Origin of the sequence: Halomonas faecis (genome assembly GCF_010993975.1) — a bacterium.
GTDB classification, from domain to species: domain Bacteria; phylum Pseudomonadota; class Gammaproteobacteria; order Pseudomonadales; family Halomonadaceae; genus Halomonas; species Halomonas faecis.
Genome location: NZ_JAACZO010000052.1, coordinates 113,428 through 170,648, shown reverse-complemented (window position 1 = coordinate 170,648; position 57,221 = coordinate 113,428). Strand labels below are relative to the sequence as shown.

Annotated in this window: 47 protein-coding genes and 8 tRNA genes (2 of these 55 only partly in view); 24 read left to right on the top strand and 31 right to left on the bottom strand. The window is 64.5% G+C overall.

The features are described from left to right. The 6 genes from rplI to rnr all read right to left on the bottom strand — a co-directional run. Positions 1 to 202, bottom strand: the start of a protein-coding gene (rplI, locus tag GFD32_RS15365; protein WP_163577469.1) for a 50S ribosomal protein L9. It extends 245 nt beyond the left edge of the window; the window shows 202 of its 447 coding nt (coding positions 1-202); the start codon lies at positions 200 to 202; its stop codon lies beyond the left edge, outside the window. A 16-nt stretch (positions 203 to 218) separates the two neighbouring features. Beyond that, positions 219 to 1,073, bottom strand: a complete 855-nt coding sequence (locus GFD32_RS15360) for a hypothetical protein (RefSeq protein ID WP_163577468.1) — start codon at positions 1,071 to 1,073, stop codon at positions 219 to 221. Between the two features lie 12 nt (positions 1,074 to 1,085). After that, on the bottom strand, positions 1,086 to 1,313 hold the full coding sequence (gene rpsR, locus GFD32_RS15355) for a 30S ribosomal protein S18 (protein WP_163577467.1): 228 nt from the start codon (positions 1,311 to 1,313) through the stop codon (positions 1,086 to 1,088). A gap of 32 nt (positions 1,314 to 1,345) precedes the next feature. Beyond that, entirely contained in the window at positions 1,346 to 1,720 is a 375-nt protein-coding gene (gene rpsF, locus GFD32_RS15350) for a 30S ribosomal protein S6 (RefSeq protein ID WP_163577466.1), read from the bottom strand. A 259-nt stretch (positions 1,721 to 1,979) separates the two neighbouring features. After that, positions 1,980 to 2,735, bottom strand: coding sequence for a 23S rRNA (guanosine(2251)-2'-O)-methyltransferase RlmB (rlmB, locus tag GFD32_RS15345; RefSeq protein WP_276208815.1), 756 nt, complete (start codon positions 2,733 to 2,735; stop codon positions 1,980 to 1,982). An 82-nt stretch (positions 2,736 to 2,817) separates the two neighbouring features. Continuing rightward, positions 2,818 to 5,247 carry a ribonuclease R gene (gene rnr, locus GFD32_RS15340; protein ID WP_163577465.1) on the bottom strand — a complete coding sequence of 810 codons (2,430 nt, stop codon included), beginning with the start codon at positions 5,245 to 5,247 and terminating at the stop codon, positions 2,818 to 2,820. Between the two features lie 237 nt (positions 5,248 to 5,484). On the opposite strand from rnr, the gene GFD32_RS15335 reads away from it, so the two are divergent. The 3 genes from GFD32_RS15335 (at position 5,485) to GFD32_RS15325 (ending at position 5,850) form a co-directional block, all read left to right on the top strand. Beyond that, positions 5,485 to 5,571, top strand: a tRNA-Leu gene (locus GFD32_RS15335). A 65-nt stretch (positions 5,572 to 5,636) separates the two neighbouring features. Continuing rightward, positions 5,637 to 5,723 (top strand) — tRNA-Leu (locus GFD32_RS15330). 40 nt (positions 5,724 to 5,763) lie between these two features. Then, positions 5,764 to 5,850: transfer RNA gene (locus tag GFD32_RS15325), tRNA-Leu, on the top strand. A gap of 86 nt (positions 5,851 to 5,936) precedes the next feature. Here GFD32_RS15325 and GFD32_RS15320 read toward each other — a convergent pair. Together GFD32_RS15320 and GFD32_RS15315 are read right to left on the bottom strand one after the other, a co-directional pair. Beyond that, a complete protein-coding gene (locus GFD32_RS15320; protein ID WP_163577464.1) occupies positions 5,937 to 6,809 on the bottom strand; it encodes a DNA/RNA non-specific endonuclease in 873 nt (290 codons plus the stop codon). Between the two features lie 49 nt (positions 6,810 to 6,858). Then, positions 6,859 to 7,134, bottom strand: coding sequence for an Lrp/AsnC family transcriptional regulator (locus GFD32_RS15315; protein WP_163577463.1), 276 nt, complete (start codon positions 7,132 to 7,134; stop codon positions 6,859 to 6,861). A 193-nt stretch (positions 7,135 to 7,327) separates the two neighbouring features. On the opposite strand from GFD32_RS15315, the gene GFD32_RS15310 reads away from it, so the two are divergent. After that, on the top strand, positions 7,328 to 7,642 hold the full coding sequence (locus GFD32_RS15310; protein ID WP_163577462.1) for a high-potential iron-sulfur protein: 315 nt from the start codon (positions 7,328 to 7,330) through the stop codon (positions 7,640 to 7,642). A 37-nt stretch (positions 7,643 to 7,679) separates the two neighbouring features. Here GFD32_RS15310 and GFD32_RS15305 read toward each other — a convergent pair whose 3' ends face one another. The 5 genes from GFD32_RS15305 to GFD32_RS15285 form a co-directional block, all read right to left on the bottom strand. Continuing rightward, entirely contained in the window at positions 7,680 to 9,239 is a 1,560-nt protein-coding gene (locus GFD32_RS15305; protein WP_163577461.1) for a SpoVR family protein, read from the bottom strand. A gap of 17 nt (positions 9,240 to 9,256) precedes the next feature. After that, positions 9,257 to 10,540, bottom strand: coding sequence for a YeaH/YhbH family protein (locus GFD32_RS15300; RefSeq protein WP_163577460.1), 1,284 nt, complete (start codon positions 10,538 to 10,540; stop codon positions 9,257 to 9,259). Between the two features lie 115 nt (positions 10,541 to 10,655). Further along, positions 10,656 to 12,578 carry a PrkA family serine protein kinase gene (locus GFD32_RS15295; RefSeq protein ID WP_163577459.1) on the bottom strand — a complete coding sequence of 641 codons (1,923 nt, stop codon included), beginning with the start codon at positions 12,576 to 12,578 and terminating at the stop codon, positions 10,656 to 10,658. A 230-nt stretch (positions 12,579 to 12,808) separates the two neighbouring features. Next, entirely contained in the window at positions 12,809 to 13,795 is a 987-nt protein-coding gene (locus GFD32_RS15290) for a hypothetical protein (protein WP_163577458.1), read from the bottom strand. Between the two features lie 183 nt (positions 13,796 to 13,978). Beyond that, a complete protein-coding gene (locus tag GFD32_RS15285) occupies positions 13,979 to 15,025 on the bottom strand; it encodes a WD40 repeat domain-containing protein (RefSeq protein ID WP_163577457.1) in 1,047 nt (348 codons plus the stop codon). Between the two features lie 339 nt (positions 15,026 to 15,364). On the opposite strand from GFD32_RS15285, the gene GFD32_RS15280 reads away from it, so the two are divergent. Genes GFD32_RS15280 through GFD32_RS15270 form a run of 3 tightly spaced genes read left to right on the top strand, consistent with a single transcriptional unit; the run spans position 15,365 to position 18,317 of the window. After that, positions 15,365 to 15,898 (top strand): molybdopterin-dependent oxidoreductase, encoded by a 534-nt coding sequence (locus GFD32_RS15280; protein WP_163577456.1) that lies wholly within the window; start codon positions 15,365 to 15,367, stop codon positions 15,896 to 15,898. Next, a complete protein-coding gene (locus GFD32_RS15275) occupies positions 15,895 to 17,241 on the top strand; it encodes a sensor histidine kinase (protein ID WP_205599151.1) in 1,347 nt (448 codons plus the stop codon). The genes GFD32_RS15280 and GFD32_RS15275 overlap by 4 nt, the downstream gene beginning before the upstream one ends. After that, positions 17,238 to 18,317: a response regulator gene (locus GFD32_RS15270; RefSeq protein WP_163577455.1), complete on the top strand. Its 1,080-nt coding sequence runs from the start codon at positions 17,238 to 17,240 to the stop codon at positions 18,315 to 18,317. The genes GFD32_RS15275 and GFD32_RS15270 overlap by 4 nt, the downstream gene beginning before the upstream one ends. Before the next feature lies 1 nt (position 18,318). Here GFD32_RS15270 and GFD32_RS15265 read toward each other — a convergent pair whose 3' ends face one another. The 6 genes from GFD32_RS15265 to GFD32_RS15240 form a co-directional block, all read right to left on the bottom strand. Then, a complete protein-coding gene (locus GFD32_RS15265; RefSeq protein ID WP_163577454.1) occupies positions 18,319 to 20,328 on the bottom strand; it encodes an NADPH-dependent 2,4-dienoyl-CoA reductase in 2,010 nt (669 codons plus the stop codon). A 238-nt stretch (positions 20,329 to 20,566) separates the two neighbouring features. Continuing rightward, positions 20,567 to 20,643, bottom strand: a tRNA-Asp gene (locus GFD32_RS15260). A gap of 3 nt (positions 20,644 to 20,646) precedes the next feature. Beyond that, positions 20,647 to 20,723 (bottom strand) — tRNA-Val (locus GFD32_RS15255). A gap of 29 nt (positions 20,724 to 20,752) precedes the next feature. Further along, positions 20,753 to 20,829 (bottom strand) — tRNA-Asp (locus GFD32_RS15250). A gap of 27 nt (positions 20,830 to 20,856) precedes the next feature. After that, a tRNA-Asp gene (locus GFD32_RS15245) sits at positions 20,857 to 20,933 on the bottom strand. Between the two features lie 42 nt (positions 20,934 to 20,975). Continuing rightward, positions 20,976 to 21,051: transfer RNA gene (locus GFD32_RS15240), tRNA-Val, on the bottom strand. A gap of 400 nt (positions 21,052 to 21,451) precedes the next feature. Between GFD32_RS15240 and ccoN the strand changes: the two genes are divergently transcribed. From ccoN to fnr, 11 genes are all read left to right on the top strand, one after another. After that, positions 21,452 to 22,876 carry a cytochrome-c oxidase, cbb3-type subunit I gene (gene ccoN / locus GFD32_RS15235; protein WP_163577453.1) on the top strand — a complete coding sequence of 475 codons (1,425 nt, stop codon included), beginning with the start codon at positions 21,452 to 21,454 and terminating at the stop codon, positions 22,874 to 22,876. 22 nt (positions 22,877 to 22,898) lie between these two features. Beyond that, positions 22,899 to 23,507 carry a cytochrome-c oxidase, cbb3-type subunit II gene (gene ccoO / locus GFD32_RS15230; RefSeq protein WP_163577452.1) on the top strand — a complete coding sequence of 203 codons (609 nt, stop codon included), beginning with the start codon at positions 22,899 to 22,901 and terminating at the stop codon, positions 23,505 to 23,507. Between the two features lie 2 nt (positions 23,508 to 23,509). Continuing rightward, positions 23,510 to 23,761: a cbb3-type cytochrome oxidase subunit 3 gene (locus tag GFD32_RS15225; RefSeq protein WP_163577451.1), complete on the top strand. Its 252-nt coding sequence runs from the start codon at positions 23,510 to 23,512 to the stop codon at positions 23,759 to 23,761. Next, positions 23,758 to 24,687 carry a cytochrome-c oxidase, cbb3-type subunit III gene (ccoP, locus tag GFD32_RS15220; protein WP_163577450.1) on the top strand — a complete coding sequence of 310 codons (930 nt, stop codon included), beginning with the start codon at positions 23,758 to 23,760 and terminating at the stop codon, positions 24,685 to 24,687. Before GFD32_RS15225 ends, ccoP begins: the two co-directional genes overlap by 4 nt. 116 nt (positions 24,688 to 24,803) lie before the next feature. After that, on the top strand, positions 24,804 to 26,258 hold the full coding sequence (ccoG, locus tag GFD32_RS15215) for a cytochrome c oxidase accessory protein CcoG (RefSeq protein WP_163577449.1): 1,455 nt from the start codon (positions 24,804 to 24,806) through the stop codon (positions 26,256 to 26,258). A 2-nt stretch (positions 26,259 to 26,260) separates the two neighbouring features. Further along, positions 26,261 to 26,776, top strand: coding sequence for a FixH family protein (locus tag GFD32_RS15210; RefSeq protein WP_163577448.1), 516 nt, complete (start codon positions 26,261 to 26,263; stop codon positions 26,774 to 26,776). A gap of 33 nt (positions 26,777 to 26,809) precedes the next feature. Continuing rightward, positions 26,810 to 29,281, top strand: a complete 2,472-nt coding sequence (locus GFD32_RS15205; RefSeq protein WP_163577447.1) for a heavy metal translocating P-type ATPase — start codon at positions 26,810 to 26,812, stop codon at positions 29,279 to 29,281. Continuing rightward, positions 29,278 to 29,508 (top strand): cbb3-type cytochrome oxidase assembly protein CcoS, encoded by a 231-nt coding sequence (ccoS, locus tag GFD32_RS15200; RefSeq protein ID WP_163577446.1) that lies wholly within the window; start codon positions 29,278 to 29,280, stop codon positions 29,506 to 29,508. Before GFD32_RS15205 ends, ccoS begins: the two co-directional genes overlap by 4 nt. Then, entirely contained in the window at positions 29,508 to 30,215 is a 708-nt protein-coding gene (locus GFD32_RS15195; RefSeq protein WP_163577445.1) for a sulfite exporter TauE/SafE family protein, read from the top strand. The genes ccoS and GFD32_RS15195 overlap by 1 nt, the downstream gene beginning before the upstream one ends. Before the next feature lie 69 nt (positions 30,216 to 30,284). After that, positions 30,285 to 31,733 (top strand): oxygen-independent coproporphyrinogen III oxidase, encoded by a 1,449-nt coding sequence (hemN, locus tag GFD32_RS15190; protein ID WP_407081082.1) that lies wholly within the window; start codon positions 30,285 to 30,287, stop codon positions 31,731 to 31,733. Between the two features lie 109 nt (positions 31,734 to 31,842). Beyond that, positions 31,843 to 32,580, top strand: coding sequence for a fumarate/nitrate reduction transcriptional regulator Fnr (fnr, locus tag GFD32_RS15185; protein WP_163577444.1), 738 nt, complete (start codon positions 31,843 to 31,845; stop codon positions 32,578 to 32,580). Positions 32,581 to 32,664: 84 nt separating this feature from the next. Here fnr and ttcA read toward each other — a convergent pair whose 3' ends face one another. The 3 genes from ttcA to GFD32_RS15170 all read right to left on the bottom strand — a co-directional run bounded on the left by ttcA (position 32,665) and on the right by GFD32_RS15170 (position 36,221). Then, positions 32,665 to 33,603 carry a tRNA 2-thiocytidine(32) synthetase TtcA gene (gene ttcA, locus GFD32_RS15180; RefSeq protein WP_163577443.1) on the bottom strand — a complete coding sequence of 313 codons (939 nt, stop codon included), beginning with the start codon at positions 33,601 to 33,603 and terminating at the stop codon, positions 32,665 to 32,667. Between the two features lie 84 nt (positions 33,604 to 33,687). Next, complete coding sequence (locus GFD32_RS15175; RefSeq protein WP_163577442.1) at positions 33,688 to 34,317, bottom strand: 3'-5' exonuclease; 630 nt, start codon at positions 34,315 to 34,317, stop codon at positions 33,688 to 33,690. A gap of 83 nt (positions 34,318 to 34,400) precedes the next feature. Continuing rightward, the gene (locus tag GFD32_RS15170) at positions 34,401 to 36,221 is read right to left on the bottom strand and encodes a DUF294 nucleotidyltransferase-like domain-containing protein (RefSeq protein ID WP_163577441.1); all 1,821 of its coding nucleotides are present in this window, start codon (positions 36,219 to 36,221) and stop codon (positions 34,401 to 34,403) included. A gap of 671 nt (positions 36,222 to 36,892) precedes the next feature. On the opposite strand from GFD32_RS15170, the gene GFD32_RS15165 reads away from it, so the two are divergent. From GFD32_RS15165 to GFD32_RS15150, 4 genes are all read left to right on the top strand, one after another. After that, on the top strand, positions 36,893 to 37,153 hold the full coding sequence (locus tag GFD32_RS15165) for a DUF4212 domain-containing protein (RefSeq protein ID WP_163577440.1): 261 nt from the start codon (positions 36,893 to 36,895) through the stop codon (positions 37,151 to 37,153). A 6-nt stretch (positions 37,154 to 37,159) separates the two neighbouring features. Further along, positions 37,160 to 38,941, top strand: a complete 1,782-nt coding sequence (locus GFD32_RS15160) for a sodium:solute symporter family protein (protein ID WP_163577439.1) — start codon at positions 37,160 to 37,162, stop codon at positions 38,939 to 38,941. A gap of 95 nt (positions 38,942 to 39,036) precedes the next feature. Beyond that, on the top strand, positions 39,037 to 39,552 hold the full coding sequence (locus tag GFD32_RS15155; protein WP_163577438.1) for a hypothetical protein: 516 nt from the start codon (positions 39,037 to 39,039) through the stop codon (positions 39,550 to 39,552). 118 nt (positions 39,553 to 39,670) lie between these two features. Next, complete coding sequence (locus tag GFD32_RS15150; protein WP_163577437.1) at positions 39,671 to 43,615, top strand: hybrid sensor histidine kinase/response regulator; 3,945 nt, start codon at positions 39,671 to 39,673, stop codon at positions 43,613 to 43,615. Positions 43,616 to 43,850: 235 nt separating this feature from the next. Here the strand turns inward: GFD32_RS15150 and GFD32_RS15145 are convergent, their stop codons facing one another. The 3 genes from GFD32_RS15145 to GFD32_RS15135 form a co-directional block, all read right to left on the bottom strand. Then, entirely contained in the window at positions 43,851 to 44,513 is a 663-nt protein-coding gene (locus GFD32_RS15145; protein WP_163577436.1) for a LuxR C-terminal-related transcriptional regulator, read from the bottom strand. Positions 44,514 to 44,735: 222 nt separating this feature from the next. Next, the gene (gene acs / locus GFD32_RS15140; protein ID WP_163577435.1) at positions 44,736 to 46,685 is read right to left on the bottom strand and encodes an acetate--CoA ligase; all 1,950 of its coding nucleotides are present in this window, start codon (positions 46,683 to 46,685) and stop codon (positions 44,736 to 44,738) included. A 165-nt stretch (positions 46,686 to 46,850) separates the two neighbouring features. Continuing rightward, positions 46,851 to 47,405: a SprT family zinc-dependent metalloprotease gene (locus tag GFD32_RS15135; RefSeq protein WP_163577434.1), complete on the bottom strand. Its 555-nt coding sequence runs from the start codon at positions 47,403 to 47,405 to the stop codon at positions 46,851 to 46,853. A gap of 79 nt (positions 47,406 to 47,484) precedes the next feature. On the opposite strand from GFD32_RS15135, the gene GFD32_RS15130 reads away from it, so the two are divergent. After that, positions 47,485 to 48,129 carry a YecA/YgfB family protein gene (locus GFD32_RS15130; protein WP_163577433.1) on the top strand — a complete coding sequence of 215 codons (645 nt, stop codon included), beginning with the start codon at positions 47,485 to 47,487 and terminating at the stop codon, positions 48,127 to 48,129. Positions 48,130 to 48,232: 103 nt separating this feature from the next. Here the strand turns inward: GFD32_RS15130 and GFD32_RS15125 are convergent, their stop codons facing one another. Beyond that, the gene (locus GFD32_RS15125) at positions 48,233 to 49,354 is read right to left on the bottom strand and encodes a phospholipase D-like domain-containing protein (protein WP_163577432.1); all 1,122 of its coding nucleotides are present in this window, start codon (positions 49,352 to 49,354) and stop codon (positions 48,233 to 48,235) included. Positions 49,355 to 49,487: 133 nt separating this feature from the next. Between GFD32_RS15125 and plsB the strand changes: the two genes are divergently transcribed. Continuing rightward, positions 49,488 to 51,911, top strand: coding sequence for a glycerol-3-phosphate 1-O-acyltransferase PlsB (gene plsB, locus GFD32_RS15120; RefSeq protein WP_163577431.1), 2,424 nt, complete (start codon positions 49,488 to 49,490; stop codon positions 51,909 to 51,911). 12 nt (positions 51,912 to 51,923) lie between these two features. On the opposite strand, the gene GFD32_RS15115 is transcribed toward plsB, so the two are convergent. From GFD32_RS15115 to aceE, 5 genes are all read right to left on the bottom strand, one after another. Further along, positions 51,924 to 52,685, bottom strand: a complete 762-nt coding sequence (locus GFD32_RS15115; RefSeq protein ID WP_163577430.1) for a class I SAM-dependent methyltransferase — start codon at positions 52,683 to 52,685, stop codon at positions 51,924 to 51,926. Then, the gene (gene tsaB, locus GFD32_RS15110; protein WP_163577429.1) at positions 52,682 to 53,386 is read right to left on the bottom strand and encodes a tRNA (adenosine(37)-N6)-threonylcarbamoyltransferase complex dimerization subunit type 1 TsaB; all 705 of its coding nucleotides are present in this window, start codon (positions 53,384 to 53,386) and stop codon (positions 52,682 to 52,684) included. Before tsaB ends, GFD32_RS15115 begins: the two co-directional genes overlap by 4 nt. A 266-nt stretch (positions 53,387 to 53,652) precedes the next feature. Further along, positions 53,653 to 54,309, bottom strand: coding sequence for an adenylate kinase (gene adk, locus GFD32_RS15105; RefSeq protein WP_163577428.1), 657 nt, complete (start codon positions 54,307 to 54,309; stop codon positions 53,653 to 53,655). A 237-nt stretch (positions 54,310 to 54,546) separates the two neighbouring features. Continuing rightward, the gene (gene aceF, locus GFD32_RS15100; protein WP_163577427.1) at positions 54,547 to 56,526 is read right to left on the bottom strand and encodes a pyruvate dehydrogenase complex dihydrolipoyllysine-residue acetyltransferase; all 1,980 of its coding nucleotides are present in this window, start codon (positions 56,524 to 56,526) and stop codon (positions 54,547 to 54,549) included. 60 nt (positions 56,527 to 56,586) lie between these two features. Then, positions 56,587 to 57,221: the final stretch of a pyruvate dehydrogenase (acetyl-transferring), homodimeric type gene (aceE, locus tag GFD32_RS15095; protein ID WP_163577426.1), read on the bottom strand. Its footprint extends 2,044 nt past the window's final position; only the last 635 of its 2,679 coding nucleotides appear in the window; its start codon lies off the right edge, out of view; it ends in the stop codon at positions 56,587 to 56,589.

Sequence of the window (57,221 nt, the reverse complement as noted above, 5' to 3'; positions counted from 1 at the left end):
GCGTTTCGGCCTCGGCCTTGCGCTCGGCGGCCTGGGCCTCGAGTTCGGCGCGCTGTGCCTCGAAGGCAGCGACGTTGTCCTTGGTCGCCGGTACGGCCAGCCCGTAGGGAACCAGGTAGTTGCGGCCGTAGCCGGGCTTGACGTTGACCTGGTCGCCCAGGCTGCCCAGCTTGCCAATCTTGTCGAGCAGAATGACTTCCATCTCGTTAACCTCTATGTCAATCGCTGTGGGTGGCCAGACGGCCGCGGAAGTCCGCGAACACGTCGAGGAAAGCCACCAACAGCACGATCAGTATCATGGGCCAGGTGGTGATCAGCAACAGATAGAAAGCGATCAACCACAGCCCGTTCATGCCCTTGGCTCCGATGAAGCCGTGTACCAACGCCACGCCGCATACCAGCAGCGGCACCCAGGCCAGCGTAATGAGTGCCGGCATCCCCAGCAGGCCGCCTGCCACGGCGATCCCCACCAGCACCGCCAACTCGCGGCCCGACAGACGAAGTGCATGGAACTCTTCGCGAAACCCGCCGGGGTTGTAGAGCCCCGCCTGCCAGCTGCGTGCCAGCGCCAGACAGGCTATCGATGCCAGCAGCACCACCACTCCGGTAACGCCACCGACCAGCAGGGTGGTGAGCGCCTCGGTATCATAGCCCTGACGCGCCAGCTCGTTGAGCATGGCATCGATCTCGGCCGACCCTTCACGCAGCTGTTCCAGCAGCGGGCCGGTGCCCCCCGATGGCACGAAGAGCCCCAGCTGCACCATGACCGCTGCCGCCAGGGTGCCGACGATCAACGCCTCACTCCAGCGCATGCGCTCACGCAGCACCAGTGCCATCAGCGTGACCAGCAGCACACTGGCCAGGGGAATCGCATCGCCTTGCGTCCACCACCATCCGGCAGGTACGGCTGCCGCCACGATCACCGGCAGTGCCGGAGAGAGACCGCGACGCAGGGTGACCAGCGCGGCAACGGCGCCGCTCAGCCAGAACAGCCAGGGGACGATGGCCGCCACGGCAGCCCCACCGGCTGCGTGGGGCGTGCCGCGCATCAGCCAGCGAGCGATCGGCAACATCGGACGACCGGCTTACTGGTGGCTGTCGCTGTAGGGCAGCAGAGCCAGGTAGCGAGCGCGCTTGATGGCGGTCGCCAGCTGACGCTGGTAACGCGCCTTGGTGCCGGTGATACGGCTGGGAACGATCTTGCCGGTCTCGGTGATGTAGGCCTTGAGCGTGTCCAGATCCTTGTAGTCGATCTGTTTCACGCCTTCAGCGGTGAAACGGCAGAACTTGCGGCGACGGAAAAAGCGTGCCATGGAAAAAACTCCTTGGGGCGAGCGAATGGGACTTAAGCGGTGGCTTCGGCGCTGCGCGGCTTCTCTTCGCGGCGCGCCCGCTTCTCTTCGGCCGGCTTCATCATCGGCGATGCCTCGGTGATGGCTTCCTTGCAACGCACCACCAGGCTACGAATGATGGCATCGTTGAAACGGAAGATGTTCTCGATCTCGTCGAGGGTCTCACCGCTGCACTCCACGTTCATCAGCACGTAGTGAGCCTTGTGGATCTTGTTGATCGGGTAGGCCAGATGACGACGGCCCCAGTCTTCGAGGCGATGCACGGTACCACCGCTGTCGGTGACGATGCTCGAGTAGCGCTCGACCATGGACGGCACTTGCTCGCTCTGGTCCGGATGGACCATGAACACGATTTCGTAATGACGCATGGGATCTCCTTGCGGGTTAGCAGCTTCCACATGAGGAACCTTGTCGCTCAGAGGAAGCAAGGAGGTGAAATGGAAACGCCCGCTCACACAGGAACGGGCGCAAACATTTTAAAGACTGCGCGCGAAGAGTGCAAGCTGCGGGCTGCGGGCTGCGGGCTGCGGGCTGCGGGCTGCGGGCTGCGGGCGATAGTCTAACTCGCCCCTCGAAACCCGAAACCCGTGGCTCGAGGCTCGAGGCTCGAGGCTCGAGGCTCGTGTCTCAGTGGGTCCGTTGCCGCACCGCCTCGAAAAGGCCGATGCCGGTGGCAACGGAGACGTTGAGGCTCGAGACGCTGCCGGCCATGGGTAGCTTGACCAGGTGATCGCACGCTTCGCGGGTGAGCCGGCGAAGCCCCTTGCCTTCGGCCCCCATCACCAGTGCCACGGGGCCGGACAAGTCGGCGTCGAACAGCATCGTCTCGGCCTCGCCGGCAGTGCCGATCAGCCACACGCCCAGCGACTTCAGCCGGGCCAGCGACCGGGCCAGGTTGGTGACCTGATAAACCGGTATGCTCTCGGCCGCGCCGCAGGCCACCTTGCGTACCGTGGCATTGAGGGGGGCCGACTTGTCCTTGGGCACGATCACGCCGTGCACGCCAGCGGCATCGGCAGTGCGCAGGCAGGCACCGAAGTTGTGCACGTCGGTGACGCCATCGAGCACCAGTAGCAACGGCGACACCGGCAACGGCCAGGCTTCCAGCCGAAACCACAGTTCCGCCTCATCCTGTCCGGCAAGCGGCGTGCAGAATGCCACCACGCCCTGATGGGCCGCACTGCCAACCAGCGCATCCAGGGTTTCGCGGGGCTGAGCCACTGGCTGCAGCCCCGCCGCGCGAGCGCGCTCAACGAGCGCTGCCAGGCGCCGTTCGGCTGCTCCCTCCTGCACCCACAACTCACGGGGCGGCTCGCCGCGTGCCAGCAGCGCCTCCACCGCATGCACGCCGAACACCGCCTCGAGTCCGGGGGGGCCTGCCACGGCGGCACGGCGATCGCGCCGGGGCTTGCTCCCCGGCCTGGCCTTGGTACGTCGTTTCTCGGTCACCGGGGTCTACCCTGATTCAGCGCTTGCGCGAGCGCGACTTGTTGCCGCGCCCGCCGCGGCTACGTCGCTTGCCCTTGTTCTCGGCTTCCGTCGCGGTCGCCGACTCGCCCTGCTTTTTCTTCTTCTGCGCACCCGCCTCGGCACGCCCACGGCTCGGGGCGGCATCCGCGGCGCGCCGACGACGTGGCTGACGCTTGGGGCGCGGCTTGTCGTCGGCCAGGGCGAAGTCGATCTTGCGCTCGTCCAGGTCGACGCGGGCCACCTGCACGGTGACGCCGTCCCCCAGACGATAGCTCATGCCGCTGCGCTCGCCTTTCAGGCGGTGCTTTTCCGGCTCGTAGTGATAATAGTCGGAGGGCAGCGAGGTGACGTGCACCAAGCCCTCTACGTAGACCTCGTCGAGACGCACGAAGATGCCGAACTGGGTCACCGAAGCGATGCTGCCGTCGTAGATCTCGCCGAGCTTGTCGGACATGAACTCGCACTTGAGCCAGTCTTCCACGTCACGGGTGGCATCATCGGCGCGCCGCTCGGTCATCGAGCAGTGTTCGCCCAGCTCGAGCATCTGCTCGAAGGTGTAGGGAGCCCATTTGCTCGGCGGCTCCACCGGCGCCCCCTCGGCGCGCAGCACGGTGTTGGTCTGGCGCGGGCCACGAATCACCGAACGGATGGCGCGATGCACGATCAGGTCGGGGTAGCGGCGGATCGGTGAGGTGAAGTGCGCGTAGGCCGGGTAAGCCAAGCCGAAGTGACCGTCGTTCTGGGGCGAATAGACTGCCCGACTCATGGAGCGCAGCATCACCGTCTGGATGACGTCGGCATCGGGACGGCCCTTGATCGACTCGGCGAGCTCCCGGTAGTCCTGCGGGCTGGGGTCGTCCCCTCCGCCCAGCGACAGCCCCAGCTCATTGAGAAACAGCCGCAGCTTGTCGAGACGCTCCGGCGAGGGTTTCTCGTGGATGCGATACAGCGCCGGCAAGTCATGCTTGTCGAGAAAGCGCGCCGTCGCCACGTTGGCCGCCAACATGCACTCCTCGATGATCTTGTGGGCATCGTTGCGAGTGCGCGGCACGATCTTCTCGATCTTGCGCTCGTCGTTGAAGACGATGGCAGTCTCGGTGGTCTCGAAGTCGATGGCGCCACGCGCTTCGCGCGCCTCGCGCAGCAGGCGATAGAGGGCATGCAGATTGCCGAGCGGCTTGACCAGTTCGCGATACTGCTCGCGCAGGGCGTCGCCCTCTTCCCCCTCGTCGTCGAGGATCGCCGCCACCTTGTTGTAGGTGAGGCGGGCATGGGAGCGGAACACCGCTTCGTAGAAGCGATAGCGACTGATCGCGCCGCTCTGGGAGATGTTCATCTCGCAGACCAGCGCCAGGCGGTCGACGTCCGGATTGAGCGAGCAGAGCCCGTTGGAGAGCAGTTCGGGCAGCATCGGCACCACCTGCCCTGGGAAGTACACCGAGTTGCCACGGCGGATCGCCTCCTCGTCCAGGGCGCTGCCGGGCCGCACGTAGTGGGATACGTCGGCAATGGCCACCAGCAGCTTCCAGCTGCCGGACTTGGTCTTCCAGGCGCACACGGCGTCGTCGAAGTCCTTGGCGCTCTCGTCGTCGATGGTCACCAGCGGCACGTCGCGCAGATCGACCCGATGCGCCTTGTCGTCTTCGGCCACCTCGGCGGACATTCCGGCGATCTGATCATGAACCTCGGGCGGGAACTCGGCGGGAATCTCGTAGCTGCGGATGGCGATATCGATCTCCATCCCCGGATCCATGCGCTCTCCCAGCACCTCCACCACTTCTCCCACTGGCTGGACACGGGTCTCGGGCTGCTTGACGATGCGCGCCGAGATCACCTGGCCGTCCTGGGCACCGCCGCAGGCACTGTGAGGGATGATCACCTCCTGGGTGATGCGCGGGTTCTCTGGAATCAGCACCCCGAACTCGGGGGTGTTCTCGCGATAGACGCCAACGATGGTCTGGGTGTTGCGCGCCAGTACCTCGGCGATGGTGGCCTCGTCGCGACCGCGACGGTCGCGACCGCTGATGCGCACCAGCACATGGTCGCCGTGGAAGACCCGGCGCATCTGGCGCGGCGGCAGAACCAGATCGGGTTTCTTGCCATCGTCGCGCAGCAAGAAGCCGAAGCCATCGCGATGGCCGAGCACCTTGCCCTTGACCAGGTCGAGCTTGTCGATCAATGCATAGGCGCCGGCGCGGTTGCGCAGCACCTGGCCATCGCGCTCCATGGCCGCCAGACGACGCCTGACCGCCTCCTGAAGATCCTCGTCGTCGAGACCCAGCAAGCGGCTCATCTTTTCATGAGCGATGGGTTTGCCGTACTCCTGCAGCCGCGCCAGGAGGTACTCGCGACTGGGTGCCGGTTTATCGTACTTGTGGGCCTCGCGGCTGGCATGGGGGTCGTCACTGAGCGTCCATTGGGTCATGCGAGGGGCATCCTTGGCGGCATCGTTGGAAGCGGGCCCGAAAAGGCGCCGAAAAAGCACCGCAGGCGTAGGGTCGAGTTGGTCGGGTCGATTATCATGGCCGCAGTATAGCGCCCGCCCCGCGACGACCCCAACCCCAACGACATGTCCCGCTCGATCCCCGTGCTACCGGAAACCCGGATCTCCGTCGCAAGAGGCTTGCATTGCGCCGGGATTACGGTACCATACGCCACGCCTGCCCAGATGGCGGAATTGGTAGACGCGCTAGCTTCAGGTGCTAGTGTCCTTACGGACGTGGAGGTTCAAGTCCTCTTCTGGGCACCAAGGTTCCCCTGGAACCGCCGGGAATGCGTTCCCATGCTCTTTGTCAGTTCTATTCGCTCGTGTTCGCCCAGGTGGCGGAATTGGTAGACGCGCTAGCTTCAGGTGCTAGTGTCCTTACGGACGTGGAGGTTCAAGTCCTCTCCTGGGCACCATCCCTTGACGGGAGCCCGAACACGACGAACGGCATGATACGCCCAGGTGGCGGAATTGGTAGACGCGCTAGCTTCAGGTGCTAGTGTCCTTACGGACGTGGAGGTTCAAGTCCTCTCCTGGGCACCACGCTTCTCGTATCATGCAGTAACGAACCGCAAGTAGAGCTAGCCCTTTAGCCGAGACCGCGACATTGGATCGCGGTTTTTTCGTGTCTATTGAAAACGCGCCGGCAGCTGGCTCACCGCATCCAGGGCCCACCCTTCGGTCGCCACCTCTCCCTCCAGCGACTCGGCAACCGACTCGGGCAGCTGCGGAAAGAAGTCGAGCCCGGTACGCGCTTCCAGCTCGTCGACAGTCACCAGGAAGTCATCCAGCGGCTCGTCGCCACGAACCGTCTGAGGCATGAGGAAAGCCAGCACTCTGGGCGTTTCGGCGGGCACCACGACGATCTTGTAGAACGCCTCCGGCACTTCCACCAGCCCCACGCGGCGCCGTGCGCCATCGAGGAAGCGCTCGCTGAATACCGGCCCGGTGATCACCTGAACGACTCCGAAGCGCGGCACGAAGCGATCGATCACCACTTCCTCGAGGCGCTGCCAGAGCCGGCGATTGAGGTCGGGACGCTGCGGCGTCAGATTGCTCATCAGAAAGGTGTCGCGCTGGGCCTCACCCCCGTGCACCGTAGCGATGGCATAATTGGGCGCCAGGTGGCCGCGGTCGTAGCCGCTGCCGAAATAGCTGTCCGGGGCAATCGGCCACAGGGTGCGCCAATCGCGGCGAAAGGCTGGCCGTGCGCCGATATCGGCATCGTCCACTTCGTGCAGCCAGTAGCTGACCCACAGCGGATTGACGCGCACGTCCGACCAGCCGACCAGGAACCCGTCGTTACGCAGTACGCGGTGCAAGGTCAGCGGCGAAAGGCGTTCCCAAGTGGGCACTCCCATCCAGCTCAGGCTGTCGCGATAGGCCTGCTCCTGGCCGTACCAGAGAGCGCTGCCCACCATCACGAAGAGCAGAGTGACGGCGAAACGGCGCAGCGAACGGCGCCAGCGGGAGCGAGGTCGGGTCTTTCGGCGGCGTGTCATCCGTGAACGCTAGGGCTCCTGAGGTAGGTTATGGCGGTGCGGCAGGCTCTTACCAGCCGAGAGAGAACATCGTCTCCAGGTCGTGACGGGAGTGCACCTGCATGGCATTGAGCGTCTCGGTATCGCTGATCCCTTCCACGGCATTGAGGCGCTCGGTGACGAGCTCGGCGAGGCTCTCGAAATCGCGGGTGCGGGCAATGGCCACCAGATCGTAGCGCCCGCAAGTGGAATAGACCTCGCTGATGCCGTCGACATCGGCGAGCCGCTCGGCCACGGCCTTGACCTGGCCCTTGTCGGTATTGATCAGGATCACGGCGTTCTGCATCTGGCATCCTCCCGCTCGGTGACTCCTGCGGCGAGGCTCGCCGCAAGCTGCTGCCGAGTATATCAGGCCCGGCCGGGCGGCAGAATCGCCGGGGCATGCCAAAGGAGGTATCACGGGACGACAGGTGGGCGCGGTATCATCAACGACGCTACGGTGAGTCCACCATGACACGTGACGACAACGAGGAGGCGACATGACCGACGAGCGCCGTCGTGTTTTCCTGCGCCAGGGCCTGCTCGGCCTGGCCGCACTGCCACTGGGCGCGGGGCTGCTGGCTCGGCGCCCGCTGGCTGATGAATTGCCGTATCTCGAGCCCGGAGCGGAGGAAGCGCGCGCTCTCGGCTATGTGGAAAACGCCAGCGATGCCAGTCAGCACCCTGCCTATAGCGCTGGCGAGAGCTGCCGCCACTGCCTGTTCTTCGAAGCCGATACCCAAGGGTGCCAGATCTTCCCGCAATACCGAGTGACACCCGGTGGCTGGTGTCAGTCCTGGGCGCCGGCCGAGTGAATCGGCGGCGGCGACGCAACCGACGGACAGCCGGCACTCATTGCCGATCGCCCTCCTCGTCGGGCAGCGGCCAGTGGTAGCGGCGCGCCACGCTGCCGTCATCGAGCAACGACTCCAGCTTGACCGGGAAGCCCCACAACTGATGCAGATGGCGCATCACCGGATAGACGCTGCGTGCCAGTGGACGGCGATTGTCCTGGACATGACGCAGGGTCAGCGAGCGATCCCCGCGGATATCCGCGGCATAGACCTGAATATTGGGCTCACGCACGGCCAGGGCATGCTGGACGGCGAGCGCCTCACGTACGCGACGATAACCGCGCTCGTCATGGATTGCCGTCACCTCCAGCATCTCGTCCTGGTCGTCGTCCACCACGGTGAACAGCTTGAGGTCGCGAATCACCTTGGGTGACAGAAACTGCTGAATGAAGGATTCGTCCTTGAAGTTCTTCATGGCGAAATGCACGGTTTCGAGCCAGTCGCTGCCAGCGGTATCGGGGAACCACTCGCGATCCTCGTCGGTGGGCTGCTGGCACATGCGCTTGATGTCGCTGAAGATGGCGAAGCCCAGCGCATAAGGGTTGATGCCGCCGTAGTAGGGGCTGTCGAAGGCCGGCTGGCTGACGACGGCAGTATGCGACTGCAGGAACTCCAGCATCAGCCCCTCGTCGACCAGCCCCTCGTCATAGAGGCGGTTCATCAGCGTATAGTGCCAGAACGAGGCCCATCCTTCGTTCATCACCTGGGTCTGGCGCTGCGGGTAGAAATACTGGGCGAGCTTGCGCACGATACGCACGATTTCGCGCTGCCAGGGCGCCAGCAGCGGGGCGTTCTTCTCGATGAAGTAGAGTAGATTCTCCTGAGGTTCGGGCGGGTAGCGCTCGCCGCTGTGTAGACCCAGTGGATCCTCCTCGTCGGCGAGGCTACCGGGAAGCGTGTCGCCGCCCTGGCGGCCGGGAATGGTCCGCCATAGGGTGTTCACCTGGGCCTGCAGGTGCTCTTCGCGCTCTTTCTGACGCCGCGCTTCCTCCTCGGCGGAGATCGGCGAGGGGCGCTTGTAGCGATCGACCCCGTAGTTCTGCAGCGCATGGCAGGCGTCCAGCAACTGCTCGACGGCGGTCACCCCATGACGCTCCTCGCACTCGGCGACGTATTTGCGGGCGAACACCAGGTAGTCGACGATGGAGCTGGCGTCCGTCCAGGTGCGAAACAGATAGTTGCCCTTGAAGAAGGAATTGTGCCCGTAGCAGGCATGTGCCATCACCAGCACCTGCATCATCAGGGTATTCTCCTCCATGAGGTAGGCGATGCAGGGGTCGGAATTGATCACCAGCTCATAGGCCAGGCCCATCTGCCCCCGCCGATAAGCCTGCTCCACGGCAAGGAACTGCTTGCCGTAGGACCAGTGATGATAGCCCACCGGCATGCCCACGCTGGCGTAGGCGTCCATCATCTGCTCGGTGGTGATGATTTCGATCTGGTTGGGATAGGTATCCAGGCGATACTCGTCGGCCAGACGAGCCAGCTCCTGCTCGTAGGCTTCCAGTACCTCGAAGCTCCAGTCGGATCCGGTGGCGATGGGGGTACGGCGCGTCATGTTGCCTCCTCGGCCGGCTACTGTGCGGCGCGGCGCTTGAACAGGTCGCGAAACACCGGGTAGATGTCACCGGCCTCGACGATCTGGCGCATGGCAAAGCGTTCGGGAAATTCGACGGCCACCGTCTCGTACTCCTCCCACAGCGCCTGATGGGCATGCGGCGTGATCTCCACGTAGGTGAAGTACTGCAATCGCGGCATCAACTGCTCGAGCAGCAGCTTGCGGCAGGTCACCGAGTCATCGTCCCAATTGTCGCCGTCGGAGGCCTGTGCCACGTAGAGATTCCACTGCGAGGGCGGGTAGCGATCGGTAACGATCTCGTCCACCAGCGAGAGCGCGCTGGAGACGATGGTGCCGCCGGTTTCACGGGAATAGAAGAACTCCTCTTCATCCACCTCCTTGGCGGCCGTGTGGTGGCGCACGAAAACCAGCTCGACCTTCTCGTAGCTGCGCTCGAGAAAGAGATAGAGCAGCAGGAAGAAGCGCTTGGCGATGTCCTTGTGGGCCTGGGTCATGGAGCCCGAGACATCCATCACGCAGAACATCACCGCCTTGCTGGAGGGCTGGGGCTGGTTGATCAGATGGTTGTAGCGCAGATCGTAGGTATCGATGAACGGCACCGCCTCGAGGCGCTGTTCGAGGCGCTCGATCTCCGCCTTGAGTTCATTGATCCGCGCCGGATTGCGCAGAACCGGATCCTTGCTCTCCTCCTCCTCCAGCGCCTCGCGCGCCTCGCGCAGGGCACGGCGAATCGGCGCGCGCATGGCGATGCGCCGCGCATGGGCCTCGCGCATCGAGCGTACGATATTGATCCGGGCCGGCACGCCGTCGCGAGAGACGCCGGCACGCACCGGCCGTACCTCGTCGAGGTCGACCAGATTCTTGCGCTCCAGATGCGGCAGCTCCAATCCGTCGAAGACGAAGTCGAGGAACTCCTCGCGGGTCAGGCTGAAGGCAAACTCGTCCATGCCCTCGCCCTGGTTGGAAGCGCTCCCCTCCCCGGCGCCTCCTCCACCGCCGCCCCCACCAGGGCGGCGCAGGCGATCCCCTTCGACGAACTCCTTGTTGCCGGGGCTGACGATGGTGCGCTTGCCTCCGGGACCGTGCTGAAACACCGGCTCCGAGATGTCCCGGGTGGGAATCGACACCTTCTCGCCACGCTCCATGTCGGTGATCGAGCGGCGGTTGACCGCTTCCTCCACCGAGCGCTTGATGTGCGTGCGGTAACGATCGAGAAAGCGCTGGCGGTTGACGGCACTCTTGTGCTTGGCGTTGGCACGCCGATCGATGAAATAGGTCATGCGGACCTCCTCTCGGCGCTGGTCGACACGGGAAGGGAGGCCGATGCACCCTTCCCGACCCGTGGCCCGTGGCCCGTGGCCCGTGGCCCGTGGCCCGTGGCCCGTGGCCGTCAGGCTACTGCGACTTGCGCACGCGCAGGTACCACTCGGAGAGCAGGCGAACCTGCTTCTCGGTATAGCCACGCTCCTTCATGCGTGCCACGAAATCCTCGTGCTTCTTCTGGTCGGCCGAGGACGCCTTGGCGTTGAAGGAGATCACCGGCAGCAGCTCCTCGGTGTTGGCGAACATCTTGTGCTCGATCACCCCGCGCAGCTTTTCGTAGGACTGCCAGCTGGGATTCATGCCGTTGTTCTGGGCACGTGCCCGCAACACGAAGTTGACCACCTCGTGGCGGAAGTCTTTGGGATTGGAAATGCCGGCCGGTTTTTCGATCTTCTCGAGTTCCTCGTTCAAGGCCTGGCGGTCGAGGAATTCGCCGGTCTCGGGGTCGCGATACTCCTGATCCTGGATCCAGAAATCCGCGTAGGTGACGTAGCGGTCGAAGATGTTCTGGCCGTACTCGGAGTAGGACTCGAGATAGGCCGTCTGGATCTCCTTGCCGATGAAATCGACGTAGCGCGGCGCCAGGAATTCCTTGATGAAGCGCAGGTAGCGCTCGAAGGTCTCGCGCGGCAGCTGCTCCTGCTCGAGGCGCTGCTCGAGCACATAGAGCAGGTGCACCGGGTTGGCCGCCACCTCGTGGTTGTCGAAGTTGAACACCTTGGAAAGGATCTTGAAGGCAAAGCGGGTGGAAAGCCCGTCCATGCCTTCATCCACGCCGGCGGCATCGCGATATTCCTGGATCGACTTGGCCTTGGGATCGGTATCCTTGAGATTCTCGCCGTCATACACGCGCATCTTGGAGTAGATGCTCGAGTTCTCCGGTTCCTTGAGCCGCGAAAGCACCGAGAACTGCGCCAGCATGCGCAGCGTATCCGGCGCGCAGGGCGCCTCGGAGAGCGAAGAGTGCTCGAGCAGCTTCCGATAAATGTTGATCTCCTCGGTCACCCGCAAGCAGTAGGGCACCTTGACGATGTAGACGCGATCGAGGAACGCCTCGTTGTTGCGGTTGTTGCGGAAGGTCTGCCACTCGCTCTCGTTGGAGTGGGCGAGGATGATGCCGTCGAAGGGGATCGCTCCCATGCCTTCGGTGGGGTTGTAGTTGCCCTCTTGGGTGGCGGTCAGCAGCGGATGCAGCACCTTGATGGGTGCCTTGAACATCTCGATGAACTCCATCAACCCCTGGTTCGCCTTGCACAGGCCGCCAGAGAAGCTGTAGGCATCCGGATCGTCCTGGGAGTAGAGTTCGAGTTGGCGAATGTCGACCTTGCCCACCAGCGACGAGATGTCCTGGTTATTCTCGTCACCCGGCTCGGTCTTGGAAATGGCGATCTGGTTGAGCCGCGACGGATAGAGGCGCACCACGCGAAACTGCGAGATATCACCGCCGTACTCCTTGAGACGCTTGGCCGCCCAGGGCGACATCACGCTCTTCAGCTGACGACGGGGGATGCCGTATTCCTTCTCGAGCAGCTCGCCGTCCTCTTCCGGCGAGAACAGCCCCAGCGGCGACTCGTAGACCGGCGAGCCCTTGATGGCATAGAAGGGCACGCGCTCCATCAGTAGCTTGAGCCGCTCGGCCAGCGACGACTTGCCGCCGCCCACCGGCCCCAGCAGGTAGAGAATCTGCTTGCGCTCTTCCAACCCCTGGGCGGCATGACGGAAGTAGGCCACGATCTGCTCGATCGCCTCTTCCATGCCGTAGAACTCGGAGAACGCCGGATAGCGGCGAATCACCTTGTTGGAGAAGATCCTCGAGAGCCGCGAATCCTTGGCCGTGTCGATTACCTCGGGCTCGCCGATGGCCTCGAGCATGCGCTCGGCAGCACTGGCGTAGACCATGGGATCCTCGCGACACAGCTCCAGGTACTCCTGCAGGGACATCTCTTCCTGCTGGACACGCTCGAAGCGATTCTGCACATGATCGAAGATGCTCATCGAAGCCTCCTGTTTTCCGCCCCCAGGCCCTCAAGATGAGCGCCCCGGGTTGTCCATCAGCCTAGACAGCTTTGCGGATCTTGCGGTCCGCGCCGTGTCAACGCAGTGGACACTACCCATGAGAACGCAGGGAAGGCGCAGGGTTCGATGAGCGAAAGCCAGAGACAATAAACGCTGCAAGGACGCTCGACGGGCAGCCGCAGCAGCCGCTCAGCAGGCGAGGCTCCCCCTTACCGGGCACTCTGTGCAGAGACGCTGTCGGCCAGGCCCTGGCTGCCGTCTTCCGTGGCTCGCTCCTTGAGCTTGCGGAACTTCTTCGATATCCCCTCCAGCTTGGCTTCCCATTCCGGGTCCGGGGACTGGCCATCGATGACCTTGAAATAAGCCTGCATCAGACAGGTGATGGCAAAGGGTTCCAGCACCGCCACCTTGACGCTCCAAGCGAACAGCAGCGCTACGATCACGCCGGTGGCCGACCACCCCCCGGGAATCAGATAGGCCACCAGCGCTGCTGGCGCCAGCATGACCAGGAAGATGACGAAGGAGAGTCCATAGACGATCAGCGCCAGCCAAGCGGCATTCTTGAGCATCGGCTTGGCATTCTGACCATAGAGCACCAGAGCTTCCTGCGACGACGCCCAGGCATTGTCGGATCCGGTGCGGATGCAGTAGGCGAGAATCACCTCATCGATGAAGCCCACTGCAATCTTGAGGAAGGCTTCGAGTATCGCGATGAACTGACGAGCACCGGGAATCGGCAGCAGACGAAATAGCCCACGGGTCATGCCAGTGATGGCCCGCAGCACTCCCTTTATCAGTTGATCCACCCCGAACAGCACGCTGGCCTGGCCGAATCGCGTCTTGACCACCTTCGAGGCATGATCTATCTGGCCGCGACCCGACGGCAGGGCCTGATCGTCGAGCAGCTCCACCAGCACAGCGATATGGCCGGCCTTGACCATGTAGAGCAGGTACTCACGCAGCACGTACATCACGGCCCCCACGATGCCGAAGCCGACCACCCCACCCCAAAAGGTGGCTCCGGCGCGAAACCCGACATCACCCAGACCGCCAATGCCCCAGCCGACACCGGCTCCCACGCCGGTCATCAGCACATAGGCGAGCGCCACTCCGAAGTAAACTGCCAAGCGAAATAGGATGAACGGCAGCGTCTTGATCATCAGGCCTAGCGAACGGCCGATCTGAAAGTCCCACATGAGTCCTCCTGCGCAATTGCCAAAACCTCAGCCAACGACACTCAAGTCACCAAGCTCATTAGACTAGCCATTCCATCGCCTTGTGACCCCGTTCGTATCAACGGGGAGCCTCCGGCCAGCCACCGCCGGCCATGGCAAACGGCCCCCAGTGGAAGCCAGCACGCTCTGGCCAGCAGCGCTCACCTACAGGCAGAGCTCAGTGGTCCACGCATCCGGTTCGGTCGGCCCACGGCGACACTGCTGCTGGCGCCCCACGCGGACGAGTTCCCATTCGCCGTCCTCCAAGGGCTCGAACGTCAGCCGATACCGCCAGGCCCGCACGGCATCGTCTGCGAGGTTGCTCAAGGTGAGGATGACGCGCACCTCTCCGGACGCCAGCATTCGCTGCGCCACACGTTCCTCGCTAATGGGACTGGGTGCCTCCAGCCCATAGAGGTCACGCGAGAGCGCCAGCGGATCGCGGGTGGGGGCGACCTCGGGAAGCGCCTGGCCGCGAAAGGCTGCTGACTCCCCGTCGTCGGCCACCTCGCCAGCGGCATCGCCGGCATGGGCTTGCCAGAGGCGGATGACCGGCGAGGGATAGGTCGGCGGCCGCCCAGCCCAGGCCAACTGGGTACCATCCTCGCTCAAGGCCAGCGCATCGGCGTCGCCTTGTCGGGGCATCGGCAGGGCAGCGGCGGCAGCCTCGGCGTCACCCGACCGTTCCAGTTCAGCCGGAAAGTGCCCCAAGCGCTCGACAACCCGACCCGTGTCCAGCGCATAGCGCTGCACATTCCGGCCACAGGCCGCCCAGACACTGTCGCCATCGGCCGAGAAGCTGACTTCCCGGCACCCCTTTCCACCCGCCAGCGCCTGGAGTCGCTCTCCCGAAACCAGGCTCCAGAGTTTGAGCGATGCCTCGGGCGCCACCCCCGGGGTCCAACTGGTGCTCGCCAAGATCGTGCCATCGGGACCGAAGGCGAGCCCGGCGACGGGGAGCGGCCGCTCCACCTCCGGGGAACGGTGACCATCCAGTCGATGAAGCAGCTTGCCGGTGGCCAGCTCCCACACCGCAAGGTGCCCGCTTGCGGTGCTGGCCACGGTCTCCCCCTCGGGTGACAGTGCCAACCGCTCCACGCGGTCTCCCGTGAGCTCGATTTCGTGCTTCAGCTCCGCAGCGGACCAGTCCGGCGACCCGTTGACGACGGCCGGGGCGAGCCACCCACTCACCGCCAGTCCGAGAGCGATCACGCCATGTCCTGCCTTGTCACGGACGCATCGCCCCGCAGGGTCTCGATGTAACATCGTTACCTCCTCTCGTTGTCTCACACCGCCAATCGCCCACCGGAGCGCCGACATGTCGCACCATGCCCGTCGGCGCGCCAGGCTGACTGGCTCGTCGGGGTACCCGGTGCCGCCACCGGGCTGGGATCATCGGCCTCCATCAATCATCCGACCCACCCTAGTTCACTCGCACCAGGCTGCCCCCGTCCGTTCGAACGGGGACAAGCAACCTGGGTAGTCGGAAGATAATACGGGTGATATTGGCTATGGTGACCATGTTTCCCAGAGCCCCTCGAGGAGCCCACCATGCTGGAGCACTACTGCACCTCACTCACCGCTCGGTTCCTGCATCTTCTGGTCGGCGGGCTGCTAATACTGACCGCACTGCCCGCGGCGACTGACCCCCTGCCCCCACCCGAAGGACCTCCTCTGTTGCGCATCGAAGGAACCATTGCCCATACCAATGTCGGCGACGAGGCACACTTCGACCGCCAAATGCTGGCTGCGCTGCCACCACGCAAGCTGGCCACGTCCACCGTGGTGACCGACGGCATCAATCACTTCGAGGGATTTTTGATGCGCGACCTGCTGGCGAGGGTCGGCGCCGAAGGCGACACGGTCGTGGCCACGGCACTCAACGACTACGTGGTCGAGATCCCTCGCGAGGATTTTCGAGAATTCGACGTCGTGGTCGCCACCCACATGGACGGCGAGGCGCTGACCCCGCGCGACAAGGGACCCCTATGGATCGTCTATCCCCGCGACGATCATGACGAACTGCAGGACATCCGCTACGACTATCGCTGGGTGTGGCAACTGGAGCACCTGGAGATTCAATGACATTCGCGCTTCGGCGACGTCCAGCCCATCTGCTGCCGGTTGTCGCAGTGGTCGCCTTTGCGGCCTTTCTCGGCTTTTCGCTGTTCCGGCTGTTTCAAGTCGAGCAGGATATGCGCGTCAATGTCAGCGAGAACATGTTGTGGGTGATCACCCAGGCCCAAGTCGCCAGCCATCGCCTGGACGAGGAAGTCCATCGCCGAGTTCTGGGAGACGAACAGGTGCGCCCTGCGCTACGCCATGACATCCTGGCCAGCCGACTGGTGCTCCTCGACGAGGGCCCCCAGCGTCGCTATCTGGCCGACATCGGCTTCGCCGACCCGGTGGACGACGCCTTCGAGGCTCTGGTCGCCATCGAACCGTTGCTGGAAGACCTTCAGCCCGGCCATTACTCGGCCGCCGATGCGATTCACCAGCGGCTGAAGCCGGTAATGATGTCGCTCAATCGTATCGCCAACGCCGTGATGATCGAAGGATGGGAACACACCGGCGAACGCCTGGATCGACATCGCCGCAGCCTTGTGCAGGTGATCGCCTCGGTGGTCGGGATCCTGCTCAGTGGGCTGCTGCTGGCCTTTCTGCTGATCAAGGCGATACGCCAGCGCCTGGCAGCCCAGCAGCTCGAACGCTCGCTCGTCCAGGAACGCCAGATCAGCGACTTCTACCGCAGCTTTGCGGCCATGGTGTCACATCAGTTTCGCACTCCACTGGCGGTGATCGATTCCAGCCTGCAGCGTCTCATTCGGCGTGGCGAGCGAATGCCGCCTAACGAACGCCAGACGCGTTACGAACGGGTACGTGACGCTGTGGCGCAGATGACGCGCCTGGTCGACAACTCGCTGACGACGGCGCGCCTGGATGGCGGGCAGGTGACCGTCGCCCCCGCCCGGCACGACCTGCGCGAGATCGCTGAACAGGTGTGCCGGCTGCAGCAAGAGGCCGCCGGTAGAGATCGCATCGACCTCGAGGGGCCCTCACGGCTCGCCGTGTGCTGTGACCGTTCGCTGGCCGAACAGATCATGGCCAACCTGATCGCCAACGCGTTGAAGTACTCGCCCGAGGACACTCGAGTCAGCGTGCATCTGACCCGACATGCCGATCGGGCCGGATGTCACATCCAGGATCGCGGTATCGGCATTGCAGACCAAGATTTGCCGCATCTTTTCGAGCGCTATTTCCGTGCCCGCAACGCCACCTCGACCCAGGGCATCGGCTTGGGGCTGCACATCGCCCGCCACCTGGCACGTCTCCAGAACGGAGACATCACCGTGACCTCACGGATGAACGTCGGCACGACGATGACGTTGACGCTACCGCTCGCCGACAAGGAGGCCACAACACCATGAACGACTCCCTCGCCGACACCGCCAGCCTGCTCATTCTGCTCGCCGAGGACCACGCCGAGCTGCGTGGCGACATCCGCGATGAGCTGCGTGAAGCCGGCTACGCCGTCATCGAAGCCAGTGACGGCGAAGAAACGCTGGCCCAGATCCAGGCCGCCGTACCGGACCTGATCCTCTGCGACATCAGCATGCCCGGGTGCAGCGGCTATGAGGTACTGCGTGTGATCCGCGACACGCGCCCCGACCTCGCCGATACCCCCTTCGTTTTCCTCTCTGCCTTGTCGGATACCCGTGAAGTCATCGAGGGCAAGCGCCTAGGCGCCGACGACTACTTGATCAAGCCAATCGATTTCGACCTGATGCTGGCCACCCTGGATGCACGCCTGCGCCAGGTAGGGCGCATGCGGCACAAGGTCGCCAGGGAGATCGATGAGCTTCGCCAAGCGATGAGCGGACTGCACCAACAGGCAAGCCAGCAAGCGTTCCAGGCGGCAACGCGCGCACTCGATCTGGTAGCGCCCGGCATGGTGCTTCTTGATGAGAATGGATCCGTGCTGTTCGCCAACCGTGCCGCCCAGCAGCTTGCAGATACGACACCCGGGTTGAGCCTGGAGACACGGTTTGCCACCTCGTCTCCGGGGGATCGCCAGTCATTGCGTCACACGTTGCGCATGTCCCTGGCGGCTAGCCGGGACGGCGAGGAGCGTGTGGACTGCCTGCGCCTGAGCCGTCCCGGCAAGCGGCGTGACCTGCTGGTTCTGGTCTGTTCGCTGAGCCGCGACACCGCCCAGCCTGGCAAGGAGCCGGTCACCGTGGTGATGCTCTCCGATCCGGAGAAGCGAGCCCATGTCTCCCGGCAGGTGCTCGCCCGCCTGTTCGGACTGACGCCCACCGAAGCGCGTATTGCTCTGGCCCTGACCGAAGGGCAGCGCAGCGACGAAATCGCCGAACGCATGGCCGTATCGCCCACTACCGTGGCCTTCCATCTGCGCAACCTCTTTCAGAAAACCGACACCCACCGCCAGGCCGACCTCATTGCACTGGTGCTATCCGGCTCGATGGCCGTATCGCTGGAATGATTTACAGCGCCGCCGCCACGCGCGTGCCCTGTTCGATGGCACGCTTGGCGTCCAGTTCGGCCGCCTCGTCGGCACCGCCGATCAGGTGAGTTTCGATGCCGGTGTCGGTCAGCGGGTCCAGCAGCTCGCGCACGGGCTCCTGGCCGGCGCAGACCACCACGCTGTCCACCGCCAGACAGCGCTCCTCTCCTGCCTGCCGAATATGCAATCCCGCCGAGTCGATGCGCAGGTATTCGCAGCCCGTCAACGCCTCCACGCCACGGTGCCTGAGCGAGGCACGGTGTACCCAGCCGGTGGTCTTGCCGAGCCCCTTGCCCGGCTTGGTGGTCTTGCGCTGCAGGAGCGTGACCTGACGTGGCACGCCCGGCCGCTGCGGGGCGACGATACCGCCGGGCTCGGCAACGCTGAGGTCGACTCCCCATTCGGCACACCAGGCCTCGCGGTCCAGCGCCGGGCTTCCGGCATGCGTCAGCAGCTCGGCCACGTCGAAGCCGATGCCACCTGCTCCGATGATCGCCACACGCGGCCCCACTCGCTCGGGATGCTGGATCGCCGTTGGGTAGGCGAGCACGCAGGGGTGGTCGATGCCCGGCAGTTCGAGAGCACGCGGACGTACGCCGGAGGCCAGCACCACCGCTTCGAAATCCTTCAGGGCTTGGACATCGACCTCGGTACCCAGGCGCAACGTGACGCCGTGCTTGTCGAGCATCACGCGGAAGTAGCGCAGCGTCTCGGCGAACTCTTCCTTGCCGGGAATGCGGCGCGCCAGGTTGAACTGCCCTCCCAGCTCGGCATTACGTTCGAAGAGTGTGACCCGATGCCCGCGCCCCGCGGCGGTCACTGCCGCGGCCAAACCTGCGGGCCCCCCGCCGACCACGGCAATCTCACGGGGCGCGTTGGCGGGCTCGATGATGAGCTCCGTCTCATGACAGGCCTGGGGATTGACCAGACACGAAGTGAGCTTGCCCTGAAAGGTATGATCCAGGCAGGCCTGGTTGCAGGCGATGCAAGTATTGATCTCGTCGCCGCGCCCTTCGGCCGCCTTGCTCACCCAGGCCGGATCGGCGAGGAAGGGGCGCGCCATGGAGACCATGTCGGCATGCCCCTCGGCGAGCACCCGCTCCGCCACCTCGGGCATGTTGATGCGGTTGGTGGTGATCAACGGCACCGACAGCTCGGCCTTCATGCGCCGAGTCACCTCGGTGAAGGTGGCCCGCGGCACGCTGGTGACGATGGTCGGCACGCGCGCCTCGTGCCAACCGATACCGGTGTTGATCACGTCCGCCCCGGCGGTTTCGATGGCACGCCCCAACGCCACGACCTCTTCGAAGGTGCTGCCCGCTTCCACCAGATCGATCATCGACAGGCGGAAGATCAGCAGGAAGTCGTCGCCCACCGCCTGGCGAATGCGCGACACGATCTCCACGGCAAAGCGCATGCGGTTCTCGAACGTCCCACCCCAGCGGTCTGAACGCTGGTTGGTGCGCCGGCACAGGAACTGGTTGATCAGGTAGCCCTCGGAGCCCATCACCTCGACGCCGTCATAACCGGCCTGGAACGCCAGGGTGGCGCAGTGCACGTAGTCATCGACCTGGCGCTCCACCTCCTCGTCACTCAGTGCGCGCGGCACGAAGGGATTGATCGGCGCCTGGATCGGCGAAGGAGCGACCAGCTCCGGCGAATAGGCATAGCGCCCGGCATGCAGAATCTGCAGGCAGATACGCCCTCCCTCGGCATGCACCGCCTCGACCACCTGGCGATGATCGGCCAACTGGGAAGCATGCTGGAGAGTCGCGGCCCCCTGGAAGACCGCCCCTTCGGGATTGGGAGCAATGCCTCCGGTGACGATCAGGCCGACACCCTGGCGGGCACGCTCGGCATAGAACGTCGCCAGACGGGAGAAACCGTCCGGCGTCTCCTCCAGGTTGGTATGCATCGAGCCCATCAGAACCCGATTGGGTAACGTCAGATGGCCCAGCTCGAGCGGGCGAAACAGATGCGGAAAATGCACGGCGGAATCCTCTTGGTGTTCGCGTCGCGGGGTGGTCGCACCACCATTTTCAAACAACTGTATGATAGATGACAACGAAGCGCAAAAAACTGCCAAAGCATCGCACGGATTGGCGCGACGACCTGCACAAGACGTCAGGGGAAAGGCGAGACGAGGAGGGCTACCCAATGGCGGCGCGGGAACGAATCGTTCGCATACGAAAACCCCGAGCCGCTGGGCTCGGGGTCGAAATTCGCGATGGCGGACCGGACGGGACTCGAACCCGCGACCTCCGGCGTGACAGGCCGGCATTCTAACCGACTGAACTACCGGTCCGCATGGTGGGTGATACCGGACTCGAACCAGTGACCCCCAGCATGTGAGGCTGGTGCTCTAACCAACTGAGCTAATCACCCACGATTACCGCTTGTCGTTGCTGCCGTGGTGGCGGACCGGACGGGACTCGAACCCGCGACCTCCGGCGTGACAGGCCGGCATTCTAACCGACTGAACTACCGGTCCACAACTACGCTGGCAACGGAAGGCAAGTGGCGGACCGGACGGGACTCGAACCCGCGACCTCCGGCGTGACAGGCCGGCATTCTAACCGACTGAACTACCGGTCCGCAGCATGCTTCCACGTGATCGACAACGCCAACTGGCGATGATGGTGGGTGGTACAGGGTTCGAACCTGTGACCCCCAGCTTGTAAGGCTGGTGCTCTCCCAACTGAGCTAACCACCCCTGGCCACGTGGCGCTGCATTCTACAGGCCCCCGGGCGCTTGTCAACGCCTTTCCGCCCTTGGCGCTACCAGCGCCACCGTGTCGATGACAGGGTGAAGCGTCCAACCAAAGACCGCCGACATGTGGCGCAATGTCGCACCCCGGCCCGACCGATCAGCCATCGTTGAGCGCCGCGAAGACGGTCGCGCCCCGCGAACCGGGACTCCAGCAATGACTAGTGACGAAAAACTCGACGCACGTCAAAGTCTCGGCAGGGTTTTTCCCTTGGATCGTGTTTCAGTGAACAAGTCGGCTGCGCTAGAATTCGCCCTGTTTTGACCTGCATTACCCTACCGGGGGCGTCGACTGCGGCACTCTGCCACGGCCGGCTCCCGTTACCGCGTTCGATGGGAATCTGACATGAGCACAGCATTAGAGCACCCGACCTACAACTACAAGGTAGTTCGGCAGTTCGCGATCATGACAGTGGTGTGGGGCATCGTGGGAATGCTCCTCGGTGTCATCCTTGCCGCACAGCTGGTATGGCCGCAACTCAACCTCGACCTACCTTGGACCAGCTTCGGCCGCTTGCGTCCGTTGCACACCAATGCCGTCATCTTCGCCTTCGGTGGCTCGGCACTATTCGCCACGTCGTATTACGTCGTACAGCGCACCTGCCAGACGCGCCTGTTCGCCGACAAGCTGGCCGCCTTCACCTTCTGGGGCTGGCAGGCGGTGATCCTCTCCGCGGTCGTCACCCTGCCGCTCGGCCTGACGACCACCAAGGAGTACGCCGAACTGGAGTGGCCGATCAACATCCTGATCGCCGTGGTCTGGGTCAGCTACGCCATCGTCTTCCTGATGACCATCAAGCAGCGCAAGACCTCCCACATCTACGTGGCCAACTGGTTCTTCGCGGCTTTCATCCTCACGGTGGCCGTGCTGCACATCGTCAACAACCTGTCCCTTCCGGTCACCGCGTTCTACTCGACGTCGATCTACGCCGGCACCATCGATGCCATGGTGCAGTGGTGGTACGGGCACAACGCCGTGGGCTTCTTCCTCACCGCGGGCTTTCTGGGGATGATGTACTACTTCGTGCCCAAGCAGGCAGAACGCCCCGTCTACTCTTACCGCCTGTCCATCGTCCACTTCTGGGCGCTGATCATGGTCTACATGTGGGCCGGCCCGCACCACCTGCACTACACGGCCCTGCCCGACTGGGCGCAGTCGCTGGGCATGATCATGTCGATCATCCTGCTCGCTCCCTCCTGGGGCGGCATGATCAACGGCATGATGACCCTGTCCGGCGCCTGGCATAAGCTGCGCACCGACCCCACCCTGCGCTTCCTGGTGGTCGCCCTGTCGTTCTACGGTATGTCCACCTTCGAGGGGCCGATGATGGCGGTGAAGACCGTCAATGCGCTCTCCCACTACACCGACTGGACCATCGGCCACGTGCATGCCGGCGCCTTGGGCTGGGTGGCGATGATCACCATCGGCTCCATGTACCACCTGATCCCGCGCCTGTTCGGCCGCACCGAAATGCACTCGGTGAACTTGATCGCCGTGCACTTCTGGCTCGCCACCATCGGCACCGTGCTCTACATCGCTTCGATGTGGGTCAACGGCATCCTGCAGGGCCTGATGTGGCGCGCCATCAACCCCGACGGCACGCTGATGTACACCTTCATCGAGGCGGTCGAGGCCAGTGGGCCCGGCTACATCGTGCGCCTGATCGGCGGCGTCTTCTGGGTCGTGGGCATGCTGATCATGGCCTACAACGTCTTCATGACGGTCAAGGGCAGCGAAGCCGCCCGTCAGCCGATTCCGCAGACCGCCTGAGCAACCGGGGATACCAAGACCAATGAGACACGAGATCGTCGAAAAGAACGTAGGCCTGCTGGCCGTGCTGATCCTGGTGGTGATCAGCTTCGGCGGCCTGGCCGAGATCGTGCCGCTGTTCTTCCAGAAACAGACCACGGAACCGGTCGACGGCCTGCGCCCGCTCACCGCTCTGGAACTGGAAGGTCGCGACATCTATCGCCGCGAGGGCTGCGTCGGCTGTCATTCACAGATGATCCGCCCGTTCCGCGCCGAGACCGAACGCTACGGTCACTACAGCGTGGCCGGTGAATTCATCTACGACTTCAACTTCCTGTGGGGCTCCAAACGCACCGGTCCCGACCTCGCCCGCGTGGGTGGACGCTACAGTGACGACTGGCACCGCGCCCACATGTACAACCCGCGCGACGTGGTGCCGGAGTCGATCATGCCCGCCTACCCCTGGCTGTTCGAGAACACGCTGGACGGGGAAGACACACCCAAGAAGATGCGCACCCTGCGCACCCTGGGCGTGCCCTACACCGACGAGCAGATCGAGAACGCCACCAGCGAGGTGCGCGGCGAGCAAGAGGTCACTGCGCTGATCGCCTATCTGCAACAACTGGGTACCGTGCTCGAGGGCACGCGTTGATCATGGATACCGGAACCTTCCGCGGCATCATCACTGGCCTGCTGATACTCGCCTTCCTGGGCATCACCGCCTGGGCCTATTCGAGACGACGCAAGCCGGACTTCGACGAGGCGGCCAACCTGCCATTCGCCGATGAGGATGACACCCGCGACCGTGACAGCCACGCCACGACTCGCCACAGCGAGACGCGGCACGAGGAGGCCGGTTCCCGACCCGCCGATTCCCGCCAAGACAGGGGAGACAGGAACGCATGAATAATCTTTGGGACGACTCCCTTTCCGGGTTCTGGAGCGCCTGGATCATCGTCATCACGCTAGGCTCGCTGGTGTTCGCCTTCTGGCTGCTGTACGCCAACCGCAAGACCGACAAGACGCCGGACGCCGAAGGCAACGTCGAAACCACGGGCCATGCCGCCGATGGCATCGAGGAGTACGACAATCCGCTGCCGCGCTGGTGGTTGCAGCTCTATATTGGCACCATCGTCTTTTCACTGGGCTATCTGTTGCTCTACCCGGGGCTGGGTAATTTCGCCGGCCTTCTGGGCTGGACCCAGGAAGGCCAGTGGGAGGAAGAAGTGGCACGTGCCGAGGAACGCTTCACGCCGATCTTCGCCCAGTACCAGGAAGTGCCGATCCCCGAGCTGGCCCGTGACGACGAAGCCATGCAGGTGGCCGAACGCATCTACCAGAACAACTGCGCGGTGTGTCATGGCGCCAATGCCCAGGGCGGCTATGGCTTCCCCGATCTCACCGACGACGATTGGCTCTACGGTGGCAAGCCGGAGCAGATCGTGACCAGTCTGGTTCAGGGGCGCAACGGCCTGATGCCCTCCTGGCAGCAGCTGGGCGCGGAGAACATCGAGAACGTGACCCAGTTCGTTCTTTCGCTCTCCGACCTGGAGCACGATGCCGAACGAGCCGAGCAGGGCGCCTCGACTTACGCCTCCGTGTGCACCGCCTGCCACGGGCCCGAAGGCACTGGCAACCAGGGGCTGGGCGCCCCCAACCTGACCAACGACACCTGGCTCTACCAGGCGCCGGGGCAGAGCGTCGCCGACTCGGTCCGTCAGACTCTGCGTAACGGTCGTAACGGCCATATGCCGGCCCAGGAAGCCTACATTGGCGAGGAGCGCGTCCATCTGGTCGCCGCCTACGTCTATAGCCTGAGCCGTCAGGACTAAGCCCGGCACGGCAGGGTGCGGCCTCCCGTCGCACCCTGCCGATACCCGTGCCCGCCCCGGTACAATGAGGCGACCATCATCGCTTGCCTGACCCAGGCTCCCGCCGCGAGTTCGCCATGAGTGACAAGATCCCGACCCAAGACGTGACCCCGGACACCGCGGGCCACTCTGCACCGCGTGGCAAGACGCCACACGCCTCCGACGGGCAGGACATGTACGCCCGACGCCGCCACATTTACGTGCGCGAGATCAAGGGCGTCTTCCAACGCCTGAGACGCAGCGCCAACTGGCTACTGATGCTGGCCTTCTTCGGGCTGCCCTGGGTGCAATGGGGCGACCGACCGCTGATCTGGTTCGACCTGCCCTCACGGGAATTCCATCTCTTTGCTGCCACCTTCTATCCGCAGGAGTTCATGCTGCTGTCGTGGCTGCTGATCATCTGTGCCTTCGGGCTCTTTTTCATCACCGTCTTCGCCGGACGCATATGGTGCGGCTATACCTGCCCGCAAAGCGTTTGGACCTTCCTGTTCATCTGGGTGGAGCATCGCCTGGAAGGCCCGCGCAATCGTCGCATCAAGCTCGACCGCGCCGCCATGGATGCGGAAAAAGCGTGGCGCAAGACAGGCAAGCACGCCATCTGGCTAGCCATTGCCGCCGCTACCGGCATCACCTTCGTCGGCTACTTCACCCCGATTCGTGACCTGGTCGTGGAACTGCCGGCCCTATCCGCCCACGGCTGGTCCTACTTCTGGGTCGGCTTCTTCACGCTCTTCACGTATCTCAACGCCGGCTGGCTCCGCGAGCAGGTTTGCATCTACATGTGCCCCTATGCACGCTTCCAGTCCGTGATGTTCGATGCCGACACTCTGATCGTCTCCTACGACGCCTCGCGTGGCGAACCCCGCGGCCCGCGCAAGCGCAGCCTCGGCCATGAAGGCGCACGGGCCGCCGGGCACGGCGACTGCATCGACTGCGATCTGTGCGTGCAAGTCTGCCCCACCGGCATCGACATCCGCGATGGCCTGCAGTACGAATGCATCACCTGCGCCGCCTGCATCGACGCCTGCGACAGCGTCATGGACAAGATGGGCTACCCGCACGGGCTGATCCGCTACACCACCGAGAACGCTTTGGAGGGCAAGAAGTCGCATATCCTGCGGCCGCGCCTGCTCGGTTACCTGGCGGCGCTGCTGGTGATGATCGGGCTGTTCGCTTGGGCCGTTACCGACCGCAGCCTGGTCAACGTGGATGTCGAACGCGAACGTGGCCAGCTCTACCAGATGACGCGCGAAGGGCAGATCCGCAACATCTATACTCTCAGGGTGCGCAACCTCGACCGTGAAGCGCACGATTACCGCCTCGCCGTCAGCGGACTGCCTGGGCTGTCCCTGGACACCGATACGCTTCGCGTGCCCGGAGGCGAGTCGCGCCTGGAGGTGATCGAAGTCACCGCCGATCCCGATGTGATCGAGCAACCCAGCCATGCCATCCAGCTGCACCTGCAATCCCTGCAGAATGACGATATTTCCCTGACGCATGAAATCCGCTTCCTGGGAGACGCCCGGAGATGACGATGGAACAGCAACCCATCACCCCCTGGTACAAGCAGTTCTGGCCCTGGTTCCTGATCGGCCTGCTGTTCAGTGCCATCGGTGTCAGCACCACTTTCGCCGTGCTCTCGGTACGCTCATTCGATGGCATGGTGCAGGACGACTATTACGAACACGGTACGGCCATCAACATGGTCCTGGCCAAGCAGCGCCGTGCCGCTGAGCTCTCGCTCGCCGCCGATCTGCGAATCGACCCCTTGACCAGCGATATCGTCGTCGACCTGGAGGGAGAGGCTCGCCCCGAGCGCCTCTATCTCGAGCTGATCTTCCCGACTCGCGGCGACCGGGACCAGGAGATCACCCTCGAACACGCCCGAAACGGTCGCTATCTCGGCCAGGCACCGGACAACCTGCGCTATCGTTGGTACCTGCAGCTGCAACCCAGCCAGGAAGATCCCGAGTGGCGCCTGCTCGGCGAAGCCGATTTCCCCAGCGAAGGCGGTTTCGCCCTGATGCCCAGCCTGCCTGGGGATAACTGATGACCGCCTCTCTCACCCCGAATGCCGGTGACCATGTCCGCATCCGCCGCTGATTCTGCCGCCACCGACTGCTACCATTGCGGCAGCCCGGTACCAGACGGCGCCAGCTGGTCGATCACCCTCGACGACGCGCGTCATCCGCTGTGTTGCCCAGGCTGTGAAGCGGTCGCCCATGCCATCATCGATGGGGGCCTGGAAAGCTACTATCGCTTTCGCACCGAGCTGCCCGAACGTCCCGACGAGCGGCAGACGGTGAAGACCGAGACTTGGGCGGTATTCGACGACCCGGGTCTGCAACGCGAATTCGTGCACCCCGAAGGCGACAGCGGTTACGTCCATGCCACCCTGGCCGTGGACGGCATCACCTGCGCCGCTTGCGCCTGGCTGATCGAGCATCGCCTGAATGCGCTGGAGGGGGTCAGCACCAGCGCCGTCAACCTCAGCCATCATCGCGTGCGCGTCAGTTGGGATCCTGACCAGCTCAAGCTCTCGCACCTGCTCGCCGAGCTCGCCGCCATCGGCTACACCGCCCAGCCCTACGAGCCGGATATCGCCCAGCAGCGACTGCAGCACGAGGAACGCATGACGGTGCGCCGTCTGATCGTGGCCGCAGTGGGCATGGCCCAGGTCATGATGTTCTCCATTCCCATCTACGTGTCCGAACCGGGCGCCATCAGCGCCGACTTCCTGGCGCTCTTCCACTGGCTCTCCTTCGCCCTGGCCACCCCGGTCGTGTTCTTCTCGGCCATGCCGTTCTTCCGCAACGCATTGCGTGACGTTCGCACCCGGGTGCTGGGCATGGACGTGCCGGTCTCCATCGCCGTTGGCGGCGCCTACCTCGCCAGCGGCTATGCGGTGCTCACCGGTACCGGTGAGGTGTATTTCGACTCGGTAGCGATGTTCACCTTCTTTCTGCTCTTCGGTCGCTACGTGGAAGCACGGGCTCGTCGGCGCAGCGGGCATACCGGCAATGCCCTCGCTGGCGCCCTGCCGCTTTCGGCCATACGCCTCGAGGCCAACGGCGACGAGCGCATACTGCCGGCCAACCAGTTGGTCAGCGATGACCGCGTGCTGGTCAAGCCCGGTCACAGCGTGCCGGCGGATGGCATCATCGAGGAAGGCGAATCGTGCCTCGACGAATCGATGCTGACCGGCGAATATCAGCCGGTCACCCGGGGCCGCGGCGACAGCGTCACCGGTGGCAGCCAGAACATCGACGGCCCGCTGACGGTGCGCGTCACCCACGCCGGCAAGGACGCTCGCGTGGCACGCATCGTCGACCTCACCGATCGTGCCTTCGCCAGCCGCCCGCGTCTCGCCCAACTGGCCTCGCGGATGGCGCACCTGTTCGTGCTGCGCCTGCTGTTCGTCACCCTCGGCGTGGCCACCGTATGGTGGTTCATCGACCCTAGCCGGGTACTCTGGGTGACGCTTTCCGTGCTGGTGGTAACCTGTCCCTGCGCACTGGCGCTCGCCACACCGACAGCGCTCACCGCCGGTCATGGCCAGTTGCGCCGCCGCGGCATCCTGGTCACTCGCGCCGACGCCATCGAGACGCTCTCCCAGGTCGACCGCGTCATCTTCGACAAGACCGGCACCCTGACCTGTGGCGAAATGCAGCTGATCGAGACGCGACCTCTGGGCCAGCTGTCGGGCGAACGGGCGCGGGCCATCGCGGCAGCCCTCGAAGCGCACTCCGAGCACCCCATTGCCCGCGCCTTCCGGCCCTGGCGCGGTAGCGTATCCGGGGTACGCGAACGCACCAGCCTCACCGGGCAAGGCGTGAGCGGTGTGCTCGACGACACTCACTGGCGGCTTGGCCAGCCCGCCTTCGCCGCCCCCGATCATGACCTGACACCTCCCGGCGGGGGCACCTGGCTGCTGCTCGCGGAGGGCGGTGAACCGCGAGCCTGGTTCGCCCTGCGCGACCGCCTGCGCGAGGATGCCGCCGAAACGCTGGCCACCCTGGTCGAACGCGGCATTGCCGTCGAACTGCTTTCCGGCGACACGCATGCCGCCGTTGCAACCCTTGCCGATCAGCTCGACATCGCCGATTGGCGCGCCGGGGCCAGTCCCGAGGACAAGCTGGCCCACATCCGCCAACGCCAGTCAGAGGGCTATACCGTCGCCATGGTCGGCGACGGCATCAACGACGTACCGGTCTTGGCCGGCGCCGACGTCTCGCTGGCCATGAACGGGGCCACCGATCTGGCCCGCACCAGCGCCGATGCCGTCTTGCTCAGTCCGCGCCTGGGCCGTATGGTCGAGGCCGTCGAGATCGCCCGCGCCACACGTCGCATCATGCGCCAGAACATGATCTGGTCGGTCTGCTACAACGCCTCGGCCCTACCACTGGCGGCGCTGGGCATCGTGCCCCCCTGGGTCGCCGCACTGGGCATGTCGACCAGTTCGCTGGTGGTGGTGGGCAATGCCCTGCGTCTCGGCCGCTTTCGCCGCACCATCGCACACGATCCATCTGCTGCCGTTCGACCGGTGACCGCATGAGCATTCTCTATCTGCTGATCCCCCTCTCACTGATCCTTCTGGGCCTCGCCGTGTGGGCTTTCTTCTGGGCGGTCAAGAACGACCAATTCGACGACCTCGAGGGCCCCGCCCACCGTATCCTCTTCGACGAGGACGAAAACGACTTCACCCCGGAAGAACGTGAGCGCCGCCGCGAACGCCGCAACACGACGGACGTCGACTCACCCTCCGAACGCGACGACCGCTGATGGACCCGACCGGCCTCGACCTGCCGCCACTGGCCGCCGCTTTCGTGTTCGGCCTGCTGGGGGGTGCCCACTGCATCGGCATGTGCAGTGGCATCATGAGCGCACTGACCTTTGCCGTACCGCCCAGCATGCGCTCTCCGATGCGGCTCTCCGGCCTGATGCTCGGCTACAACGCCGGTCGCATCGCCAGTTACATGGTCGCCGGTGCGCTGGTCGCCAGCCTCGGCACCCTACTCACCTTGAGCGCCGAATTGCGCCTGGCGCTGCAGGCCTTCGCCGCCGTCATGCTGATCCTGATGGCCCTCTACATCGCCGACTGGTGGAAGGGGCTGCTCAAGGTCGAGGCGTTGGGCAAGCGGCTGTGGCGGCACCTCGAACCTTTCGGGCGGCGGCTCATGCCGGTGGTCCAGGTGCCACAAGCGGTGGCTCTGGGGGCCATCTGGGGTTGGCTCCCCTGCGGCCTGGTCTACTCCATGCTGGCCTGGAGCCTGGCGGTTGCCGACCCCTGGCGCGGTGCCGCGCTGATGGGCGCCTTCGGCCTGGGAACCCTGCCCGCTCTGCTGGTCACCGGAATGGCCGCGCGCCAGATGGGGGCGCTGATCCGCCACCCAGCCACGCGCAGCGTGGCCGCCTTGACGATCATCGCCTTCGCCCTATGGCAACTCTGGGCGCTATTGCCGACAGGGAGCGCCCCACTGGCGCATTGAGGCGGGAATTCTTCGCCATTGCACTTCGTTTGACACAGCTCAATCCGCCTAAGTCGAGGGGCCGCTAGCATGAAGGCACTTCTCGCCATGTCGGAGTGCCCCATGCTCGTCTCCGCGACGTCAGCCCATCGAGAGATGCCCGACCCTCCCGCCTGGGACGATGCCACGCTGCAGCGCTATACCAGCGGCGGCGACTCCTATTGCTGCTATCCGACACCGGGCGCCTTTGGCAGCGACTTCGGCGAGTCGGACCTAGAATCCGCCCTGGCGCGCAGCAACCGCCACGGCCGCCCTCTCGCGCTGTACGTGCACCTGCCGTTCTGCCGCAAGATTTGCTTTTACTGCAATCGCTCCAAGGTCGCCAGCAAGCTCACCCGTCAGGCGGATCCCTACATTTCCCGGCTCGACCGGGAAATGGTACTGGCACGCCGCTATCTGGACACCGGGCGGGAAGTCAAGCGGCTGTACTGGGGCGGAGGCACGCCCACCTTCCTCTCCCTGGACCAGATGAGTGACCTGGTCGACCGGCTCGACGCGCGCTTCGGCCTGTCGGGAAGCCGCGAGCGGGATTACGCCATCGAGGTCGACCCGCGGGAGGCCGACGTCTTCACCCTGCGGCACCTCCAGGCCCTGGGCTTTAACCGCTTGAGCCTGGGCGTGCAAGACCTCGACCCGCAGGTATTGCAGGGCGTCAATCGCGTACAACCGCGCATTCTCACTGAAGCGCTGATCGACGAAGCCGACCGTCTGGGCTTCCGTTCGCTCAACCTGGATCTGATCGCCGGCCTGCCCGGCCAGACCCGTGACAGCTTCGCCGCCACCCTGGAGCAGGTCATCGCCATGGCCCCCCCGCGCCTTCGAGTGAGCGATTACGTCCATCAGCCGGAGCGCGTTCCCACCCAGCGTCGCATTCGCGCCGAGCAACTGCCCGACGTCGCCGAGCGGCTGGCGATCCTGCGTACCACCGTCGCCCAGTTGACCGCAGCGGGATACGTGTATCTCGGGCTGGACCAGTTCGCTCGCCCCGAAGACAGCCTTGCCGTCGCCCAGCGCCACGGCCGGCTCACGCGCGACTTCCAGGGGTACACCGACCAGTCCGCCGACGACCTGCTGGGGCTGGGCGTCTCGGCGTATTCCCGCATCGACGACACCTACAGCCGTAACCCCGTGGACCTGGCTGTTTACGAAGCCGCTCTGGACGCCAGCCACCTGCCCGTCGCCAGTGGCCTGCGCCTCACCTTCGATGACCGGGTGCGACGCCACGCCATCGAACGACTGCTGTGCGACATGGCGCTGGATCTGGATGCCCTCGGAGAACGTTTCGACCTGGACGCCTCACGCTACTTCGCTAAGGCCCTGCAACGTCTCGAAGCGCCCCTCCATGATGGCCTGATGGAGCGCCAGGGCAACCGCCTGCTGGTCACGCCGCTGGGCCGCTTGCGCGCATCGCACCTGGCCCACGCCTTCGACGCCCGTCACAGCCCCCCACCTAGCGGACCATCGCCTTCCCCGGCATAGGGGGTACCGCGAAGTTCCCCGCTTGTCTGCGTCCAATCGTCGCAACCGGCATTTTCCCGCGCTGCAGAATGCTCCATAATGACGCCATGATCACGATGAGGAGGTGGCCATGGCTGTCAATGCGGCCAGCAAGCGGCGCTCGCTGTTGCACGAAACCCGTTGCCAGAACTGCAGCTTGAGTTCCCTGTGCCTGCCACTGGCGCTCGAGATCGAGGATATGGAACAGTTCGATGCGATCATTCGTCGCCGTGCCCCGCTCAAGAAAGGCGAGGCTTTGTTCCGTCAGGGCAGTGGCTTCAACAGCGTGTATGCGGTGCGCTCCGGCAGCCTCAAGCAGATCACCACCGAGGGTTCGGGAGAGGACCAGGTCACCAATTTCTATCTGCCCAGCGAGCTGGTGGGACTCGACGGCATCGACGAGGAAGCCTATCCGGGCAGCGTGATCGCCCTGGAGACCACCACCGTCTGCGAGATCCCCTTCGATCGCCTCGACTCGCTTTCCGAGCAGTTGCCCGAACTGCGCGGCCAGCTATATCGCAGCATGAGCAAGGAATTGCGCGACGACCGCCGCATGATGCGCCTGCTCTCCCGCAAGACCGCCGATCAGCGCCTGGCTAGCTTCTTCACCAGCCTTTCGGATCGCTTTCGCCGGCGCGGCTATTCGCCCTACAGCTTCCGTCTCTCCATGTCGCGTGCGGACATCGGCAACTACCTGGGGTTGGCCGTGGAAACCGTGAGCCGAATCCTCGGGCGCTTCCAGCAGCAGAAGCTAGTGGAAGTCTCGGGTCGCGAGGTGAACATCCTCAACCTGGAGGCGCTGATCGAACAGGCCCAGGAAGAGCACTGAAACGCCTCGCCGCCAGCCCAGACAGTTTCGCGCCCTCGCTGACCTTCCAGCGGGGGCGCGTTGCGTCGGGCTGAGGCCGGAGGTTCAGAGCTCATTGCACAGTTCGATTCGATCGGCCTGCATCCGCGCCTGCTTCGCTTCCAGACCCTGGAAATCGAACAGGTCGCGATCGGCGAGCTGTGACGGCGCCACATTGGTGACCGCCTTGAAAAGGCTCTCCAGGCGGCCAGGGTGCTTGGCCTCCCACTCGGCCAGCATTTCCTTGGCGGCCTGGCGCTGCAGGTTGGGCTGCGAACCGCACAGGTTGCAGGGAATGATCGGGAAGTCCATCAACCGCGCGAACTCGGCGATGTCCGCCTCGCGGCAGTAGGCCAGCGGACGGATCACGATGTTCTTGCCATCGTCGGAGAGCAGCTTGGGGGGCATCGCCTTGAGACTGCCGCCGAAGAACAGGTTGAGGAATAGCGTCTCGAGGATGTCTTCGCGATGGTGACCCAGCGCCACCTTGGTGGCACCGATCTCCTCGGCGAAGCCGTAGAGCGAGCCGCGCCGCAGGCGCGAACAGAGCGCGCAGGTCGTCTTGCCCTCCGGCGTCTTCTCCTTGACCACCGAATAGGTGTCGCGCTCGAGGATGTGGTAGTCGACGCCGGTCGATTTCAGATATTCCGGCAGCACGTGCTCGGGGAAGCCGGGTTGTTTCTGATCGAGGTTGACGGCCACCAACGAGAAATTCACCGGCGCGTTGCGCTGCAGATTGCGCAGGATCTCCAGCAGCGTGTAGCTGTCCTTGCCGCCGGACAGACACACCATCACCTTGTCGCCCTCGCGGATCATGCCGTAATCGATGATGGCGTTGCCCACCTGGCGGCGAAGCCGCTTCTGCAGCTTGTTGAACTCGCGCTTCCCCTTGGTGCCGAGTCGGGGCGCGGACGCATCGTCCGCCGCCAGCGCGGAAGAGGAAGCAGCGGTGTCATGGCGGCTGGCATCGCCAGCGAGCGGATCGAAGGTAACGACGTCTGACATGGTCACGGCGCAGCAGCAATCGGGTGGATGAGGGGCGCCATGCTACCACTGCCGGCGCCGCCTGGCACGCCTTCCAGGGCGGACTCAGGCTTCCCGGCGCTGCACCGGGGCGCCACGCTCCAGGCGTAGATACATCAGCGCCGTGGTCACCGCATCGCCCAGTGCCGTATGGCGACCCATCACCGGCACGCCCAGGGTCTTGGCCACGGTCTCGAAGCGCAACCCCGATGCATCGGCCTCGACGTGACTACGCCGTAACTGCCGGAAATAGAGGTGAGAGACATCGATACCGCTATTGGGGAGATCGAAGCCAAAACGAGGGCGCAGCTGACGATCGAGCACGGCCCGAATGAAATCCAGATGCCAACCCAACAACGGGCGGTTACCGATGAAGTCGAGCAGTCGCATCAATGCCCGCTCGGGCTGCTCCCCATCGTCCAGGTCGACACCGCGCAGGCCGTGGATACGAATGGAGTCGCCGGACAGCGTCTCGGGCCGCTGCAGCTGCAAATCCAGCGACTCGCTGGTCAGAACGCGATCGCCTCGCACCTTCACCGCGGCAATGGCCACGGGTTCGGCAATACGGGTATCCACCCCCGTCGTCTCGCAGTCGATGGCGACCAGCTCGTCGCCGGTGTAGGGGTGGAACAGCCAGCCGTACTCGCCGTCCGCATGTCGGCGGCGGTCACTGACCCGGCGCAAGGCTCGTAGCATGCTCAATGCCTCCTCTCGTGCGTCGATGATGGTGTCGCGGCACTCTCATGCCACGCGATGCCTAACGCCGGGCACGCCGGCAATCAGCTGTATTCGAGGTGATAACGGTGCGAAAGGTGTTGCTTGAATTCCTTGACGATATGCAGCGCCTCGCGCAGCAGATCGCGCTCCAGCGACGACAGCTCCTGTACCACCACCCGGTTGGCATCCTGGCCCTCCAACTCGCCGTCGAGCCGGGCCAGCTGCTGCTTGAGGCGCAGCTCGGTGAACAGCGACAGTGCCTCGCCGAGATTCTCGGCGGTACGTTCGTCGAGCCGCCCATCCGCCGCGAGGGCGTCGAGCCGCTCCAACGTCGAGGTGGGCTTGATGCGCCGCTCCAGCGCCATGGTGCGTACGCCATGAACGATGGGGAAGATGCCGCCCTTCTTGATGTCGATACCGTGCTGCGGCTTCTTCAGTGAACCGAACAAGGTCAGCGGCGTGGAAAAACGCAGCGCCGCCCGAGCGAAGTAAGAGAGCAACAGCTCGTCACGCGAACACTGCTCGAACAGCGCCTCGCGCATTCGATCCAGCAGCACTGGATTGCCCGCCACCGCATGGCTGTCGAGCAGAATGGCGAGCTTCATCAGGCTATCGCCGTCACGTGCCGCCGCCCACTTGACGATGCGCTGGCGCCACTGCGACTCGCTACCCACCCAATCGGGGTTGGAGACCATGATATTGCCAGGACAAGGAGGGTAGCCCAGCTCGATGAGCGTATCCGTCAACGCCTGCATGCGCTCGTCGAGATCCGGCCACTCGAGGTCGTCCTCGAGGATTAAGGCGTTGTCCTGATCGGTCTTGAGGATCTGCTCGCCACGCCCTTCACTCCCCATGACCACCAGACAGCTGTGGGCGTGGTAACGCTCCTCGATCAGGAAATTCCACGCCTTGGACATGATGCGGCCGTTGAGTGCGGCCAGCAGTTCCATGGCGAAGCGCAGCTTGACCCCCTGAGCCATCAGTGCCTTGACCAGTTCCGGCGTGCGGTGGCTGGCCCGAGTCAGCGCTTCCAGATTGTTTGCCTGTTCCACCTGCAGGCTCACCACGTAGCTGCGGCTGGAAAAGAAGCTCAACACGTCGGTCAGCTCGACCACGCCACTGGGGGCTCCCTGCTCCATGACGACGACGCGCTCCACCTTGTGGCGGGTCATGATCACCAGCGCCTCGAAGAGGTACTGGGCTGGAGTGACCGTGACCAGCTCGAAGTGCGCCACGTCCAGCACGGGCCGCTCCTGGCTCAAACCGTCGAGCACCAGAGCATTGAGCAGGTCGGTCTTGGTGACCATGCCGGCACCCTGCGGCCCCTGCACGAGGAGGCTGTCGGCATGACTGTCGCGAAGCGTCTTCACCGCCTCGGCAATGGTGGCCTCGGTGCCGACGCACAGCGGCTCGCGCATGCATTCGCCCACTCGAGCGAGCATGAAGCCGGCCATGGTCACGCCGCCTTCGGCGCGCTGTTCGGTCAACAGCCGTGTCTTGTGGGCCAGCGTCTGGCGGAAGAATTCGGCAAAGGCAGGATAGTCATCGCACAACGACAGGAACAGTGACTTGGGCAGCAGATAGCACAGACTCTCCTGCTCGGCGCGGAAACGGTAGCGGCTCTTGCCGTTGAGTATGCTGATGGCACCGAACAGATCGCCCTGGGTGTAGTGGCCGATACGCTCACGCGCCCCGGGCAGCATGGTATCCAGTTCGGCGACCTCGCCCTTGTGGATCAGGAAAACGTACTCGCCCGGCTGCCCGGCCTCTAGGATGATTTCATCATGGTCGAAATAGGCCAGATCGACGCCACCGCGTACGCGTTCGCGCCCGTCGTCATCGAGTAACGTGAAGGGGGGTTGAGATAGGTCGATGTCAACCATGGCGCTCTCCTCGAGAGACGGCGGCCGCACGCCTGGCCAGGTTTCATCACCATTGCCGCCTTTGTTGTTGTTGGTCTTCGATCGCTCGGTCATCGTGCCGCCAGCACCCTCCTCTGGATTGGAGAGACCTCGCCCACCCCGGAAGACGGGGATGTGCAACGTCTCGCCAGGGCGACATGCCGAGCAATACCACGGGCAGCATAGCAAAGGGGTCTCTGTGGGTAATAGCTAGACGATCGTCCTAGCTTTGCAGGCTTCGACCATCGTCTCAATCAAGGCCGACAAGCCGTATCCGGCGTACCGACAAAGGACTATACCATCGTCCCATACTGAGGAATCCGAAGGGATAAAGAATCCCCGGATACACAATAAATTATTGATTTTAAAGTATTTGTTAAAAGTGACTTGCATCGGCATTCGTTCATGATACCAAAGTCTGGGATTTTTTTTCCTCATTCATTGACCACTATTGCCAGTGAGTCATACGGGGTTTTTGCTCGCCAATGGACGTCACCGGCAGCAACAAGCATACGGCGCCTGGGTAGCCTTCACGGCGGCATCGACAGCTGAATTCCTGACGAGACGTCGCTACCTCAACGAGCCGACCCCGATGAACGACCCCAACTCTTAGAGCAGCTTCTCGACCTCAACAACAAGTGGAGAGCAACGACATGGCAGACGATAAATCCAACGCTGCTGCTTACTGGAAGGCGAACGTTCGCCTCATCACCGGGTGCCTGATCGTCTGGGCTCTGGTGTCCTATGGCTGCGCGATTCTGTTTCGCCCCCTGCTGGCCGGCATTCCCGTCGGCGGAACCGACCTGGGCTTCTGGTTTGCCCAGCAGGGCTCCATCCTGACCTTCATCGGCATCATCTTCTTCTACGCCTGGAAGATGAACAAGCTGGATGAAAAGTTCGGCCTGGGGGAGTAAGCAAGCATGAGCCAATTTGCCATCAACCTGCTGTTCGTGGGCGCTTCCTTCGCCCTCTATATCGGCATTGCGATCTGGGCGCGCGCCGGATCGACCAAGGACTTCTACGTCGCCGGCGGCGGCGTCCATCCCGTGACCAACGGCATGGCCACCGCCGCGGACTGGATGTCAGCCGCCTCGTTCATTTCCATGGCGGGCCTGCTGGCCTCCGGCGGCTATGCCAACTCCACCTTCCTGATGGGCTGGACGGGCGGTTACGTCATCCTGGCCATGCTGCTGGCACCCTACCTGCGCAAGTTCGGCAAGTTCACGGTGCCCGACTTCATCGGTGACCGCTTCTACAGCACCTCCGCACGCCTGGTCGCCGTGATCTGTCTGGTCGTGGCTTCGGTGACCTACGTCATCGGCCAGATGACCGGTGCCGGTGTGGCCTTCTCGCGCTTTCTGGAAGTGCCCAACACAGCCGGGATCTGGATCGCCGCCGCCATCGTCTTCCTGTACGCCGTGTTCGGTGGCATGAAGGGCATTACCTATACCCAGGTCGCTCAGTACATCGTGCTGATCATCGCCTACACCATCCCGGCGGTGTTCATCGCCATGCAGCTGACCGGCAATCCGATCCCGATGTTCGGCATGTTCAGCACGCACACCGACTCGGGGCTGCCGCTGCTGACCAAGCTGGATGAAGTGGTCAATGCGCTGGGCTTCAGGGACTACACGGCGGATGTCGACAACAAGCTCAACATGGTGCTGTTCACCCTGTCGCTGATGGTGGGTACCGCAGGCCTGCCTCACGTCATCATCCGCTTCTTCACCGTGCCGCGCGTCGCGGATGCCCGCTGGTCGGCCGGCTGGGCACTGGTGTTCATCGCCCTGCTCTACCTCACCGCACCGGCCGTTGGCTCCATGGCCCGCCTCAATCTGATGACCACGGTCTATCCGGAGATGGCCGGTCAGGTGGATGACTACGAAGAGGCCGCCAGCAATGCGCTGCCCTACGAGGAGCGTCCCGGTTGGGTACGCACCTGGGAGGAGACCGGGCTGATCACCTTCGATGACAAGAACGACGACGGCCGCATCCAGTTCTACAACGACTCGGCCGATTTCTCGGATCGCGGCTGGGAAGGCAACGAACTGACCGTCAACAACGACATCCTCGTGCTGGCCAACCCGGAAATCGCCAACCTGCCGGGCTGGGTCATCGGCCTAATCGCCGCCGGCGGTATCGCGGCAGCCTTGTCCACGGCCGCAGGCCTGCTGCTGGCCATTTCGTCGGCCATCAGTCACGACCTGATCAAGAACACCATCAATCCCAACATCACCGAGAAAGGCGAGATGTTGGCCGCCCGTATCTCCATGGCCGGGGCCATTCTGGTGGCGACCTATCTGGGTCTCAACCCACCCGGGTTCGCCGCCCAGACGGTGGCATTGGCCTTCGGTATTGCCGGCGGCTCGCTGTTCCCGGCACTGATGATGGGCATCTTCTCCAAGCGGGTGAACAACAAAGGGGCGGTCGCCGGCATGCTGGCAGGCTTGGGTACCACCCTGCTGTACATCTTCACCTACCTGGGCTGGCTCTTCATTCCGGGCACCAACATGCTGCCGAACTCGCCGGACAACTGGCTCCTCGGCATCTCCCCGCTCTCTTTCGGTGCTGTGGGTGCGATGATCAACTTCGCGGTCGCATTCGCCGTCTCCAACGCCACCGAGGAGCCGCCGCAAGAGATCCAGGATTTGGTCGAAAGCGTGCGCTTCCCGAAAGGCGCTGGCACTGCCGTCGACCACTAAGCCATAATCGATTCCCAGCACCCCTCAGGGGTCAGGAATCACACCAAGATCGGGCTTCCTGCGGGAAGCCCGATTGCTGTCAGGAAGGTTGTTCTATGATATGGCACTTGATTGCAGCCCTTTTCGCCGGCCTTGGCGCCGCGGGGATCGGCCTACTGCTGCGCACGCTCAGCGGCAAACGCCTGCCCCGCTGGATCATTCCGGTATGCGCCGGCCTGGGAATGCTGGGCTACCAGATCCAGACCGAGTACGCGTGGTTCGAGCACAAGCAGCAACAGCTGCCTCCCTCCGCCGAAGTCGTGAGCTCGCGAGAAGAGGCGATGGTATGGCGTCCATGGACCTTTCTGGTGCCCATGACGACGAGCTTTCACGTCATCGACCACGACAACCGGGTCGTCCGCGAGACCGACGACCAACGTCTGGTGGAATTCATTCTCTATCGCTTCGACAAGGAGTACGTCGATCAGGTCTCCCACCAGGCCCACCTCATGAACTGCTCCAGTCGCGAGCTGGTACCACTGGCCGGCGACAACCGCGAACCTCGCACCGAGCAGATGCGTCGACTCGACGAAGACGACGCTTTGTTCAAGGCAGCCTGCGCCGACCAGTGACCGCATACGCGCCCATTAACCTGACGATGGCGGCAGAACCGGGTTGCCGCCGCCCTGTGCCATGCCCCTGGCTGCCCGTCGGGCTGCTAGAATGGCCGCACACACAGGGGGAGTTCGCATGTTCGCTGGCTGGCTACTGATTGCCGTATCGCTGCTCTACATCGCCGTGCTGTTCACCATCGCCTGGCGCGGCGACCGCCGTGCCCGAGAGCATGGTGCCAGCCGTCGGCGGCCGGTGGTCTACAGCCTGGCGCTGGCCATCTACTGCACCTCCTGGACGTATTACGGCGCCGTCGGCCAGGCCGCCACCGCCGGCTGGTCTTTCGCCAGCATCTACGTGGGACCGATCCTGACCTTTCTGCTGTTCTGGCCGGTACTGGCCAAGATGATCCGTGTCGCCAAGCGACAGAACATCACCTCCATCGCCGACTTCATCGCTTCACGCTACGGCAAGGCGCAATCGCTGGCCGCCTTCGCCAGCCTGGTGGCCCTGATCGGTACCCTGCCCTACATCGCCCTGCAGTTGAAGGCCGTGGCGGTCTCCTTCGATATCCTGACCGGCAACGGCGAAGTGGGGCCAACGCCGCTGTTCACGGACACCGCCTTCTTCGTGGCCCTGGTGATGGCCGCTTTCGCGATTCTCTTCGGCACTCGCCATACCGACGCCACCGAGCATCACGAAGGGCTCATCCATGCCGTGGCTTTCGAGTCGCTGGTCAAGCTCCTGTCGTTCCTGCTGCTCGGCGCTTTCGTCACCTGGGGCATGTTCGACGGGCTGGGAGACCTGCTGGGCCGGGCCGACACCCAGCTCGAACTGCAGCGCCAGCTCGCCGATCAGGATTTCGGCCAGAGCTTCTGGGCGCAGACCCTGCTGGCCATGCTGGCCATTCTCTGCCTGCCGCGACAGTTCCACGTCGCCGTGGTGGAGAACACCCACCGCGACGATGCCACCAAGGCGCGCTGGCTATTCCCGCTCTACCTGCTGGCCTTCGCCTTCTTCGTCGTGCCGCTGGCGGCCGCCGGGCTGTCCCTGTTCCCCGATGGCAGCGTGGAGCCCGACACCTTCGTGCTGGCCATTCCCATGGCCTCGGGCAACGAGTGGCTCACCCTGCTCACCTTCATCGGCGGCTTCTCGGCCGCTACCGGCATGGTGATCGTGGCCACTGTGGCGGTATCCATCATGATCTCCAACGAGATCGTCATTCCGGCACTGTTCCGACTGCGCTGGCTGGATGCCCGCCCCCGCGACTACGGGCGCTTGGTACTGCGCGCGCGACGCATCACCATCGGCGTGATTCTCGCCCTGGCCTACGGCTTCTACCAGATGGTCGCCGAGTTCGGCTCGTTGGCCTCCATCGGCATGCTCTCCTTCGCCGCCGCGGCCCAGTTCGCCCCGGCGCTGATCGGCGGTCTCTACTGGAAACGCGGCAACCGCATGGGCGTAGTGGCCGGCATGAACGCCGGCTTTGCGATCTGGGCCTATAGCCTGCTGATGCCGGCCATGATCAACGCCGGCGTTCTGCCGAGCGACTGGCTCGACGGCGGACCCTTCGGGGTAGCCTGGCTCACACCCACCGCCCTGTTCGGGCTCAACGTGGGCGACTCCTTCACCCACGGCGTGATGCTGTCGCTGGGACTCAACCTGTTCTTCTATATCTTCGTGTCGCAAGTCACCGCCCAGCGGGTCGTGGAGCGCATCCAGGCCTCGCTGTTCGTCGACAGCGTGGAGACTCGCCAGACCTCGGTGAACCGTCCCTGGACCGGAGCCACCACGGTGGGTGATCTCAAGGTGCTGTGTGAGCGTTTTCTGGGGGCCGGACAGGTGGCCAGGGCCTTCGAGGACTACGCGCGGCGTAGCGGCCAGCGCCTCGACGAGAGCGCCCGCGCCTCCATCGACGTCATTCAGTTCACCGAACGCTTCCTCGCCTCGGTGCTCGGCGCCTCGTCGGCACGCATCGTGGTCAACTCGGCGCTACAGGGACGTGGCATCGGTATCTCGGACGTCATCTCCATCGTCGATGAAGCCTCCCAGGTGCTGGAATTCAACCGTGCCCTCCTCCAGGCCACCATCGAGAACATCAGCCAGGGCATCAGCGTGGTCGACCAGAACCTGCGCCTGGTGGTGTGGAACCAGCGCTACCTGGAGCTGTTCCGCTTTCCCGATCACCTGATTCGCGTGGGCGCCCCCATCGACAAGATCTTTCGCTACAACGCCCACAACGGCGAATACGGTCCCGGCGACCCCGAGGAACACGTCCGCCTGCTCCTCGACAACATTCGCGAAGGTCAACCCCACCGTTACGTGCGCTACCGCCAGGATGGCAGCGTGCTCGAAGTGCAGGGCAATCCCATGCCCGGCGGCGGCTTCGTCTACACCTACCTCGATATCACCCAGCAGAAGCGCATCGAAGAAGCCCTGATCCGCTCGGAAAACAACATCCGCATCTACACCGACAACGTTCCGGCCTTGATCGCCTACTTCGACAAGGAGTGTCGCTACCTCTTCACCAACCGCGCCTACGAACAGGCCTTCGGCATCGACCGCAACGAAGTGATCGGCAAACACGTCGACACGGTGATCACCGGTGAGATGGCTCGCGAGCGCGCCCCCTGGATCCGCCGCGCCCTGGCCGGTGAACGGGTGAGCTTCGAAGTCTCCATGGGTAGTGGCGATGCCATTCGCTACATGCTGGTCACCTATACGCCACACTTCGGCGACAGCGGCGCCATCCTCGGCTTCTTCTCTCTCTACCAGGACATCACCGAACGTCGTCTGGCGGAATTCGCCCTCAAGGAGACCAACGAAACCCTCGAAGAGCGCGTTCGCGAACGCACCCAGGCACTGTCGGAAGCCAACGCCGCCCTGCGCCAGGAAAACCGCGTGCGCGCCGAGGCGGAGCAAGCGCTACGCCAAGCCAAGCAGGTCGCCGAAGATGCCAACGCCTCCAAGACCCGCTTCCTCGCTGCAGCCAGCCACGACCTGCTGCAGCCGCTCAACGCCGCGCGTCTGTTCACGTCAGCACTCTCCCCGGAGGTGGACGCCGACGAGCTGCGCCGCACCATCGGCCATATCGACAACTCGCTGCAGGCCGCCGAGGAGCTGCTCGGCACCCTGCTCGACATCTCCAAGCTCGACGCCGGCGCGCTGACGCCGCGTCGCAGCCATTTCGCACTGGCCGACATCATCCAGCCGCTGCGCGCCGAGTTCGAGGTCATGGCCGAGGACCGTGGCCTCGACCTGGTGGTGGTGCCGACCCGACAATGGGTGGACAGCGACCCCCAGATGCTGCGCCGGATCATTCAGAACTTTCTCTCCAATGCCATTCGCTACACCCAAGAGGGACGCGTGCTGCTGGGCTGCCGCCGTCACGGTGAGCAGCTCTCCATCGAGGTATGGGACTCGGGGCCGGGCATTCCCGAGTCGAAGCAGGCGGAAATCTTTCAGGAGTTCCGCCGCCTCGATCAGGTGTCGCGCCACAAGGAGAGCGAGAAAGGACTGGGGCTGGGTCTCTCCATCGCCGATCGCATGAGCCGGGTGCTCCAGCACCCCCTGCGGCTGCGCTCCTGGGAAGGTTTCGGCACCGTCTTTTCGGTGAGCGTGTCGACGGTCGCGCCCCGGCAGTCGAGTGCCCCCAGCAATGCCCCTGCCACCCGTCGCGCGGGCAACAAGCTGGCGGGGACTCGAATCCTGTGCATCGACAACGAGACGCTGATCCTCGAAGGCATGAAGGCCATGCTTTCCGGCTGGGGCTGCGAGGTATTCACCGCCACCAGCATCGGCGGCGCCAAGTCGATCCTGCGCCATCTGGACGGCGACCCCGACGCCATTCTCGCCGACTATCACCTGGACAATGAGGTCACCGGCCTGATGGCCCTGGAAGCCCTATCAGAGCGTCTCGAGGATGCCGTGCCGGGCATCGTGATCACCGCCGATCGCACCGAAGAGGTCGCCGAGGAGGTCAAGCGTGCCGGCTATCACCTGTTGCAGAAGCCGGTACGCCCCGCCGCCCTGCGCGCTCTGCTCACCCGAACCCTGCAGGCCAGCCGCGCGGCCAGGGCCTAGCTGCGGGCTGCGGGCTGCGGGCTGCGGGCTGCGGGCTGCGGGCTGCGGGCTGCGGGCTGCGGGCTGCGGGCTGCGGGCTGCGGGCTGCGGGCTGCGGGCTGCGGGCTGCGGGCTGCGGGCTGCGGGCAAAAGAATGACAGAAATCGAAATGCCCGTGACCTTGGTCACGGGCATTTCGCTCGAAGCTCGAAGCTCGAAGCTCGAAGCTCGAAGCTCGAAGCTCGAAGCTCGAAGCTCAGGACTCGACCTTCGGCGGCTCCACCTCGAGCTTCTGAGCGGCGATCACCGCCTGGGTGCGGGAATGTACGCCGAGCTTGCGCAGGATCGCGGTGACATGGGCCTTGATGGTGGCCTCGGAGACGTTGAGCTCGTAAGCGATCTGCTTGTTGAGCAGCCCTTCGGTCAGCATGTTGAGCACGCGGAACTGCTGCGGCGTCAGCGAAGCGATGGCCTCGGCGAAACGGGCTTCCTCCTCATCGACATCACCCAGCGCATCGGCCAGCTCCTGGGGCAGCCATACCTCACCGTCGAGGATTTCGCTCACCGCCTCGGCAATCAACTGTAGCGACGACGACTTGGGGATGAAACCGGAAGCCCCGTAGTCGATGGCGCGGCGCACCACGTGGGGCTCATCGCTGCCGGACACCACCGCCACGGGAATATCCGGCGTCTGGCCGCGCAACTGGATCAACCCCGAAAAGCCGTGCGCCCCGGGCATGTGCAGGTCGAGCAGGATCAGGTCGGCATCGGGATGACGGATGACCACTTCATTGGTGGCCTCCATGGTATCGGATTCGACGATTTCGGCCTGGGGGGCCAGTTGACGCAACGCCTGGGTCAGAGCTGCACGGAACAGCGGATGGTCATCGGCAACGATGAATTTCTGGGCAAAGGCCATGGATTCTCCTCCGGTTCCTCAAGCAGTGGACAAGCCGACTGCAGCGGCGCTGGCACGATCGAGCGGGGCATCGATCACGGCGTACGGTCACGGCATGTTACCCCAACGCCAAAGCGTTTCCCAAGCGCTCGGCACGGCAACTGACATTTCCTTGACGACGGCCAGCAAAAAGCCGGCCCAGGGGGCCGGCAAAGGGATCAAGCGAAAAAGGGCAAAACCACCTCAGCGGTTGGCACGATGCTCGATGAGCTCGTCGACCACGCTGGGGTCGGCCAGGGTACTGGTATCCCCCAGCCCGTCGCATTCGTTGGCGGCGATCTTGCGCAGGATGCGACGCATGATCTTGCCCGAGCGCGTCTTGGGCAGACCCGGAGCCCACTGGATGACATCCGGCGAGGCAATGGGCCCGATGTCCTTGCGCACCCACTGGGTCAGCTCCTTCTTGAGCTCGTCGCTCTCCTCGAAGCCATCGCCCAGGGTCACGTAGATGTAGATGCCCTGTCCCTTGATGTCGTGGGGGAATCCCACCACGGCGGCTTCGGCCACGGCCTCGTGGGCCACCAGCGACGACTCGATCTCGGCCGTTCCCATACGGTGTCCGGACACGTTGAGCACGTCGTCGACACGGCCGGTGATCCAGTAGTAGCCGTCCTCGTCGCGGCGACAGCCATCGCCGGTGAAGTACATGCCCTGGTAGGTGGAGAAATAGGTCTGGACGAAGCGCTCGTGGTTGCCCCAGATGGAGCGCGCCTGTCCCGGCCAGGAGTCGAGAATCACCAGGTTGCCATCGGTGGCACCCTCCAGGAGGTTGCCTTCGTTGTCGACCAGCGCCGGCATCACCCCGAAGAACGGCAGCGTCGCCGAGCCCGGCTTGAGATCGATGGCTCCCGGTAGTGGCGCAATCATGATGCCGCCTGTCTCGGTTTGCCACCAGGTATCGACGATGGGGCACTTCGAGTTGCCGATCACCCGGTGGAACCACTCCCAGGCCTCGGGGTTGATCGGCTCGCCCACGGAGCCGAGCACCCGCAGGCTATCGCGTGAACTGGAATCCATGACGTTGTCGCCATGGGCCATCAGTGCCCGCACCGCCGTCGGCGCCGTGTAGAGGACGTTGACCCGGTGCTTGTCGACGATCTCGCCCATGCGACCGTGACTCGGGTAGCTCGGCACCCCCTCGAACATCAGGGTGATGGCACCGTTGGCCAGGGGGCCGTAGACGATGTAGCTATGCCCGGTTACCCAGCCCACGTCGGCGGTACACCAGTAGACCTCGCCGTCGTGATAGTCGAAGACGTACTGATGAGTGAGCGCCGCATGCAGCAGGTAACCGCCGGTGGTGTGCTTGAGTCCCTTGGGAGCACCGGTCGACCCCGAGGTATAGAGAATGAACAGTGGATCTTCGGCGTTCATCTCTTCGGCGGGGCAGTCGGAGGCTTGCTTGTCGACCAGTTCGTGGAACCAGACGTCGCGGCCCTCTTGCCAGTCGATCTCGCCACCGGTGCGCTCGACCACCAGCACTTTCTCGCAAACCTCGGTGCCGTCGCGGGTCAAGGCGGCATCGACGTTGTCCTTCAGCGGCACCTGCTTGCCACCGCGTACCGACTCGTCGGCAGTGATCACCAGCTTGGAATCCGCATTGACCACACGCTGGGCCAGCGCATCCGGCGAGAAGCCGCCGAATACCACCGAGTGAATGGCGCCGATGCGCGCACAGGCCAGCATGGCCATGGCCGCTTCGGGGATCATCGGCATGTACAACGTGACGACGTCCCCCTTCTTGACGCCCAGCTCCTTGAGTCCATTGGCCATCTGACAAGTGCGCGCATGGAGCTCGCGATAGGTGATGTGCTTGGAGTCCTTGGGATCATCGCCCTCCCAGATGATCGCCGTCTGGTCGCCGCGCGATTCGAGATGGCGGTCGAGGCAGTTCACGCTGGCGTTGAGGCTGCCGTCCTCGAACCAGCGGATATCGACGTTGTGGGAGTCGAAGGACGTATGCTTGATCTTCGTCGGTGCCTTGAACCAGTCGAGGCGCTTCGCCTGCTCCGCCCAGAAGCCCTCGGGGTCGTCCACGGACTGCTGGTACATGGCCTGGTATTTGGCCTTGTCGGCCCAGGCGTTGGCGGCGAAGTCGTCGCGTACCGGATAGACTTTCTGCTGTTCGGTCATTGAATGGCCTCTTCCAGGAAATGCACCCTCTCAGTATATGTCACCGACCGCTTGTTATTGATGGGTCGGAGCCGGAATGTGCCTTTCAGCATATACCCCTGCACGCCAGCTTCCACTTAGACCTTGGTATCAACGATTTTCTTTTTATTTTCATGAGCTTGCAACCTATGTAGAAACCGATTCCAAAGATTGATAGACCAAGGTCTGAGCGCAGTGGCGACAGCGATAGACACGCCCGCCGCGGGCCAGTGAATGGCGACGTGCCGTGAAGGCATGCTCGCGGCAGGCACAGCGATAGCGATAAGGTGCCGGACTCGCACGGCGAGTGTCGAAGCGATGGGTCACGTGCCCAGGCAGGCCGAACAGCTGACGCATGACCGTACGCCATTCGTGACCGTGGGGCTGCAGGCGCGGCCCCTCCGCGAGGTGGTGCACCAACCAGTGCGCCATCTCGTGGGGCACCACATCGACGAAGAAGTCACGACGGTTTTCGCTCAGCAGCACGGGATTGAAACGCAATCCGCCGCGGCCGAAGTGCGCCTGCCCGGCGCACTGGCCACGCAGGTCGAGCCATACTCGCGGTCGAGGCAGATGCGGATGTACTTCCCTGCACAGTTGGAAGGCCGCCTCGATGCGCTCATGCAACGCCCGGTGCAACGCCGCTTCGTCGAGGCCATCGAGCCAGTCGACGCTAAGGTCGGAGAGGGCTGGTCGGTTCATGGGATGCTAGAATGCCGCCCTGGCATGGCGGCGTCCAGCCCGCAACCGCACGAACCCTTGAAATCCAGCGAGAGCCACGATGTCCGACACCCCCGTTTCCCAGCCGCTGCTAGACGACGACGCGCTCGAGCGGCTCGATGACTTTTTCGCCTCCGACCAGGTCAGCGAAGAAGCTCTCGACCTGATTGGCTCCCACGGTTACCTGGTGGCGCTGGCCGTCGCTCCGCGTGAGTTGGAACCAGCAGTGTGGATCGCCGAGCTGTTCCACGGCGAGCCACGCTTCGCGAACGCCGCCGAGCGTAGCGAGATCCTCGATCTTCTCGAGCGGCTGCGCAGCAACGCCATCGACGTCCTGGAACAGGGCGGTCTGCCCGAACTGCCTTTCGAAACGACACTGGACGGCCTGCCTCCGGAAGAGACGCCCATCGGCGACTGGTGCGCGGGGTTCATGGAAGGCGTCTTCCTCGACGAAGCCGCCTGGTTCGCTCAGAACGAAGAGGCCGTTGCTACTCTGCTGCTACCTTTCATGGCGCTTTCCGGCCTGTTCGACGACGAGCCCGACATGGCCGAACTCAGTGCCGATGCCGCTCGGCTCGACCAGCTGGCCGGCCAGTTGCCGGAGCTGGTGCTCGACATCTACCTGCACTTTCGCGTACCGCCGGAGAATGCCAAGCCCACGCCGCGCAAGAAGAAACCGGCAAGACGCGGCAAGGGAAAGCGGTAAGCGGCTGCGGGCTGCGAACCCCGTAGCCCGAGTCAAGGGTTTTCTTCCAGCTTACAGCTTAAGCCCGCGAAGCGGGCGTTCTTTCAGCTCCGACGAAGCCGGGTCAGCGTAGCCTGGTCAGCCACGCGTCCAGGTTACCGAAACACCACTCTTTCACGCGCTGCCACCAGGGACGCTGTATCCACTCACGGTGGTGAATCTCATGGCTGGCGGCGAAGTTGCGCTCGAACAGTGCCGCCACCTCGCTAGCAAAGCGAGCGTCGTCCACTTCCTGGTTGGCCTCGAGGTTCCAGTGCAGGCTCCAATGGTCGAAATTGCACGACCCCAGGCTCGACCATCGGTCGACAAGAGCGAACTTAGCGTGGATGAAGCTGGGTTGGAACTCGAAGATGCGCACCCCATGACGCAGTAGGCGCCGATAGAAACGCTGCCCCGCATAGCGCACCCCGGGGTGGTCATGGTTCTTGCCGGGGAGCAGCAGACGCACGTCGACGCCACGCCGAGCCGCCCGAGCCAGCCGCATGCGCAGCGTCAGCGTCGGCACGAAGTAGGGCGTGCACAGCCAGATCCTCCGCTGAGCGCCAGAGATACGCCCATGCAGCGAATGGCGGATGGCCTGGTAACGGTAGCCCTGTCCCCATACGACTCGACCGCGCATGCCGCGATAGTCCTCGCGCTGCTGCCCTGCCACGGCAATTCGATGCACCAGTTGCTGGGAGCCACCTCCTTGGGTCAGCGGTGAATCCCACAACCGACTGAACAGGCGCACCCAGTCCGCCACCACTGGCCCCTCGATAGACACCGCCACCTCGTACCAGGCCTCCAGAAATTCGTCCACGGCTCCGAAGCCTCCGGTGAAAGCGAACCGGCCATCCACCACCACCAGCTTGCGATGGTCACGGGTGAGGTTGCGCACCAGCGAGTGGAAACCCAGCGGGTTGAACAAACGCAGAGCCACGCCACCCTCTTCCAGACGCCGCCGATCCGCCGCCGAAAGCCCCCTGGCGCCATAACCGTCGAGCATCAGGGCTACCGCCACGCCACGCGCAGCGGCTCGGGTCAGGGCATCGATCAGCGCCGTGGCCAGACGCCCCGACTCCATCAGATAGAGCTCCACCAGCACCGACTCACGTGCGGCGTCGATGGCATCGAACACGGCGGGCAGGAAACGTGATGACTCCGCCAATAACCGAAATCGATTGCCCTCCCGCCAGATACCCTGCATACCCCGCCTCCCCGTTTTCGCCTTTCGGAACGCTGGAATTGACGCACGTTCGCGCTCGGCGGGAAAGTCACCCGCCTGACCCATACGCCCACGCGGGCTATACTGCTCTTTCGCTTATCGGACAGGCAAACGGATGGCCGCTGCAAGCTCCCTGCCCAACCCCCTACGCGCCCTGCTGAAGCGACTGCTCAGCGGCTGGGTGGCAGTACGTCACCTGGAACCTGACCCGGCTTCGCTGGCACTGGATCCACGGGCCATCACGCTGTACGTGCTGCCTCGTCCCGCTCTCTCCGATGCCCTGCTGCTGGAGTGCCTGTGTCGGCGCCATGGCCTGCCACCGGCCACCGGTCGCCACCGGGTGGCTACGCAGCGGCTCTCGGCCCTGCTCGCCCTGCCCCGGCCGCAACGTCGGCCGCGACGACGCGCCCTCCACGATGCCGTCGACCTGCTCGCCGAGCATCGCGACCTGAGCATCCAACTGGTTCCCGTCAGCGTTTTCTGGGGACGCGCCCCCGGCAAGCGCTTCGGGCTGTGGCGACTGCTGGCCGCCGATAGCTGGCCGCTCACCGGACGCCTGCGCCGCGCACTGTCGGTGCTGGTCAACGGACGTGACGTGGAAGTCCAGTTCGGCGCACCGCTGAACCTGCGCGACCTGATCGACGACCGCGGTACCGCCTTGGCGGAACGCAAGGCGGCCCGGCTATTGCGCGTCCATTTCCGGCGTGTCCGCACTCGCGTGCTGGGCCCCGATCTCTCCCATCGTCGAACGCTGATCCAGGGCCTGGTGACCAGCCCCGCCGTGCGCCAGGTCATCGATGAGCAGGCAAGCGCCACGGAGCGATCCACGGCTCGCCTGGCAAAGCGCGCACGACGTTACGGTCACGAAATCGCCTCGAACATGACCTATCCGGTACTGCGCTTTCTGGACGGCGTACTACGCCGCCTGTGGAACCGACTCTACGACGGCGTCGACGTCAACGGCCTCGAGCGCATCAAGGCCCTGGCCGGTGACCATACTCTGGTCTACGTGCCCTGCCATCGCAGCCACATCGACTACCTGCTGCTCTCCTACGTACTCTACCGGGATGGCCTGATGCCGCCGCACATCGCTGCGGGTCGTAACCTCGACATGCCATTGATCGGCCCGCTACTGCGCCGCGGCGGCGCCTTCTTCCTGCGTCGCAGTTTCCGGGGCAACTCCCTCTACGCTGCCGTCTTCACCGAATATCTGCACCGCCTGCTGGCCGCCGGCCATCCCCTGGAATTCTTCATGGAAGGCGGTCGCTCACGCAGCGGTCGAATGCTCACCCCACGGCCCGGCATGCTGGCCATGACGCTGCGTTCCTTCCATCGCCTGGCCGCCGACGACGACCGGCAGCGCCTAGCCTTCGTTCCTGTCTACATTGGCTACGAACGCATCCTCGAGGGCAGCAGCTATCAGCGCGAGCTCCGCGGGGCAAGCAAGCGCAAGGAGTCACCGCTGGGTCTACTCCGCGTGCTCGGGCGGCTACGCCAGCCCTTCGGCCGGGTCGCCGTGAACGTCGGCGAGCCGCTGCTGCTGGCGCCGTTCCTCGATGCCAGCGTACCGGCCTGGCGTGTTGGCGAGGCCACGCCGCGGGCGTCCTGGATCACCGAGTCACTACCCCACCTGGGGACGGAACTCGCCCAGCGCATCAATGCCGCGGCGGCACTGAACCCGGTCAACCTGGTCGCCCTGGTGCTGCTGGCCACGCCCCACCACGCCATCGAGGAGAGCCTCATGGCGCGTCAGCTAGGGCTGCTCGCTTCGCTGCAACGACGTTGCCCGGGCGGCGCCCAGGTCAGCCTTCCCGAAGGAGAGCCGAGCAGCTGGATCGACCATGTCATCGACCTCGGCATGATCCGGCGACGTCGCCATCCACTGGGCGATATCCTGACCGCCACGCCGGAACAGGCCGAGTTGCTCGCCTGGTATCGCAACAACGTGCTGCATCTGTTCGCCCTGGCGGGTCTCGTCGCGTTCGCCTTCCGGCATGAAGCGCACCACGACCTGACGAGCCTGCAGGAGCGCCTCGCCCCCCCTTGGCCAATCCTGGCCAGGGAGCTCTTCCTGCCCAGCAGTGCGCTGCAGTCGGCCCTGCCCGCTGTGCTCGATGCGCTGACCCGGGCAGGGCTGCTCAGTGCCGGTGCTCGAGGTTGGCAACGCGCTACGGCCCTCGAAGCCAGCGAGCAGCTACGCATGTTGGGACGACTGATGCAGCCCTCGCTGGAGCGCGGCTACCTGCTGCTGTCGCTGCTGCTCGATGCACCGCCAGGTAGCTACGACCGCGACGGCCTCATCACCCGCAGCCAGCAGATGGCCGAGCGCCTGGCGATGCTCTCGGGCCGCAACGCGCCGGAGTTCTTCGATCGTCGCCTGTTCGACCGGCTGATCGACAGCCTGGAAGCGGAAGGCTGGATCGACGAGACCGACGGGCGCCTGCGCTACACACCGGCCCTGCCGGAAGCGGCGCAGCGCACCCAGGCGCTGTTCGACCCGGCACTGCGCCACCGCCTGCAACTCATGACCCGCGATTGAAGCCGAAACCGCCTACGCCCGCAGCGAACGGTGCACGTAGACGTCATAGCGGCTGGTCTTGCCCTCGATGACATGCCGGGGCGCAGGCCCCGCAATCGGGGGGGCCTGGCGCGGACGCTTGACCACTACCCGATGGGTGGCCACATCCAGCGCGGCCTCCAACAGCCGCGGTGCATCGCCGTCGTCTCCGGCCAACACCCTGAAGAGCCGCATCTCCTTCTTGACCAGCGCCGACTTGTCGCGGTGCGGGAACATCGGGTCGAGATGAATCACCTGAGGCGACACGCCCCCCTCCGCCACCAGGGGTTCGAGCTCCCGCGCGGCGTCGCCACGGATCAGGGGCATCCGCGCGGCAATCCCGGCGATTTCGGGATCGGCCAAAGCGCGCGCCACGCCATCCTCGAGCAGGGCGAAGATCGCCGCCACCCGCTCCACCATCAGGACCTCGGCGCCGAGACTCGCCAACACGAAGGCATCTCGCCCCAACCCCGCGGTGGCATCCACGATCGACGGTGTCATGCCCTTGCTCAGACCGCAGGCCCGGGCGATCAATTGGCCGCGACCGCCACCGAAATGGCGCCGGTGAGCGGCCCGGCCGGCAACGAAATCCACCGCCAGCGGTGCACCGAAGCGCCGCGAGTCGCCGGCCAGAACCAGCCGGTCTCCCTCGCGGCACAACAGCAGTTCTCCCTCGCCGGCGGCGCCCCGGGGCAACCCCAGGCGCTGCGCCAACGCAGCATCCGCCACCACGACCGCCGAACGGGTGCCGCTCATCGCTCCTTCCGCCAGGCCACCTGGTCGCGCAGATAGACTGGCTGCACCGCCTGGGCCGGCTGACCGCCCCCCGCGGCCAGGTCACGCGCGGCCAGCAACGCCATCTCCTCGGCAGCCGGTTCCGGCTCGATCAGGCACTGACCGAGACTGGCCTGGACCGTGGCGGGCATGGCCTCCCACAGCGACCACCCTGAGCCCACGCCCACCCAGTCGAATTCGTCGCTTTCCTCCGGTAGACGCAGGCGTTCGGGCGGCAGTACCGCCTCGGCACTGAGCGCTTCGGCTACCCCGTCGCGACAGCGCCAGGCCGCCACGTAGATCTCCCCCATGCGCGCGTCCAAGGCCGTAACGATGTGCCGGAAGTGATGACGCCGGTGAGCACCCAGCGCCAGTGCCTCCAGCGTGGAAACGCCGAGCAGCGGGCGGTCGAGGCCGAAGGCGAGCCCCTGGGCAACGCCGGCGGCGATACGCAGCCCGGTGAAGGAGCCGGGGCCGCGACCGTAGGCCACGGCATCCAGCGCACTGGGCGCGAGGTCGGCCTCGGCCAGCACCTCGTCGATCATCGGCAGCAGGCGGTGGGTGTGTTCGCGGGGGGTGTGGGCGAAGCGTGCGATCAGCGTGTCCGCCTCGTCCGGGCGGCGGATCAGCAGGGCGGCGGAACAGGCGCGCGAGGAGGCGTCCAGGGCCAGCAGGGTCGGCATGGTCTCGGTTCGTGGCAGCTCAATGTAGAAGCACATTATACGCAACCCGGCCCACGACGACGAAGGCCCGCCGAGGCGGGCCTTTGCAAGGCTATCAGGGAATACGCCAACCAGCTCGGCATCGGGCTGCCCGGGGACAGCCCTGCGAGGAGGCGCTGTAAACCCGTCCGTGGGCGCTACATTCGCCATCCCTGGCGAATGACCTCCTCTGCGGCCTGTCCCCGGCGCCCCTCAAGCATCCGGCCGCCGCTCGGGGGGGGGAAAAATCAGTCCTCCAGGGCCTCGAGCACCTGGCCGGTGATCTCATCGACGCTGCCCACACCAGCCACGCGGTGATAGGCCGGTGCCGCCTCGGGGTCTTCCTGGGCCCACTGCTGATAGTAGTCGACCAGCGGCGCGGTCTGCTCGTGATAGACCGAGAGGCGGTTGCGCACCGTGGATTCGCGGTCGTCGTCGCGCTGGATCAGCGGCTCGCCGGTGACGTCGTCCTTGCCCGGCTCCCTGGGCGGATTGTACTCGACGTGATAGACGCGCCCGGAATCGGGATGCACGCGGCGGCCTGCCAACCGCTTGACGATCTCCTCGTCGTCCACGGCGATCTCCAGGACATGATCGATCTTCACCCCGGCCTCTTTCATCGCCTCGGCCTGGGGAATGGTGCGCGGAAAACCATCGAACAGGAAGCCGTTCTCACAGTCCGGCTGAGCGATGCGCTCCTTGACCAAAGCGATGATGATGTCGTCGGACACCAGCCCGCCGGTGGTCATGATCTCCTTGACCTTGAGGCCCAGCTCGCTGCCCTCCTTGACCGCGGCGCGCAGCATGTCGCCGGTGGAGATTTGCGGGATATGGAATCGCTCGCAGATGAACTGGGCCTGGGTACCCTTGCCGGCCCCGGGCGCGCCCAACAGGATCAAACGCATCGTCGTGCTCCTTGAATGAGGTAGTAGAGGTTGGAATCTCAGGTGGAAAACGATTGGCAACAAACCTTACCCGCGGCCCGTCGGCCAGACAACCGGAAGGCACTCCCACGAATGCTCGCGGCCCCCGGAAGGGGCTTCCATTTCAGCCAATTAGGCATCAAGTTGCACTTTGGTATCCCCAGACGACGACGGCGCCCCGGAAGGGGCGCCGTTGCGGTTCGACGAAGTCGAACCGCGTCACATCAATAGGCGACGGATGTCGCTGAGCGCAGCGGCCAAAAAGGCCGTGAAGCGTGCCGCATCGGCCCCGTTGACCGCCCGGTGGTCGTAGGAGAGCGACAGCGGCATCATCAGCCGCGGCGCGAACTCCTGGCCATCCCATACCGGCTTCGTCTGCGCCTTGGAGACGCCGAGGATGGCCACCTCCGGGGCGTTGACAATGGGCGTGAAGGCAGTGCCACCGATGGAGCCCAAGCTGGAGATGGTGAAACAGCCGCCGGTCATCTCCTCGCGCTTGAGCTTCTTGCCTTGCGCCTTGCCGGCCAGCTCTACGGACTCCTTGGCCAACTCGATCAGCGACTTGCGGTCGGCATCGCGAATCACCGGCACCATCAGCCCATCCGGGGTGTCCACGGCGATGCCAATGTGCACGTATTTCTTGTGCACCACGGTCTCGCCGTCGGCCTTGAGGCTGACGTTGAACTGCGGGAACTTGCGCAGCGCGAAAGCACAGGCCTTGATCAGGAACGGCAGCGGCGTGAGTTTGGCACCCTGAGCTTCGGCCTCGGCCTTCATGGACTTACGGAAGGCCTCCAGCTCGGTGATGTCCGCTTCGTCGAACTGGGTGACGTGAGGCAGATTGACCCAGCTGCGATGCAGGTTGGTGGCGCCCATCTTCATCAGGCGTCCCATGGGCTTCTCTTCCACCTCGCCGAACTGGCTGAAGTCCTGATCGGGGATCGGCGGAATGCCGCTGCCGCCCGGAGCGGAAGCGGCAGCCTGTGCCGGCGCCTGGGCCTTGCCCGCCATCACCTGCTTGACGTAGGCGTGCACGTCCTCCTTCAGCACCCGTTCCTTGGGTCCGGAAGGCTTGACCAGGGCCAGATCGACACCCAGTTCGCGGGCCAGCATGCGCACTGCCGGACCGGCATGCACCAGCTTGCCCGAACGCGGCTTGTGAGCCGCCATCTGCGCCTCGGGGCTCGGCGTGCCCACCGGGGTCGGGACGGGCTCGTCGGCCTTGGGCGTCTGCGCCGGCTTCTCCGGCCGTTGTGCCGCCGGCTCTGGCTTGGCGGCCCCGGCCGTCTCGATATAGCCGATCAGGTCACCCTCGGAAACCGTATCGCCCTCCTTGACGGTGAGCTCGACCAGCTTGCCCTGGTAGGGACTCGGCACGTCCATGGAGGCTTTGTCGGACTCCAGCGTGATCAGCGGGTCTTCCTCGTTCACCTCGTCACCGGCACTGACGGCGACCTCGATGATCGGCACGTCGGACGCACCGGAGAGGTCCGGCACGCGGATCTCCTTGCGCTCGGGCTCGCCGGAGGGGGCTGCTTCGGGCGCCGCTTCGGCTGCCGGGGACTCCGCGGGTGCCTCTGTCGGCGCGGCCTCTTCACCACCTTCTCCGGCCAACTCCACGGTGCCGATGACATCGCCCTCGGAAACGGTGTCGCCTTCCTTGACGGCCAGCGACACCAGCTTGCCCTGGTAGGGACTCGGCACGTCCATGCTGGCCTTGTCGGACTCCAGCGTGATCAGGGTGTCTTCCTCGGCGATTTCATCGCCCTCGGAGACGGCCACGTCGATGATCTCGACGTCCTCGGAACCACCCAGGTCGGGCACCTTGATCTCGACGATACGCTTGCCGCCACCGCCTGACCGCGACGCGGGCTTCGCCTCGGGGGCAGCCGATGCTTCCTCGGCAGGCGCGGGCTCCTCGGCCGCCTTGGCCTGATGTGGGGCAGAGGTTTCGCCGGCATCTTCCGCTTCGAGCTCGACGATAGCATCGCCTTCGGAGACGGTGTCGCCTTCCTTCACCAGCACCTTGACGACCTTGCCGCCCTTGGGCGACGGGACGTCCATGCTGGCCTTGTCGGACTCCAGCGTGATCAGGGTGTCTTCGGCGTCGATGACGTCGCCCTCGGCGACGGCCACTTCGATGATTTCGACATCTTCGCTACCGCCGATATCGGGAACTTTGATGATTTCGCTACTCAAGGTCGCGCTCCTTCCAAATCGTGCCTGGAACGGGCGGGATTCCCCGCCCGGCCACCGGGATCAGCTGGTCAGCGGATTGGGCTTGTTGGGATCGATGCCGTATTTCGCGATCGCCTCGCCGACGACCTTGCGATCCAACTCACCGCGATCCGCCAGTGCCTTGAGCGCCGCTACCGTGACGTGGTAGCGATCGACCTCGAAGAAGTGACGGAGCTTCTCGCGGGTATCGGAACGGCCGAAGCCGTCGGTACCCAGCACGTGGTAGTCGGTCGGCACCCAGGCGCGAACCTGGTCGGCGAACAAGCGCATGTAGTCGGTAGAGGCGATGGCCGGCCCTTCGCGGCCCTCGAGACAGGCGGTCACGTGGGGCTTGCCCGGCTCGGCCTCAGGGTTGAGGAAGGCCTCACGATCCAGGCTCAGCGCCTCGCGACGCAGCTCGTTAAAGCTGGTCACGCTCCAGATGTCGGCGCCTACGCCCCAGTCGTCGGAGAGCAGTTCGGCCGCTTCCTCGACCTCGCGCAGTATGGTGCCGCAGCCCAGAAGCTGTACGTGCCCATTGTCGCCCTGGGTTGCGCGCAACCGGTACATGCCCTTGACGATGTCGTCGGCCGGCACCTCCTCGAGCTCGGGGTGCTCGTAGTTCTCGTTCATCACCGTCAGGTAATAGAAGCAAGGCTCCTTGTCGACGAACATCC

Excerpts from the sequence above, each read along its gene's own strand:
- GFD32_RS15360 (WP_163577468.1), bottom strand. The coding sequence starts at position 1,073 with ATGTTGCCGATCGCTCGCTGGCTGATGCGCGGCACGCCCCACGCAGCC.
- rpsR (WP_163577467.1), bottom strand. The coding sequence starts at position 1,313 with ATGGCACGCTTTTTCCGTCGCCGCAAGTTCTGCCGTTTCACCGCTGAA.
- rpsF (WP_163577466.1), bottom strand. The coding sequence starts at position 1,720 with ATGCGTCATTACGAAATCGTGTTCATGGTCCATCCGGACCAGAGCGAG.
- rnr (WP_163577465.1), bottom strand. The coding sequence starts at position 5,247 with ATGACCCAATGGACGCTCAGTGACGACCCCCATGCCAGCCGCGAGGCC.
- GFD32_RS15320 (WP_163577464.1), bottom strand. The coding sequence starts at position 6,809 with ATGACACGCCGCCGAAAGACCCGACCTCGCTCCCGCTGGCGCCGTTCG.
- GFD32_RS15315 (WP_163577463.1), bottom strand. The coding sequence starts at position 7,134 with ATGCAGAACGCCGTGATCCTGATCAATACCGACAAGGGCCAGGTCAAG.
- GFD32_RS15310 (WP_163577462.1), top strand. The coding sequence starts at position 7,328 with ATGACCGACGAGCGCCGTCGTGTTTTCCTGCGCCAGGGCCTGCTCGGC.
- GFD32_RS15305 (WP_163577461.1), bottom strand. The coding sequence starts at position 9,239 with ATGACGCGCCGTACCCCCATCGCCACCGGATCCGACTGGAGCTTCGAG.
- GFD32_RS15300 (WP_163577460.1), bottom strand. The coding sequence starts at position 10,540 with ATGACCTATTTCATCGATCGGCGTGCCAACGCCAAGCACAAGAGTGCC.
- GFD32_RS15295 (WP_163577459.1), bottom strand. The coding sequence starts at position 12,578 with ATGAGCATCTTCGATCATGTGCAGAATCGCTTCGAGCGTGTCCAGCAG.
- GFD32_RS15290 (WP_163577458.1), bottom strand. The coding sequence starts at position 13,795 with ATGTGGGACTTTCAGATCGGCCGTTCGCTAGGCCTGATGATCAAGACG.
- GFD32_RS15280 (WP_163577456.1), top strand. The coding sequence starts at position 15,365 with ATGCTGGAGCACTACTGCACCTCACTCACCGCTCGGTTCCTGCATCTT.
- GFD32_RS15275 (WP_205599151.1), top strand. The coding sequence starts at position 15,895 with ATGACATTCGCGCTTCGGCGACGTCCAGCCCATCTGCTGCCGGTTGTC.
- GFD32_RS15270 (WP_163577455.1), top strand. The coding sequence starts at position 17,238 with ATGAACGACTCCCTCGCCGACACCGCCAGCCTGCTCATTCTGCTCGCC.
- ccoN (WP_163577453.1), top strand. The coding sequence starts at position 21,452 with ATGAGCACAGCATTAGAGCACCCGACCTACAACTACAAGGTAGTTCGG.
- ccoO (WP_163577452.1), top strand. The coding sequence starts at position 22,899 with ATGAGACACGAGATCGTCGAAAAGAACGTAGGCCTGCTGGCCGTGCTG.
- GFD32_RS15225 (WP_163577451.1), top strand. The coding sequence starts at position 23,510 with ATGGATACCGGAACCTTCCGCGGCATCATCACTGGCCTGCTGATACTC.
- ccoP (WP_163577450.1), top strand. The coding sequence starts at position 23,758 with ATGAATAATCTTTGGGACGACTCCCTTTCCGGGTTCTGGAGCGCCTGG.
- ccoG (WP_163577449.1), top strand. The coding sequence starts at position 24,804 with ATGAGTGACAAGATCCCGACCCAAGACGTGACCCCGGACACCGCGGGC.
- GFD32_RS15210 (WP_163577448.1), top strand. The coding sequence starts at position 26,261 with ATGGAACAGCAACCCATCACCCCCTGGTACAAGCAGTTCTGGCCCTGG.
- GFD32_RS15205 (WP_163577447.1), top strand. The coding sequence starts at position 26,810 with ATGTCCGCATCCGCCGCTGATTCTGCCGCCACCGACTGCTACCATTGC.
- ccoS (WP_163577446.1), top strand. The coding sequence starts at position 29,278 with ATGAGCATTCTCTATCTGCTGATCCCCCTCTCACTGATCCTTCTGGGC.
- GFD32_RS15195 (WP_163577445.1), top strand. The coding sequence starts at position 29,508 with ATGGACCCGACCGGCCTCGACCTGCCGCCACTGGCCGCCGCTTTCGTG.
- hemN (WP_407081082.1), top strand. The coding sequence starts at position 30,285 with ATGAAGGCACTTCTCGCCATGTCGGAGTGCCCCATGCTCGTCTCCGCG.
- fnr (WP_163577444.1), top strand. The coding sequence starts at position 31,843 with ATGGCTGTCAATGCGGCCAGCAAGCGGCGCTCGCTGTTGCACGAAACC.
- ttcA (WP_163577443.1), bottom strand. The coding sequence starts at position 33,603 with ATGTCAGACGTCGTTACCTTCGATCCGCTCGCTGGCGATGCCAGCCGC.
- GFD32_RS15175 (WP_163577442.1), bottom strand. The coding sequence starts at position 34,317 with ATGCTACGAGCCTTGCGCCGGGTCAGTGACCGCCGCCGACATGCGGAC.
- GFD32_RS15170 (WP_163577441.1), bottom strand. The coding sequence starts at position 36,221 with ATGGTTGACATCGACCTATCTCAACCCCCCTTCACGTTACTCGATGAC.
- GFD32_RS15165 (WP_163577440.1), top strand. The coding sequence starts at position 36,893 with ATGGCAGACGATAAATCCAACGCTGCTGCTTACTGGAAGGCGAACGTT.
- GFD32_RS15160 (WP_163577439.1), top strand. The coding sequence starts at position 37,160 with ATGAGCCAATTTGCCATCAACCTGCTGTTCGTGGGCGCTTCCTTCGCC.
- GFD32_RS15155 (WP_163577438.1), top strand. The coding sequence starts at position 39,037 with ATGATATGGCACTTGATTGCAGCCCTTTTCGCCGGCCTTGGCGCCGCG.
- GFD32_RS15150 (WP_163577437.1), top strand. The coding sequence starts at position 39,671 with ATGTTCGCTGGCTGGCTACTGATTGCCGTATCGCTGCTCTACATCGCC.
- GFD32_RS15145 (WP_163577436.1), bottom strand. The coding sequence starts at position 44,513 with ATGGCCTTTGCCCAGAAATTCATCGTTGCCGATGACCATCCGCTGTTC.
- acs (WP_163577435.1), bottom strand. The coding sequence starts at position 46,685 with ATGACCGAACAGCAGAAAGTCTATCCGGTACGCGACGACTTCGCCGCC.
- GFD32_RS15135 (WP_163577434.1), bottom strand. The coding sequence starts at position 47,405 with ATGAACCGACCAGCCCTCTCCGACCTTAGCGTCGACTGGCTCGATGGC.
- GFD32_RS15130 (WP_163577433.1), top strand. The coding sequence starts at position 47,485 with ATGTCCGACACCCCCGTTTCCCAGCCGCTGCTAGACGACGACGCGCTC.
- GFD32_RS15125 (WP_163577432.1), bottom strand. The coding sequence starts at position 49,354 with ATGCAGGGTATCTGGCGGGAGGGCAATCGATTTCGGTTATTGGCGGAG.
- plsB (WP_163577431.1), top strand. The coding sequence starts at position 49,488 with ATGGCCGCTGCAAGCTCCCTGCCCAACCCCCTACGCGCCCTGCTGAAG.
- GFD32_RS15115 (WP_163577430.1), bottom strand. The coding sequence starts at position 52,685 with ATGAGCGGCACCCGTTCGGCGGTCGTGGTGGCGGATGCTGCGTTGGCG.
- tsaB (WP_163577429.1), bottom strand. The coding sequence starts at position 53,386 with ATGCCGACCCTGCTGGCCCTGGACGCCTCCTCGCGCGCCTGTTCCGCC.
- adk (WP_163577428.1), bottom strand. The coding sequence starts at position 54,309 with ATGCGTTTGATCCTGTTGGGCGCGCCCGGGGCCGGCAAGGGTACCCAG.